This window comes from Methanobrevibacter sp. (genome assembly GCF_045126245.1).
GTDB lineage: Archaea > Methanobacteriota > Methanobacteria > Methanobacteriales > Methanobacteriaceae > Methanocatella.
The window spans coordinates 1-43,896 of sequence record NZ_JBGVOG010000015.1 but is presented as its reverse complement, the minus strand read 5'-3'; the positions used below and the strand labels follow the sequence as shown (position 1 = coordinate 43,896).

At 35.9% G+C, this 43,896-nt stretch carries 44 protein-coding genes; 18 read left to right on the top strand and 26 right to left on the bottom strand.

Annotated features, from left to right (window positions below; genetic code table 11):
- Positions 1-6 precede the first annotated feature (6 nt).
- Genes ACJMLZ_RS01170 through ACJMLZ_RS01140 form a run of 7 tightly spaced genes read right to left on the bottom strand, consistent with a single transcriptional unit; the run spans position 7 to position 6,356 of the window.
- Complete coding sequence (locus tag ACJMLZ_RS01170; RefSeq protein WP_405303545.1) at positions 7-882, bottom strand: formylmethanofuran dehydrogenase subunit C; 876 nt, start codon at positions 880-882, stop codon at positions 7-9.
- Between the two features lie 2 nt (positions 883-884).
- A complete protein-coding gene (locus ACJMLZ_RS01165; RefSeq protein ID WP_405303547.1) occupies positions 885-2,600 on the bottom strand; it encodes a formylmethanofuran dehydrogenase subunit A in 1,716 nt (571 codons plus the stop codon).
- A gap of 7 nt (positions 2,601-2,607) precedes the next feature.
- Entirely contained in the window at positions 2,608-3,984 is a 1,377-nt protein-coding gene (locus tag ACJMLZ_RS01160) for a formylmethanofuran dehydrogenase subunit B (protein WP_405303543.1), read from the bottom strand.
- The gene (locus ACJMLZ_RS01155; RefSeq protein WP_405303541.1) at positions 3,974-4,543 is read right to left on the bottom strand and encodes a molybdopterin dinucleotide binding domain-containing protein; all 570 of its coding nucleotides are present in this window, start codon (positions 4,541-4,543) and stop codon (positions 3,974-3,976) included. Before ACJMLZ_RS01155 ends, ACJMLZ_RS01160 begins: the two co-directional genes overlap by 11 nt.
- A 12-nt stretch (positions 4,544-4,555) precedes the next feature.
- Positions 4,556-4,786 (bottom strand): ATP-binding protein, encoded by a 231-nt coding sequence (locus ACJMLZ_RS01150; RefSeq protein ID WP_405303539.1) that lies wholly within the window; start codon positions 4,784-4,786, stop codon positions 4,556-4,558.
- 9 nt (positions 4,787-4,795) lie between these two features.
- Entirely contained in the window at positions 4,796-5,893 is a 1,098-nt protein-coding gene (fwdF, locus tag ACJMLZ_RS01145) for a tungsten-dependent formylmethanofuran dehydrogenase subunit FwdF (RefSeq protein WP_405303538.1), read from the bottom strand.
- Between the two features lies 1 nt (position 5,894).
- The gene (locus ACJMLZ_RS01140) at positions 5,895-6,356 is read right to left on the bottom strand and encodes a 4Fe-4S binding protein (protein ID WP_405303536.1); all 462 of its coding nucleotides are present in this window, start codon (positions 6,354-6,356) and stop codon (positions 5,895-5,897) included.
- A gap of 399 nt (positions 6,357-6,755) precedes the next feature.
- Here ACJMLZ_RS01140 and mobB point away from each other — a divergent pair, with 399 nt between their 5' ends.
- Both mobB and moaA read left to right on the top strand, forming a co-directional pair.
- Positions 6,756-7,790, top strand: coding sequence for a molybdopterin-guanine dinucleotide biosynthesis protein B (gene mobB, locus ACJMLZ_RS01135; RefSeq protein ID WP_405303535.1), 1,035 nt, complete (start codon positions 6,756-6,758; stop codon positions 7,788-7,790).
- A 4-nt stretch (positions 7,791-7,794) separates the two neighbouring features.
- Entirely contained in the window at positions 7,795-8,724 is a 930-nt protein-coding gene (gene moaA, locus ACJMLZ_RS01130; RefSeq protein WP_405303533.1) for a GTP 3',8-cyclase MoaA, read from the top strand.
- 94 nt (positions 8,725-8,818) lie between these two features.
- Here moaA and ACJMLZ_RS01125 read toward each other — a convergent pair whose 3' ends face one another.
- The 10 genes from ACJMLZ_RS01125 to ACJMLZ_RS01080 all read right to left on the bottom strand — a co-directional run bounded on the left by ACJMLZ_RS01125 (position 8,819) and on the right by ACJMLZ_RS01080 (position 18,921).
- On the bottom strand, positions 8,819-10,024 hold the full coding sequence (locus ACJMLZ_RS01125) for a Coenzyme F420 hydrogenase/dehydrogenase, beta subunit C-terminal domain (RefSeq protein WP_405303531.1): 1,206 nt from the start codon (positions 10,022-10,024) through the stop codon (positions 8,819-8,821).
- A 17-nt stretch (positions 10,025-10,041) separates the two neighbouring features.
- The gene (gene fdhF / locus ACJMLZ_RS01120; RefSeq protein WP_405303529.1) at positions 10,042-12,207 is read right to left on the bottom strand and encodes a formate dehydrogenase subunit alpha; all 2,166 of its coding nucleotides are present in this window, start codon (positions 12,205-12,207) and stop codon (positions 10,042-10,044) included.
- 84 nt (positions 12,208-12,291) lie between these two features.
- Complete coding sequence (locus ACJMLZ_RS01115; RefSeq protein WP_405303527.1) at positions 12,292-13,080, bottom strand: formate/nitrite transporter family protein; 789 nt, start codon at positions 13,078-13,080, stop codon at positions 12,292-12,294.
- A gap of 516 nt (positions 13,081-13,596) precedes the next feature.
- Positions 13,597-13,899, bottom strand: a complete 303-nt coding sequence (locus ACJMLZ_RS01110; RefSeq protein ID WP_405303525.1) for a DUF2149 domain-containing protein — start codon at positions 13,897-13,899, stop codon at positions 13,597-13,599.
- Positions 13,900-13,903: 4 nt separating this feature from the next.
- On the bottom strand, positions 13,904-14,545 hold the full coding sequence (locus tag ACJMLZ_RS01105; protein ID WP_405303523.1) for a MotA/TolQ/ExbB proton channel family protein: 642 nt from the start codon (positions 14,543-14,545) through the stop codon (positions 13,904-13,906).
- Positions 14,542-15,207: a peptide ABC transporter permease gene (locus ACJMLZ_RS01100; RefSeq protein WP_405303522.1), complete on the bottom strand. Its 666-nt coding sequence runs from the start codon at positions 15,205-15,207 to the stop codon at positions 14,542-14,544. Before ACJMLZ_RS01100 ends, ACJMLZ_RS01105 begins: the two co-directional genes overlap by 4 nt.
- A gap of 215 nt (positions 15,208-15,422) precedes the next feature.
- Positions 15,423-15,992 carry an FmdE family protein gene (locus tag ACJMLZ_RS01095; RefSeq protein ID WP_405303520.1) on the bottom strand — a complete coding sequence of 190 codons (570 nt, stop codon included), beginning with the start codon at positions 15,990-15,992 and terminating at the stop codon, positions 15,423-15,425.
- Positions 15,993-16,001: 9 nt separating this feature from the next.
- Positions 16,002-16,802, bottom strand: a complete 801-nt coding sequence (locus ACJMLZ_RS01090) for an ABC transporter ATP-binding protein (protein WP_405303518.1) — start codon at positions 16,800-16,802, stop codon at positions 16,002-16,004.
- Complete coding sequence (locus ACJMLZ_RS01085; protein ID WP_405303516.1) at positions 16,793-17,806, bottom strand: FecCD family ABC transporter permease; 1,014 nt, start codon at positions 17,804-17,806, stop codon at positions 16,793-16,795. The genes ACJMLZ_RS01090 and ACJMLZ_RS01085 overlap by 10 nt, the downstream gene beginning before the upstream one ends.
- Positions 17,807-17,814: 8 nt before the next feature.
- A complete protein-coding gene (locus ACJMLZ_RS01080; RefSeq protein WP_405303515.1) occupies positions 17,815-18,921 on the bottom strand; it encodes an ABC transporter substrate-binding protein in 1,107 nt (368 codons plus the stop codon).
- A gap of 261 nt (positions 18,922-19,182) precedes the next feature.
- Between ACJMLZ_RS01080 and fdhD the strand changes: the two genes are divergently transcribed.
- Positions 19,183-19,929, top strand: a complete 747-nt coding sequence (gene fdhD / locus ACJMLZ_RS01075) for a formate dehydrogenase accessory sulfurtransferase FdhD (protein WP_405303514.1) — start codon at positions 19,183-19,185, stop codon at positions 19,927-19,929.
- Here fdhD and hxlB read toward each other — a convergent pair whose 3' ends face one another.
- Entirely contained in the window at positions 19,930-20,520 is a 591-nt protein-coding gene (gene hxlB, locus ACJMLZ_RS01070) for a 6-phospho-3-hexuloisomerase (protein WP_405303513.1), read from the bottom strand. It abuts the gene before it with no gap.
- A gap of 67 nt (positions 20,521-20,587) precedes the next feature.
- On the opposite strand from hxlB, the gene ACJMLZ_RS01065 reads away from it, so the two are divergent.
- From ACJMLZ_RS01065 to lysS, 5 genes are all read left to right on the top strand, one after another.
- Complete coding sequence (locus ACJMLZ_RS01065; protein WP_405303511.1) at positions 20,588-21,454, top strand: LysR family transcriptional regulator; 867 nt, start codon at positions 20,588-20,590, stop codon at positions 21,452-21,454.
- Positions 21,455-21,631: 177 nt separating this feature from the next.
- A complete protein-coding gene (locus tag ACJMLZ_RS01060) occupies positions 21,632-22,546 on the top strand; it encodes a carbohydrate kinase family protein (RefSeq protein ID WP_405303509.1) in 915 nt (304 codons plus the stop codon).
- 244 nt (positions 22,547-22,790) lie between these two features.
- The gene (thiC, locus tag ACJMLZ_RS01055) at positions 22,791-24,089 is read left to right on the top strand and encodes a phosphomethylpyrimidine synthase (protein ID WP_405303506.1); all 1,299 of its coding nucleotides are present in this window, start codon (positions 22,791-22,793) and stop codon (positions 24,087-24,089) included.
- A 167-nt stretch (positions 24,090-24,256) separates the two neighbouring features.
- On the top strand, positions 24,257-25,447 hold the full coding sequence (locus tag ACJMLZ_RS01050) for a proteasome-activating nucleotidase (RefSeq protein WP_405303503.1): 1,191 nt from the start codon (positions 24,257-24,259) through the stop codon (positions 25,445-25,447).
- An 85-nt stretch (positions 25,448-25,532) separates the two neighbouring features.
- Positions 25,533-27,116 carry a lysine--tRNA ligase gene (gene lysS / locus ACJMLZ_RS01045; RefSeq protein ID WP_405303502.1) on the top strand — a complete coding sequence of 528 codons (1,584 nt, stop codon included), beginning with the start codon at positions 25,533-25,535 and terminating at the stop codon, positions 27,114-27,116.
- Positions 27,117-27,145: 29 nt separating this feature from the next.
- Here the strand turns inward: lysS and ACJMLZ_RS01040 are convergent, their stop codons facing one another.
- From ACJMLZ_RS01040 to ACJMLZ_RS01030, 3 genes are read right to left on the bottom strand one after another with little or no spacing between them, the layout of a single operon-like run.
- Positions 27,146-27,526 (bottom strand): GNAT family N-acetyltransferase, encoded by a 381-nt coding sequence (locus ACJMLZ_RS01040; RefSeq protein WP_405303500.1) that lies wholly within the window; start codon positions 27,524-27,526, stop codon positions 27,146-27,148.
- Entirely contained in the window at positions 27,523-27,993 is a 471-nt protein-coding gene (locus ACJMLZ_RS01035) for a nucleoside deaminase (protein WP_405303498.1), read from the bottom strand. Before ACJMLZ_RS01035 ends, ACJMLZ_RS01040 begins: the two co-directional genes overlap by 4 nt.
- Positions 27,994-28,027: 34 nt before the next feature.
- The gene (locus ACJMLZ_RS01030; protein WP_405303496.1) at positions 28,028-29,116 is read right to left on the bottom strand and encodes a hypothetical protein; all 1,089 of its coding nucleotides are present in this window, start codon (positions 29,114-29,116) and stop codon (positions 28,028-28,030) included.
- Positions 29,117-29,319: 203 nt separating this feature from the next.
- Between ACJMLZ_RS01030 and polC the strand changes: the two genes are divergently transcribed.
- From polC to ACJMLZ_RS00990, 8 genes are all read left to right on the top strand, one after another.
- A complete protein-coding gene (gene polC / locus ACJMLZ_RS01025) occupies positions 29,320-32,619 on the top strand; it encodes a DNA polymerase II large subunit (RefSeq protein WP_405303494.1) in 3,300 nt (1,099 codons plus the stop codon).
- A gap of 214 nt (positions 32,620-32,833) precedes the next feature.
- Positions 32,834-35,152, top strand: a complete 2,319-nt coding sequence (nrdD, locus tag ACJMLZ_RS01020) for an anaerobic ribonucleoside-triphosphate reductase (protein WP_405303493.1) — start codon at positions 32,834-32,836, stop codon at positions 35,150-35,152.
- 268 nt (positions 35,153-35,420) lie between these two features.
- Positions 35,421-35,711 (top strand): 50S ribosomal protein L21e, encoded by a 291-nt coding sequence (locus ACJMLZ_RS01015; protein WP_405303491.1) that lies wholly within the window; start codon positions 35,421-35,423, stop codon positions 35,709-35,711.
- A 5-nt stretch (positions 35,712-35,716) separates the two neighbouring features.
- Positions 35,717-36,064 (top strand): RNA polymerase Rpb4 family protein, encoded by a 348-nt coding sequence (locus tag ACJMLZ_RS01010; RefSeq protein WP_405303489.1) that lies wholly within the window; start codon positions 35,717-35,719, stop codon positions 36,062-36,064.
- A gap of 159 nt (positions 36,065-36,223) precedes the next feature.
- Positions 36,224-36,865, top strand: a complete 642-nt coding sequence (locus tag ACJMLZ_RS01005) for a DUF655 domain-containing protein (protein WP_405303487.1) — start codon at positions 36,224-36,226, stop codon at positions 36,863-36,865.
- A 9-nt stretch (positions 36,866-36,874) separates the two neighbouring features.
- Entirely contained in the window at positions 36,875-37,747 is an 873-nt protein-coding gene (rsmA, locus tag ACJMLZ_RS01000) for a 16S rRNA (adenine(1518)-N(6)/adenine(1519)-N(6))-dimethyltransferase RsmA (protein WP_405303485.1), read from the top strand.
- A 5-nt stretch (positions 37,748-37,752) separates the two neighbouring features.
- Complete coding sequence (locus tag ACJMLZ_RS00995; protein ID WP_405303483.1) at positions 37,753-38,337, top strand: HemK2/MTQ2 family protein methyltransferase; 585 nt, start codon at positions 37,753-37,755, stop codon at positions 38,335-38,337.
- Between the two features lie 12 nt (positions 38,338-38,349).
- Positions 38,350-38,508: a hypothetical protein gene (locus ACJMLZ_RS00990; protein WP_405303481.1), complete on the top strand. Its 159-nt coding sequence runs from the start codon at positions 38,350-38,352 to the stop codon at positions 38,506-38,508.
- Between the two features lie 11 nt (positions 38,509-38,519).
- Here the strand turns inward: ACJMLZ_RS00990 and dapF are convergent, their stop codons facing one another.
- Positions 38,520-39,380 carry a diaminopimelate epimerase gene (gene dapF / locus ACJMLZ_RS00985; RefSeq protein ID WP_405303479.1) on the bottom strand — a complete coding sequence of 287 codons (861 nt, stop codon included), beginning with the start codon at positions 39,378-39,380 and terminating at the stop codon, positions 38,520-38,522.
- Between the two features lie 10 nt (positions 39,381-39,390).
- On the bottom strand, positions 39,391-40,674 hold the full coding sequence (gene lysA, locus ACJMLZ_RS00980) for a diaminopimelate decarboxylase (protein ID WP_405303476.1): 1,284 nt from the start codon (positions 40,672-40,674) through the stop codon (positions 39,391-39,393).
- A gap of 132 nt (positions 40,675-40,806) precedes the next feature.
- Between lysA and ACJMLZ_RS00975 the strand changes: the two genes are divergently transcribed.
- Positions 40,807-41,211: an NUDIX domain-containing protein gene (locus ACJMLZ_RS00975; RefSeq protein WP_405303473.1), complete on the top strand. Its 405-nt coding sequence runs from the start codon at positions 40,807-40,809 to the stop codon at positions 41,209-41,211.
- On the opposite strand, the gene ACJMLZ_RS00970 is transcribed toward ACJMLZ_RS00975, so the two are convergent.
- The 3 genes from ACJMLZ_RS00970 to ACJMLZ_RS00960 form a co-directional block, all read right to left on the bottom strand.
- Positions 41,208-41,909, bottom strand: a complete 702-nt coding sequence (locus tag ACJMLZ_RS00970) for a hypothetical protein (protein WP_405303471.1) — start codon at positions 41,907-41,909, stop codon at positions 41,208-41,210. The two genes, ACJMLZ_RS00975 and ACJMLZ_RS00970, sit on opposite strands and share 4 nt — an antisense overlap.
- 28 nt (positions 41,910-41,937) lie before the next feature.
- Positions 41,938-43,098 (bottom strand): acetylornithine transaminase, encoded by a 1,161-nt coding sequence (locus ACJMLZ_RS00965; RefSeq protein WP_405303469.1) that lies wholly within the window; start codon positions 43,096-43,098, stop codon positions 41,938-41,940.
- 149 nt (positions 43,099-43,247) lie between these two features.
- Positions 43,248-43,478, bottom strand: coding sequence for a hypothetical protein (locus ACJMLZ_RS00960; protein ID WP_405303467.1), 231 nt, complete (start codon positions 43,476-43,478; stop codon positions 43,248-43,250).
- 202 nt (positions 43,479-43,680) lie between these two features.
- Between ACJMLZ_RS00960 and ACJMLZ_RS00955 the strand changes: the two genes are divergently transcribed.
- Positions 43,681-43,896 (top strand): peptidylprolyl isomerase (locus ACJMLZ_RS00955; RefSeq protein WP_405303465.1); only part of this gene is annotated, 216 nt, incomplete at its 3' end.

Genomic DNA, 43,896 nt, shown 5'->3' with positions numbered 1-43,896 from the left:
TAGGAATTATAAATTCCTATATTCTCTAATTGAAGTATATTCGTCGTCAAGTTCTCCGTATGAAGATAATTTTTCTTTGTTTGCTTCAGCATCCAAGTATAAATTACCTTTACCGTTAAGACCAATATCTCCAGTATATTTGATGTATTTACCTTCGAATGTGACTCCGTCAACTTCAGGATCAACAACTATACCATCGAGAACAAATCCTTCGAGTAATCTTCCGAGGAATCCGTGGATGATAATGTTACCGTTTTTCATTTGTCCACCAGGCCAACGGTTTACGTTACCGTCGATTTCGATGATACCTTTGGTCATGTGAATACCGGCTAAGATATCACAGTTACCTTTAACGTGGATTCTACCGCCTGTTAAACATTCACCACATTGTTTACCAGCGTTACCGCCGACAACAATTTGTCCTCCGGTCATACCTCTCCATTCACCAATGTAAGAAGCACCAGTGAACTCTTTGGTGTTTCCTTCAATTTCAAGGTATCCTCCAGACATTTCTCTTCCAGCGTGAGCAGCTGCATCACCTTTAACGAGAATGGACCCACCAGACATTTCTGCACCAACGTGTAAATCTACACTGCTGTTACATACGATGTTTCCACCACTCATTTTACAACCGATGTATTTTACTCTGTTTAAATCACCGTTGAGAATCATTTCAACTTCATCAGGTCCGTTAGCTTCTCCAACAACAGTAATGTCGAAGAAGTCAGTGATTGGGAATCTTGAGTTTCCGATTGGGACTTGATATTTTGCGAAATCAGCTTCAGTCCATGAATAAATTTCATCAGGAATTAATTCATCAAATTCTAAAGCGATTGAAGAAGTTTTTATTTGATCAAATGTAATAGTTTTCAAATTAAACACCCCTATTTACCATCAACATCTATTCTGATTGGGTTGGATACGTAGTGGTCGTGTACTGGATAGTTTTCCCATTTAACTGAGTAGTATTGGGTGAAGAACGGCATGATGTTGTCGATGACTTTTTGTTCTTGTTGTTCCCATCCTTTAACGTTAACCCAAACGTTTTGACTTTCTTTAACTTGTACGATTTCTTTATCTTTTACTAAGATTTGACCATCTTTAATAGTGTATTCAGCAACATTGAAACCTTTTTCGATTTCATCAGCTTGTTTAGATGGGTCAATTTCATTAGGATTTATGTCATATACTGCAATATCTGCTCTGTATCCAGGAGTAAGAGCACCTTTATCAGTGAATCCGTAGATTTTAGATGGAGCAGCTCTTGTAATAGTTGCAATATCGTAGAAATCGTATTCCCTTTCAAGAGTTGGGAGAAGAGTTCTTTTGTTAACCCATTTGTGAACTTCGTTTTCACACATGTCTTGTCTTTTCTCATTACTCATCAACCAGGAGATAATTCTAGGATATCTGGTAAATGGTCCTGCATTAGGGTGGTCAGTAGTTAAACAAACTCTCCATGGGTCTTCAATTAACAAGAATAATTCAAGACCGATAGCCCATTGTAAAGTACTAACAGGGCTTTTCTTGGAGTAGATACATGGAATAATACCTGCTGCAGTTTCACATTCAATATCTTTGTTGGTCCATTTTAAACCAGACAATTTGAATAAGTCGTATTCCATTGGTGCATCTGCAGTCATGGTAGTGGTTTCATCGAAAGTTACTTGACCTATATCACAAGTAATGTTGTCTTTCTTGTTGAAATGTTTAGCAACTTCTTCAGCACCGGATGTTACATCTTTCCAGCTGTTACCTAAGTAAGAGTGGAATTGTAAGTGAGTCATGTGCATAACTTGGTCTCTGACTTCAGCTGCACCTTTACCCTTTTTAATACCATCCATAGCATCCATGGTTTCTAAGGTTGTAGGTACGTTACCAGGGTGTCCTAAATCGTTAGGGTGAATGTGAATAGAGTGAGGTAAGTTTAACATTTCGTTAGCTTTTGCTAAAGCAATTACAACTTCTTTGGAAGTTACATCGAAGTATGGTGCTTTATCATTGAAACCGTGTACGTTCATACCCCATCCCCATGCTTCACTTCCACACGGGTTTACTATTTTTACACCGTAACCTTTGGAGATTTTTAACCATGCTGCAATAAATGCTGCAATATCTTCAATATTATTATCTTTTGCATATTCCATTACAAACCAGTTGTTACCGAATAATGGTAAAGCTGGAATATCTAACATTGGAATAGTTGCAATTTCTTCGTGAGTGTGTTTTGCTTCAAGAGGAGGCATAGCTGCTTCTACAACAGTACCGTAACCTAATCTTGAGTATCTGTAACCGGTTGCAGGACAACTTGGAATTGAGAAACCAGATTCTGATCTTAATACTTTAGTTTTTTGAGTAACACCTCTTCTGGAATCTTCAGGCCTGTATAATCTTCCTACTACTAATTTAGGACCTGCAACGTGTGCGTGAGGGTCAATACCTGCTGGCATGACTATTTTATCGGTAACGTCTAAGACTTTTGCATCAGAGGACACACTATCTACAATTTTACCGTCTTTAAACATGACGTCCATTTTGTCCCCGTTAACTTCATTAATAGGGTCGTAGACAATACCGTTTTTAAGAATATATTCCATTATATCACCTTTAGAGTGCGTTTGGATTTGGCACATATTTTGGAGCTACGTTTGGCTCTTCTCTGAGTTTCATTACTCTTTCTTTCAATTCACGGACAATCCATTCGTCATCACGACAGGTTTCTGGTTTGTCAATAGCTTTCTTCATGTAAATAGGAACTCCATCCATACGATAACTGGTACCAGCACATTCAACAGCAATGAATGAACCTGGCAATACTACATCAGCGAGTTCAGTAGATGGACCCCAGTGAATATCGATTTGAATAACAGGAATGTTAGCTAAGTGTTGGTTTGCTCCGTTAGGGAAGTGAGCACCTGGGTCAGCTGCAATAACCATGAAGCAGTCCGGTTCTTTTCTGGTTAATAAATCGATAGTGTTGGTTTCACCTAACATATATCTTGGGTAACCTCTACAGTAGTCAACACCAAATGCGAATCCACATTCGAATGCCATGAAAATGTTGAATCCGTTTACGTTAAAGTGACCTCTCATTGGAGTAAGACCCCATTTACTGTAGGTGTTTAAGTCTTGAACCATTTTAATTGCAATATCAATGTTTCTTTGTTTTGATAAAGTGTGGGTTAAACCTAAACCGAAGAAGAGAACACCGAACTCAGCGTTTTTCATTTCTTCACATAATTCGTAAATATCTTCTTTAGGAATTCCAGAAATTACATCTTGGTATAATTTTTTACCTCTGAGTACAGCCCTAATAGCATTGTAGAAACCGTAGTCTCCGTTTTGTTCGAATCCAATCCATTTATCGGAACATTTTGCAGTATCTGAGAATTTTGGATCCATTGTTACAACAGTTCTGTCGAATCTTCCTCTTTGTCTGAAGTATCCACGACAGAATACGGCATATCTTGCCATGTGTCTAGGGTGAGAGTTCATAGCGTTACTTCCAGAGTAAACAACCATGTCAGCTCTGTTTTGTACTTCCCCTAAAGTTTGGATTGGGTAACCTGCGTTTTGCACAGCTTGCAAGGAAGGACCGTGACAGATAGTAGCTTGGTTATCTAATACAGCACCGATGTATTCACCTAATGCTACACCTTCTTTCATACATTCTGTAGAAGTTTCGGACCAACCGTAGAATACAGGTCTGATGGAATTAGCAATATATTCAGCAGCTTTATCTAAAGCAGTATCCCAATCTACTTCCATAAGTTCTCCGTTTTCATCCCTAATCATAGGAACAATTAATCTTTGGTCCATATCTTCCATAATTTTACTTGCACCTAGTCTGCATGCGTGTCTTACAGCAACAACATGATTATTTTTAACTAAGTAATCCAAATCGTCACAGTTACAACCACAGAATGCACAGGTACAGTTTTCAACAATGTAATCGTAATCAGTTATAGGTGGTTCATAAGTCATGATCAATCAACTCCTCCCATTTACGTCCGTGGTATACTGGTCTTTCACCTAAAGATTCCATGTTTTCAACAACATCGTCATCTTCTTCATCAACATATTTTTTGTATACCCATCTCATTAAGTCTGCCATGAGTAATACTTTTCTGTCAGTTTTTTCTACAGTACAACGAATACCTTTGTAAGTAGGGTCAGAACAACAGTAAGTATCGTGGCTTACAATAGTATTAGCCCATGGTCCTTTACAAATAAATACAGTTCCTTCGTGAGGTGCATCCCTTGATACTGCGCAGTTTACTACCACTTCACCGAAATCGGTTTTTACAAGTACAGTATCCCAGTTGTTTACACCTAATTTTGCCATGTCTCTTGGATCCATGTAACAAGTACCTGAAGCGTTTTTATATTCTTGTTTTAAAGTGGATCCTCTTTTTTTACAAGCACCTTGATAAATATCAGACCCAGTGTTCAACATACATTTAAGTACTTTAGTGTTTCCTTCACCAGTGATTTTTACATCAGGTACTACAGGTCTTTCTAAATAAGTATTAGCATAATGCATATAATAATCCCCCTATTCTAACCATATAGCATTTACTGGGCAAAACATTTGACATGTTCCACATTTTTCACATTTTTCAGGACTGAAAAGTTTAATAAAACCATTTTCTACCATCATGACAACTTCTTCAGTCTTTGCACCATTACCACCAGCATTTTCAGGACTGATAGCTGCATTAACAGGACAAGCAATTACACAAATCCCGCATCCTAAACAATTATCTTGTTCTACTTTAAGTTCCATCCAAATCACCTAATCTTTAATTGCATCTAAAGCTTCTTTCCAAGTAGTTGAGTTAATAGGTGTGTGGTCAACTTCAGTTCTTTTTACAGTAATTGCGCCGTTAGGACATGCTTTTGCACATGCTTTACAACGTACACAGTATTCGTCAAAAGCAATGACATGTTCCATTCTTGAACCTGGACCGGAAGATACAGGGAATGCTAAAGCATTACATTGACAAATATCCACACAAGCACCACAAGCTTGACATTTATCATCATCTATTTCAATACTACCTTCAAATGGTTTTTTAACTTTTGCTGCATCGGTAGGACAGACTCCTTCACACCAACCACAGTATACACATAAACTTGAGTCGATGACGGAGTTTCCAGTAACTACTGCTTTGGCAGGATCTAAATCATATTCACCGTAAGAACAAGCTCTACAAAGCGCTTTGATTGCGTTAGTAGGGCAAGATTTTTTACATACAAGACAGTATACACATTTGTCTTTGTCTATGACAATAGATTCTTTACCAGTTTCATTATCGACAACTATAGCTTCTGCAGGACATAATTCTTGACATACACCACAGTAAATACAGTCATCTTCATTAACTTCAATTTCACCAGTTACTAAATCTGCACGACTTGGTAAAACTCTTTCAATTGCAATTGCATCACGAGGACATGCAATTTCACATCTTTTACAGTAAATACATTCATCATCATCAATTTCTGAGAAAGCGTTATAATGAGGATATGCTTCGATTTCACTAATAGGTACGCCATCAATAGTTAATACTAATGCATCAACAGGACATAATCCGCTGCACATACCACATAATACACATTTACTTTCGTCAATGCTTATTCTTTGAACATCAAAATCTTCTTTGAAGTTTTGGTTAATCTTTTCATGACCACTGAAATAGACATCGTTGAATACTCTGTGACGAGCATCTACAGCAATTGCATTCAATGTAATTGCTTCAACTGGACAAGTGGATTCACAAATCCCACATCCTAAACAGGTGTGGTCATTGAAAGACAAGTTTCTAACTTCTTCAGCAGACCTTGTAATGTCAAAGTTGTTGTCTTTAACCTCTTTTAAATTTCTAATCATATTAAATCTCCAAAATTTTTATAGAATTAGTTGGGCACTCATCTTCACAAAGCTGACAACCGCAACATTGTATGGAGTCTGCATGTGCCTTTAACGATTCTAATTGAATAGCTTTCATTAAACATGCATTTACACATAAGCCGCAACCAATACAGGAATCTTCGATCTTTACCTCGAAATTTCTTTCTTGGCAAATTTTCACAATTTTTCGACTCTGTTCTGGTTCGTCAAATATCGCCTCGGCCATAATTAAGAAATCCCTAGGAGATAGTTCTGTGATAGTTCTTGCAACATCAATAGAGTTCCAAGACAAGTTACTGCCATTCAAATAGTGAGAAATAGTAGACCTATCAACACCTAACTCATTAGCGATTGCCTGATGACTTTCACCAGCATCCTTCAACTTGACCGCAGCCAAATATTTTAAACCAGATGCAATATGTTTCGGCATTTGAACCACCATGTGTAATGATTACACATATGTTTACTTATATAAATATATTTGCCTACTAGACTCAAGACACAATCTTTATATACTACTGTGGGAATACTACAACAAAAAAATCAAAAAAAGAAATAAAAATTAATTTAAAAGCAAAAACTAAATGAATATTTTATTATTTGCTAAATAAAGTACGTATATTTTTTTATATTAAATTTAAATATTGCTTATCGATATTTAAAGATGTTTATATCGTGTATTTTATAATAAAAATTATAAAAAAAGTATTAAAAAAATGAAAAAAATAGTAAAAAATGGCAAAATCTTTAGGTTTGGCAAAATGATGTGTAGTTACTACACATCAACATTTAGAAATCATTAATTAATACTAATTACATATATTATTACTGGAGATATAAAATGAAAATCGCATCAATTGTAGGTAAGAAAAATACTGGAAAAACTTCACTGACTGTGAAAGTTATAGCGGAGTTGACACGAAGGGGTTATAATGTCGCTTCCATCAAACATTCACACCATTCAATAGAAATGGACAAAGAGAATACCGACACATGGAAACATAAGCAAGCCGGAGCAAATCTGGTTGTGGGTGTCGGATCAACAACTTTCTTTAACGCAAGAAAAGAGCATGACCTAAACAGAATTTTATACCTACTGAAACATTTCGATGACTTTGATTTTGTAATCATTGAAGGATACAAAAGCTACAACTATCCAAAAATAATCACTTCCCCAAACGTCAGAGACGAATACACAATTGCTGAGGTAGATTCATTTACAATTGATGAGGAAGGCGTCAGCCAACTGGCTGACCTTATTGAAGAAAGGGGCCACGATATCGTAGACACATTGTTTGCAAACAACTGCGGATATAATGACGGTGAATCCATTGCCTGTGAAATTCGTGAAGGAAATCTGACTGTCGAAGAGCTTGACAGCGTACACAGCTATATGTCCATAGATGACAAGGTTGTTGGACTGAACAGATTTGTAAGTGACTATCTCAAACAAAATATTTTAGGAGTAATCAGCACTTTAAACCTTGATGACTACGGTGTTGAAGATGTTAGAAAAATTGAATTGATTATTCCGGATAGCGAAAAACCCGCCAAAATTGACAAAAAAACCACAATTTTGATAAATGACAGAAATCTTATGATAAATCAATTCACAAATGACATTATTACAAACTCCATAAACGCAATGGTTAAATCCATTAAAACTGAAGATGATGTGAAGAGTATAGATGTTGAGATATCAGATATTCATGATGACAATCTGACTGATGCAGACATTGTTCTTAAAACAAATAACAAACCTGTAGAAATCAATGAATTCACAAGCGGAATATTAAAAGAAACTATTTTTGCAGTCATAAACACTCTAAAAATGGATGAAGAAATCAACAATATAAAAATCAGGGTTGAGGAGTGATATTGTGACTGATGAATTTGTTAAGGATAAATATTCAAGACCAATCATTTCACTTAGAATCACTATTACAAACAGATGCAATGAAAACTGCATCTACTGCCACCATGACGGGATGGTTTCCTCAAAGGATGAAATGACTCCCGATGAAATATACCGGATATGCAAAATAGCCAAAAAGATAGGAGTTAAAAAAATCAGACTTTCAGGTGGAGATCCCCTAGTCAGAAAGGACATTGTTGAGATTGTTGAAAAAATTGCAAGCCTTGATTTTAAGGATATCTCTCTTACAACCAATGGAGTATTGCTTGGAAAATATGCCGAAGGCCTAAAGGAAGCAGGACTTAATAGGGTAAATGTAAGCCTAGATACTTTAAATCGTGACACCTACAAGTTCGTTACAAAAATGGATTATCTGAACAAAGCCAAAGAGGGTATCCTGAAAGCCGTTGAAGTCGGCCTATATCCGGTTAAAATCAACATGGTCATAATGAAAGACATCAATCAGGATGAGGTAAAGGACATGTTTGAATTCTGCAGAGACAATGGCATGGTGCTTCAGTTGATTGAACTGATAGAAAGCGAAAACTGTGATGATGACAAGTTCAATGCGGATTACCATTACCCGCTGGATTCCATTGAAAAAAGATTGGCTGATATGGCTAGTGATGTGCGTGAACGTAAGTTTATGCAAGGCCGTAAAAAATATTACATCAACGGTGGAGAAATCGAGATAGTAAGACCGGTTGATAACTCTAGCTTTTGTGCAAATTGCTCCAGATTGAGGATAACACCAGATGGAAAAATCAAACCATGCCTTTTAAGAAACGACAATCTTGTTGAATTGATTTCACATGTAAGAAATGGTGAAAGCGAAGAACAATTGGAAAAAATATTCCTGGATGGTATCAACAATCGTGAACCATTCAACAAATAACTTTTTTTAAAAATCTTTTGAAAAATAGCTGATTAAATAAAAATTAATTTTTTAAAAAAAAGAAAAAAAGGTGGTATAATAGGGAAACCCCCAATTATAACCATTTAGCTTTGGATACGTGGTCTGTGAATGGAAGTGGATCGTCACTACCCATACCAGGAATGTATCCGTAGATTTCTCTTACTTTGTTGTTTACGGTACTCCATACTTTAGCAACAGGGATTTCACATGGACATACTTCGGAACATTGTCCACAGTTGGTACATGCGTCAACCATGTGTACTAAACGTGTTAAGTGGAAGAATGGAGCTGCAGGAGTGTATCCACCAGGTACCCATTCAGGACCTTCAGCTTCAAGACAGCAGTCTTCACAGAAACATAATGGACATGCTTCACGACAGCCGTAACATTTCATACATTTGGAGAATTCATCTTCGTATTGGTAGAATACATCAATGATGTCTCCGGTAGTGCCTGCGTAATCAACTTCTTTTTTAGCTTGGGATTCTTTAAGCATGAAGTTGTTGATGTTTTCTCTGATTTTGATACCTTTTTCGATAGGTTCTTCGGTAGCAATTAAACCAGCTTCAATAACTTTGTCTAAGATTTCTGCACCTTTTTCTGAAAATACTTCAACAAAAGTAGCTTTTCCTGCTAAAGGACCGATAACCCCCCAGTTACCTAAAGCTAAGTCAGCGTTGGAAGGGATTTTAAGGTTACATCTTTGACAGTTTTCTCTTCTTCCCATACCTTGTTCTTCTAATTCATCGATTTTGAAACCTTTTTCACCATCAGCAGTTTCCATGATGAGTTTTCCTTTAGAGATTTCTTCTTTGATAACGTCTTTAGGATCTAATTCATATACATCTCTAATCATATTCATGGTAGGAACAGGTGACATAGTTCCTCCACAGTTTACACCAATCATAATTACGTTATCTTCGATGATTTTTCCTTTTTTCATTAATTCTCTGATGGTCATTGCATCACAAGGTTTACATGCAACTGCAAGTTTCATGTATCTTGCGCCGTCTAAGTATTTGGATACGAATTTTGCAATGTTTAAGGTACCACAGTGAATTGAACCTGCGGTTTTGATTACATCAGCAGGATCGGTTACAAGGGTTGGAACACCATCATAAATATCGTGACCTTCGGTTACACCGACAACACCGTCAACGATACCTTCTTCTAATAAGTATTTCATGATAGTAGTTACTACTCCGCCGTATTCCCCTTTTTCTTTGATATCTTCAATAGCAGAGTATGCGTAGTACATATCGTTTATTTTTGCGCTCATTTAAATCTACTCCTCATTTATTTTCCTACTTGTACGGTAGTAGTTGACATGTTTTCAGCTTTGATTTCAGTGTCAGTACCATCTTTGTAGACTTCTCCTTTCATTTCTAATACTTCAGGGAGTTTTTCTACTTGAATAGCACAAGCTTTTAATTCAACCATTTTAGATTTAGGGTCGAAAGAATCGGAGTTGGTTAATACATTAGCTGCACATTCTACAAAGTGCATTGGAATGTTTACAATACCTTCTCTGATGTCATCAGTTACACGAGCAGGAATTGCGATTTCTCCTCTTCTAGAGAAAGCTTTTACAACTTCGCCGTTAATAATTCCTCTTGCTTCAGCATCTTTGGTGTTGATTTCAATGAATCCTGTTTTTACCTCATTGCTTAATGTTTCACATCTTCTAGTCATTGCTGCGTGGTAGTGGAACAAAATCCTAGTAGTGGTTAATAATAATGGGTATTCTTCATCTACAGTTTCAACAGGTCCTTTGTGTTCTAATGCTTGGAAGATTCCTAAACCATCAGGGTGTGCGAATTTTTCTTTGTGCATTAATGGTTGACATGGGTCATCTTCAGATGGGCAAGGCCAATGAAGTGCTTCAGGAGTGTCTAATCTTTCACGGTTCATACCAGCCATGATAGGAGCACATTCTCTGATTTCTTCGAAGATTTCTTCAGCAGATTCATAGTGGAACAGTTCTCTTGGTACGCCCATTCTGACTGCGATTTCTTCCATGATTTTCCAATCTAACATTGCGCCTTCAGGTGGTTCTTGTGCTTTGTGTAAGCATTGTACTCTTCTTTCACCACTGGTGAATGTACCTTCTTGTTCACCCCAACCTGCTGCAGGTAAAACAACATCAGCACATTGTGCAGTATCGGTTAAGAAACATTCTTGTACAACTAACATTTCTAAGTTTGCAAGTGCTTCTTTAGTGTGTTGTACGTCAGCATCAGAGAGAACTGGGTCTTCCCCGTGGATGTATAATACTTTTAAGTCACCAGCGTGAGCAGCGTTCATCATTTCTACCAAGGTTAAACCAGGAGTGGTTGGTAAGTTTACTTCATATCCGTATCCACTGTAGTAGTCGTTGAACCATGCGGTAGTTTCTGGGTCTTTAACTTTTCTGTAACCTACGTAATCGGAAGGTAATGCACCCATATCACAAGCACCTTGTACGTTGTTTTGTCCTCTTAATGGGTTTACACCAGTACCTTGTCTACCAATGTTACCAGTTAACATTGCAAGGTTTGCAGTGGACATAACGTTGTCAGCACCGTGAGAGTGTTCGGTAATACCTAATGAGTATACGATAGCTGCTTTGTCAGCAGATGCATATTCTACAGCTAAGTGTTCGATTACTTCAGGTTTAATACCGGTAATTTCAGAAGCCATTTCTAAAGTGTATTTTTGAACGGTTTCTTTCATTTCTTCGAAACCTTTGGTTCTGTTAGCAATGAACTCTTTGTCATGTAAGTCTTTGTCGATGATGACTTTAATCATAGCGTTCATTAAAGCTACGTCAGTACCTGTTTCAAATTGTACATATTCATCTGCGATTTTAGCAGTAGGAGTGAATCTTGGGTCTAATACAACTAATTTAGCACCGTTTTGTTTAGCTTGAATCATTTTACGTCCAAACAATGGGTGTGCTTCCATGTTGTTTGATCCAATACAGAATATGTAGTCAGCTTCTTTGATACTGTCGAATCCGTTGGTCATAGCACCTGATCCGAAAGTGTTAGCTAAACCTGCTACGGTAGGACCGTGACAAATACGTGCACAGTGGTCTACGTTTTGAGTTTGACAAGCTACTCTAGCTAATTTTTGAGTAATGTAAATGTTTTCGTTAGGTGAACGAGCACATGCGTAGAATCCGACTTTGTTTGGATCTTCGTCAGATACTTCTTTGAGTTTGTTAGCTACTAAATCAAGAGCTTCATCCCAAGATGCTTCTCTGAATTCACCGTTTTCTTTTATTAAAGGAGTAGTTAATCTGTCTTCCCTATTAATAAACTGATATCCAAAGTTACCTTTTGGACATACTTTACCCTCATTTACAGGGTGTCTTTTTAAAGGTTCTACACCAACAATTTTTTCGTCTTTTACAACGAAGTTAAGTCCACAACCGGTACCACAGTAAGGACAGATTGTTGGCACATATTTAATTTCAACCATTTTATAATCTCCAAAATAATATTATTTATTTAAATAAATTAAAAAAGAAGCTTTAGAAAGCTTCTTAATTTAAAGTTTACTAGCTTATTCTTTAAGGTAAGTGAACCAATAGATACAGCCTACGAATATTGCACCACCAACGATGTTACCGAGAGTTACAGGAATTAAGTTGTTTACAATAATAGTAACCCAGTTAACACCTTCAGCACCTAAGAACATACCTAATGGTATGAAGAACATGTTTGCAACACTGTGCTCAAATCCAATGGTTACGAAAGCCATGATTGGGAACCAAATACCGAAGATTTTACCAATGATATCATCGGATGCGTTTGCTAACCATACAGCTAAACATACAAGCCAGTTACAACCGATAGCCTTAATGAAAGCTACATCAAAGGTCATTCCAACTTTACCAGTTGCTACTTTAATAGCTCCTGCTTGAATAGCTGGGTCAGAAGTAATAATTCCTCCCATAAATGCAAGAACGTATGCAACGAATAATGCACCTACGAAGTTGAATAACCAGCTGATTACCCAATTTTTAGCAAGTCCGCCAATAGTAGCAGAACCGTCTAATACACCGATAGTCATGAACATTACATTACCAGTGAATAATTCAGATCCTGCGAGTACAACAATAATCAAACCTACAGGGAACACTGCACCGAATACGAATTTGGATAAACCAATTGGTAAACCTGCAGCTACCATACCTGCATTAGCTACTTCAGCTAATAAACCTCCAAATGCGATATATGCTCCTGCTAAAAAGGAGAGTAAAATCACATTGACAATATTTGCAGAGTTTTTTGCTCCAGCAGTTGCAGAAATTGCTTTTGCAGTATCTACTGGACTTTTGAATGAACTCATTTTATCAACCTCTTTATCCCTTTTTTATAATTTTTTATAATACTAATGAATCCCAAAGTTAATCGTTCAAAGTATTATGAAAATATATATATCATTTAATATATAAAAAGGGTTTGTTATTAGGCTCTAAAAGAAATACTTAAATAGGATAATGGAGTAATATAATATTGTAGTAATTATACCTTGTTAATTGATAATCACATCGATTAAAACTCTTATTTTTAAAAATAGCTTCCATTAATAGACTGTTTAAAATAATATTGGTTCAAATGTAAACTGTTTTTTAATTTAAATATAAATATAAAAATAATTATCATTTTAAAAGAAATATACAATCTTTTAAAAATATCGAATTGAATATATTAACATATCATACATTTATATATGGCAATAAAATTATCGTTGATAAAAATCGAGGAAAATCAATGCAAAAATATTCAATTGGATAAATAATCAAAAGAAAATATAAGACAAAATTGATGCTAAAAAAATAAGAAAATCGAGTGAGATGAAAATCTAACCCGATACAAGTACTAGCTCACCAGTATTTGGATCTTGATATACCTTTCCAACCTCGCTATAACCACTGTCTTCAAGTCCACCGGCATCAGTATAATTTTGAGTAAACGTGTCTGCAGTTGAAACATCCTGTGTTGTAGAAGATGCATCTGAAATCATGTTCGGATTGACTGATATCGCCATAATGGCAAAAATCAAAAATCCCAAAGCCAAAACAAGCATCGCATCCGAAAGGTTATTTAAACCTCCCATTGGGTCATCATCTTCGGATTCTGAAATTCTCCTTCTTTTTCTAAGCATGATTTCACCATCTGTTCAGGGCTTCCAATTCGGCTTCGGCAAGTGTTTCAGTTACAATCAGGTCTGATTCATACCATTGCTTTTTGAATTTGGAAATTACATAAGCAAGCGCACCAACTGACAAACCTGTTACTGTCGTATCAAATGCAATAGTCAATGCTTGTGCAAGGGTAGATATGTCACCACTACCCAATGCCGCCAAACCAGGACCCAAAGGAATCAAAGTGCCTAAAAGACCCAAAATCGGTCCGACTCTGACAAGAACATCTGTTTTATTGGTGCTTTTAATCAATCTTGTTTCCTCATCGGATATTAACTCACTGGCAAAAGCCTTTCTTGCTTCCTTGCCGATGTCATGATTATCCGCAATTCTATTTAAAACTTCCTTTTGATAATCAAATAAATTACTATTGCTAATTACTTCCTTCATTTGAGATACATTGTTTGAAAACGAAATACTTCTAATCAATTCCTCTAATTCTTTTGAAGAGATAGGCTTTCTTGAAATAAATTCATTAATGGCACCGCCAAAAGCCAAAAGAACGATAATTACTGCAATAACTAACAGAATTACAACTGGAGTTAGTAAACTTTCAGAAATTATATGAATCAACGAAGTTAACGTTTGAGTTCCTTGGAGTATCATGAGTTGCCTCCCGTATAATCACTATAAACTACACCTATAATCAAAACAGCGATTATTCCAATTATTACATAAATCAACTGAAAAGTTGGAGTCAAAATCAAAAATGGGGAAAACATGTTATAGTCTAGAGTTCTTGTTGAAGTGTATGTCAATCCAAAAATAAACAATAATAATGCAAATAAAGACATGTATTCTCCAATGATTACAGGATAGTCCCTTTTAGCATGAATTAATAATTTTGTAAGTTGATAAACAACAAATACAATTATAAAAACAAATAAAGAATATAACAAGCCATCAACCAGAGATAAATCTGATTGTGATGAAAGTGTAATGACAGATATAATATATAATATTATAATGGATGCGATTGCAAGCCGCAAATTATTTTTTCTGAAGTAATGAAGGAATGTTGAAAATACAAGAATGCTGAGGGCAATGAACAAATAGCTGAAATTATCCATCAAAAACGATAAAGTGCCGTTAAGATAAGCGGATCCCATCATCAGCATAAATGATATGACAAAAGCGGCAAATGACACCAATATCAATTTGATATTGTCAATTTTGAAATTCCCCATCAATAAAGAAAAATTAGCTGCAAATAAGATTAAAATTATTAACAGATATCCTCCAATCAAATCCATATTACTACAACCCATTAAATCTTTATTGATTAAATATTACTCTATATGATTATTTAAACATATCGTAAAAAATAAATTAAAATATTATTAATTAACTAAAAATGAATAAAAATTAAATTCAACAATAATAACTAGTTTAAATAGAAAAATAATAAAAAATGATTGAAATTAAAATAAAATAAAAAGTTTAAGGAAATATCATAAAACCAAAATAAAGAGTATTGCCATTCCTACTCTTCAATCAATTCATAATATGACCCTTCAGCGCATGATATGCAAACCGGTTTTCCACCCCTAAGGACATGGCGACCGTCAGATACCTTCTCACCGCAAACGGTACAGAATGTTGTAGTATAAGGTTTGCCCGGCATGTCTGATTTTGACAATTCAATTTTTACCTTATCGACCTTAAACAATTCTTCAGGAGGAGTGCGCCTAAAACGAGCAATCATCTCTTCTTTGGTCTCCTCATCCTTGAATTTCTTATTTGCATCTGCATCGGTGATTCTTAATGCTTCACCAGTGTCCTGATTATAGAATGTTGCCGCAAATTTACCGTAGTACATCTGTTTAAGAGTTCTTTTACCCATGGAACATCCTGTAACAGATTGGACTGCATCGGACATGCATCTGTCAATTTCCAAAAATACAATTAGGTTTTTATGTCTTTCGTTCAATTCCATTCCCAACAATTCAAGCCCATACATTGCCAATTTTGTTCCGATAGCTATTCCGCCACAGATGTGGCCATGAAACTCGGCGGCCTTTGCAAGTTGTTCATCATAATCCTTTTCATTCATATAATCACCTTATAAATCTAATTTTAAATTTGTCTTTAAAGGTACACATACCTTTCTCTTGTCATCCAATTCAATTAGCTTAACATCAATGGAATAAGCCTTTTTCAGATTATCCTCAGTTACGACATCATCCGGAGTTCCAAAATCAATGAATTTCTTATCTTTCATGATTGCAACCTTAGTTGAACTTAAAAAAGCATGGTCCGGAAAATGTGAAGACATTATAATCGACAATCCTGACTTGGACAGATTGTCTATTATTTCCAAAAGTTTAATTTGATTGCCGAAGTCCAAGTGGGAAGTTGGCTCGTCCAATATCAATATGTCCGGTTGCTGACACAATACACGTGCCAGGAATACCAACTGCCTTTCCCCACCGCTTAAGTTTGTGTACTCCTTATCCTTCAGATGATCTATGCCCAAAGTCCTTAAGGAATTGAGGGCAATTTCCATGTCGCTATCCTTTGGAGAATCTGTTAAATTCAAATATGGTGCCCTTCCCATAACAACAACATCCAAAACCGTGAATGGAAATGATGGTACATGGGATTGAGGTATATAACCAATATGTCTTGAAATTTCAGCGAAAGACAAATCCTTTAAATTCCTTCCGTTGACAAGAATTTCGCCCGAACCGACATCATGCAGACCGTTCAGACATTTAATAAGAGTGGTTTTCCCGGTTCCATTAGGGCCTAGAATGCATAAAACATCACCCTTATCGATGAAAAAGCTAATATTATCGAATATTTTTTCACCATCATATGAAAATGAAATGTTTTTCACTTCAAACAATCTATCTACGACCACTCCGAATACCCCCTCTTAAGCAAGTATAAAAATATCGGAACACCGATTATGGCAGTTAGAATACCAATAGGTATTTCAATGGAAAGTACCGCACGGGAAATGTTATCCACCAGAAGCAGAAAACTTGCCCCCAAACTTAATGAAGCGGGCATCAATATCCTATTGTCAGGACCTACAATCATCCTCGCCATATGGGGAATAATCAAACCTATCCATCCGATTATGCCGCTGATTGAAACGGCGGCAGATGTCAATAATGTACATCCAGCAATTATCAATAATCTAATCCTAACGGGATTGACTCCCAAAGATTGCGCCTCTTCATCCCCCATTGCCAAGAGATTCATATGCCATCTAAGCAGCAATAGGATAACCGCACCGATTATTACTGGAATTGCTATCATCAGCAGCTTATCCATTGTAACGGAAGCCAAACTGCCCATCAGCCAGTAAACGATTTCAGGCAATTTGTCGTCGGGATCGGCAATGAACTTTACGGCTGAAATCAGCGCATTGAAAAATGCGGAAATCGCCACCCCTGACAAGACAAGAACCAATATTCCCCCTGCCTTATAGCTCCTTGAAATCATATATGTAATCGATACTGATACCAATCCAAAAACGAATGCGAAAATTTGGGTTATGACATTGGCACCGCTGATTAAAATGGCTAAGGCAGCCCCGAAACCTGCACCGTTAGAAACGCCCAATAAATCTGAAGATACAAGGGGGTTTTTGAATATGCTTTGAAATGCAGCCCCTGCCATTGCAAGGCAAGCGCCAACAACAAGTGCCGCAATGATTCTTGGAAGCCTTATTTCAAAGACTATAGTAGTAATTGTAGATGAAACTTCCAACTGCGGAAATATAGGACATAGAATTGTACTTACAACATCAATTGGGCTAATAGGATATCTTCCCATCAAAAATGAACCGAAAAACAGAATAATGGGAAGAAAAACCAAAAGTACAATATTTACAATTTCCTTTGTTTCATCATTCATAAAAATCATCACAAGTTTGATTCCTTAAGACCTGAATCCAGCAATATCTGTTTTGCCTGGTCATCACTCAAATCAAAGTGGTAGAAATTACTGTAAAACTCTTTGGTTGCAGAAACCATATCAATATCCTTATAATCATCAGGATAAATAACTTTAGCAGTCCATGGAACCCCAATAATCATGTTTGCTCCAACAGGCCTATCAAACCATTTGAACGGAGATTGAGGGCACAAATAGACTTCCTTGTTTTTGACAGCATCAAGTTGAGCCCAGTTATTATCCGAATAAACTTTGGAATAAAATTCCTTATCATTTGTGATGATAATGTCCGGATTCCAGCTTATTACCTGTTCAATAGATACCTGAATGCCTGAAGTGGTATTTCCCTGACCTGCTGAATCGGCCACATTCTTTCCACCAATCAGATCTATCAGCTGCCCGTGTGTGGAATGGGAAGGACTTGTCTGAAGACCGTCATCTCCTTCGGCATAATAGACTGTCCTCTTATCGCCGTCGGATAATTTGGAGGCCCTGTCATGAACCATGTCCAGATACTTATCGTTGAAATCATTTAGCTGTTTGGCCTTATCCTGTGCTCCAACAACTTCCCCCATAAATGTTATTGATTCTCCCACCTTTTCAACATTGGTAGTGTCCTTTACGGCCAAAACCGGAATAGTGCCGAACTTTTCCTGGCGTTCGTTTACGGTAGATAAATCTCCATCTCCACCTTCGTCAATTGATTCGATAATCAAGTCAGGTTCGGCTGCAATAAACTCTTCATAGCTACCATCCTGTGTACCGTACCATCCTCCCACAACGGGATAATTGGCATATTGACCTGGAACATATTTAAGCTCGTCATCAGTCCATTGGAAGTTGACTGCTTTCAATTTTTCCGGTGCAATCATATACAGCACAGTAGTCATCGGAGGACTGGTTGCAACGATGTTATCCACCGAAGCAGGTATCTCCAAAGACCGGCCAATCATATCGGTTACATTTTTGGACCCTCTGGTTTCAACTGTCGAAGGAGTTAAAAACAAATGGGTTGCAACAGCGGCCACAACCAGAATAACCAATATCAAAATAATCATTTTACTTTTCTTATTCATAGCAATCACATAGCTTTTTACGATAAGAATATATGTATATAACATTTTAAATAATTTACTAATTTAAAATATAAATTAAAACTAATATCAATTAAAATAAAAACCATTTATTTCTTTAAATATAAAAAAAATCCTTAATCAGTTAGATATTCATGATAAAAGATAAAAATCAAACTTAAAAAAAATCAAATGAAAAAAATTTGCATATTAAGTTTATTATATGGTGGGCCTTATAATATATTAATAACAGGAGCTAAGGAAATGAAAATTGAAGAGATTGATGCAATAAATTATAAAAATGGAAATGCAACTGACACCAAAGAAAAGGTTGTAAAAGATGAAACAATCACATTGACAATAAACGGAAGTATAAGCCGCAGCCTATCCGCAATTGAAGATTCACTTGAAGAGTTTGCTGTAGGATACCTATTCAACGAAAATATGGTAAATTCAATGGACGCAATCAAGGAAATAAAAGTTGAAGGCACTCAAATTTACGCTCAAATTGATGATACATTGCTTAAAACAAATGAAACCGTCCTTTGTTCCGATTCTGCCGGAGGATGGAGAAGCAAAATCAAAACCGTGAATCCTGTCGAATCCGATTTCCAGGTAAAAGTTGAAGAGCTGATTTCAAGAATTGAAGAGCTTAAAGACAATGCCGAAATCTGGCAGGCCACCGGCGGAACACATGTTGCGGGGATTGTTTATGAGGACAAGTTTATAGTAAAAGAGGATGTAAGCCGTCATGTGGCTGTAGATAAAGTGATTGGATACGGCTTATTACATGAATTTGACCTTTCACAGTCATACGTAATCTACAGCGGAAGAATGCCTGCGGACATGGTAATAAAAATGACAAGAGCAGGTGTGCCGATACTCGCTTCAAACGCAGCTCCCGCTAATTCAGGATACAACATTGCAAAAAAAGGAAATATTACATTGGTTGGCTTTCTGAGAGGCCAAAGATGTAACATATACAATAATCAGAATAGAATAATCTTCTGATTATTCCAATACTGTGTGTCTTGCTTTCAAATCACTTTCAGTTTGCTGCATTTTTTCCATTAACTCAGAAACAATAGCATCCAAAAATACCAAAGTGGTCAACTCGAATGCAGTACCAAGTGGAGTTAATGAAGTATAATTCCCATGAATTTGACGTTTCATATAATTTTCATCATCAACTTCTTTTTTAGTTCTTCCTTTAACTAGAAGATACCCATCAGCCAATTGGCCTAAAGTTGATTCCGGATAAGAAGTAACAGCCAATACTTTAGAACCTCTATTTTTAGCTATTCTTGCAGCAGAAACTATAGTATTTGTCTCTCCAGAACCTGAAATTGCAATTATGCAGTCTTCTGCATTAATAGCTGGAGATATTGTCTCACCTACCACATATGAACTTAAACCCAAATGCATCAGTCTCATTGCAAATGCTTTAGCTGCAAGCCCGGATCTCCCAGCTCCAGTAACAAAAACATTTTTAGAGTTGATAATAATGTCTTCAAATTGGTTTACTGTTTCTTCATCTAAAAAATCTTGTGCTGTCTCAATATTATCCAATATTGCTCTTATAGACGTTTTCATTATTTCCATTTTATCTAATTCCCAAAAAATTTAAAACCAATATTATTAATTATGACAACAATTTTATATATAATTAATGAAATTTCAAAGCGAAGGGTTAATCAGCTTAAAGATAAATGATGACATTTATGACTATAAACTGTATCAAAGTTTAGAATCATTAGCCCGAACAAAATCCCAGCGAAGATCCGCCAAAGAGTTGAACATTTCCCATACAGTATTTAATAGAAGATTATTGAAAGCTGAGCAGAAATTAGGTCTTAAAATAACACAAAAAGTGGGAAACGGAACATTATTGACTGAAGCGGGAACTGACCTTCTTAACGAATACAGGAAATACATTATTCAAATTAAAAAAACATCAAACATCAATATTGCAGGCGGCCATATAAGTTCCGGACTTCTGGAAAGTATCAGACAGCCATTCAACATAAATGTCTACAGCAGCAGCGACAAGGACGCATTTGAGCTTGCAAAAAGAGGTGCGGTAGATATCTTAACGCTTGACGATCCTTTGATTGCTTATGAGTTGAATATTGATTTTACACCAATAGCTTACGATTACCTCGTTTTGATTTCAAACCCAAATTCAAAAGAGATTAAAAGCATTAACGACTTGGAAGACCTTGAATTTGTAAATGTTGAAGGTTCAGCACAGAGGCTTGCCTGGAACAGTCTGGAACATTATGACATAAATTATAGTCTAAAACATACCGTCAACTCACAGTTTGATGCATTTAAATTAGTTAAAAATTCTGAAAATCTATATAGCTTTTTAAATGCCAGTTATTTTAAGGGAAACGAGATTTTAAAATTTGATACAAGACATGTAATCAGCGTGATTAAGGTAAATGAAGATAAACCCGAAGTTGACGAGTTTATTGAATTTTTACTTAATGACGGACAGGAACTTATTGAAAAACAGGGTTTTACATTAATCTAGAATTACTTTTCAAATGCTCTTGGGAAATAAAATTTAAATTAATAACATATAATTATTAATTACCTCCCAATGACATTATGATTTTGTGAAAAATCATATCAACGACCTATACGATTTTTCAAAACATTAAATAATGATAAGGACCAATATTAAATTGAAATACAAAAAGGCGATATTATGGCAAAAAACAGAGATTTACTAGCAATCGGACACTCTGCTCATGATTATATAATTAGAGTACCTGAATTTCCAAAAGCTAACTTTTCAGCACCTATAACCAATATGAAAACATTTAATGGTGGGGCTGCTGCAAACGTAGCTTGTGTTGGAGCAAAATTAGGATTAAAAACATCACTGGTATCCGCCGTTGGTGGAGACTTTAAGAAAACAGAATACTACGAACATATGCAAAATTTAGGTATCGACACCGAATCACTGATTATAGTTCCAGGTGAAGCAACACCTACAGCATTTGTTTTAACCGATGACAATGGAGACCAAATCAGTTACTTCTACTGGGGTGCCGCACGTGAATTTGCAGAAAGCAAAGTGCCAACCTCTGCAATAAAAAACGCTACAGCCGTTCACCTTGCAACCGGAGACCCTGACTATAACTGGAAATGTTCAGAAGAGGCAAAAAATGAAGATATACTAGTTTCATTTGATCCTGGCCAAGACCTCGGAATGTATGATACCAAAAAATTGAAGGATGTAATCGAAAACACTACAATCCTCTTTGCCAACCATCATGAAATCGAAAGAATTTTGGATGCATTGGAAGTTGACCTTGACGGTTTAAGGGAGTTAGGTCCAAAGATAATTGTAAAAACCTGTGGAGCTAACGGTAGTGAAATTTACTCCAATGAAGATAAGATTAAGATTGATGCAATAACCAGAGAAGCGGTTGACCCAACCGGAGCTGGAGATTCCTACAGAGCAGGATTCCTATCAAGATTCCTAAATGGAGAATCTTTAGAAGAATCAGCCAAATTTGCATCATCAGTCTCATCATTTATTGTAGAGCATCAAGGCTGTCAGACAAACATGCCTAGTTTCGATGATGCATTTGAAAGGATGAATGGATTTTACTAAATCTATTCTCTTTACTATTTTTTAAAGTAAACTTTATTTTTATCAATAATGCTTTAATTTAACAATTAAATATTGAAATAACTTATTTTTTAAAAAAAACTTTATATATCTCAAATATAATAGAATTAAAAATAATCCTATTAATTTAAATAGTATTAAATAAAAATAACAAATTATCAATTAGTATGAGAATATTTTAAAATAAATTTGACTGTTATAAATCTTAATTGAGGGATGATTCAAGATGACACAAATTAGTGATGCGAAAAAAGGTATATTAACCGATGAAATGAAACATGTAGCAGAAATAGAAAATGTTTCAGAAGATTTCATCTTAAGATCCGTGGCGAACGGAACTATAGTAATACCTGGAAATGTAAATAGAGATATTGAAGCTGCAGGTATCGGTGCAGGACTTAGAACAAAGGTAAATGCAACTGTCGGAACTTCAACTGATATTGTGAACTTCGATGAAGAAGTATTGAAAGCACAAATTGCAATCGACAATGGTGCAGACTGTTTAATGGAATTGAGTATTGGTGGAGATTTGGATGTAATCAGAAATAGAGTTTTGGATATGTCTCCATTGCCAGTTGGTTCAGTGCCTGTATATCAAGCGGCTATCGAAAGTATCAGAAGAGACGGTTCTGTAATTTACATGACTGAAGATGACTTATTTAACACCATCGAAAAACAGGCAAAAGATGGTATCGACTTTATGGCAATCCACAGTAGTATCAACATTGAAACCTTGACCAGACTCAAAAGACAAGGCCGTGTAACAGGACTCGTATCCCGTGGAGGATCATTCATGTCCGGATGGATTGTTGAAAATGAAAAGGAAAACCCACTATACGAAAACTTCGATTACGTTTTAGAGATTGCAAAAGAACATGACGTCGTTCTTTCACTTGCTAACGGTATGAGAGCAGGATCTATCGCAGACTCAACCGACAGGGCCCAAATACAAGAATTGATCATTTTAGGAGAATTGATTGATAGATCCCGTGAAGCCGGAGTACAATGTATGATTGAAGGACCAGGACACATTCCGATTAATGAAATTCCAACAAACGTAATGATTCAAAAGAAAATGTGTTCCAACGCTCCTTTCTACATGCTTGGACCTATTGTATGTGACGTGGCACCTGGTTACGACCATATCGTGTCCGCTATCGGTGCAGCATCCTCTGCAAAAGCCGGAGCCGACTTCATCTGTTACGTGACTCCTGCAGAACACCTTGCTTTACCAAATCCAGATGATGTAAGAGAAGGTGTAATTGCAACTAAAATCGGAGCTTATGCTGGAGACCTAGCAACCGGCCAAATTGACGGTTCACAAGATTTAGCAATGGCTGAAGCAAGGAAAAACCTTGATTGGGAAGCACAATATGCTTGCGCAATGTTTCCTGAAGCTGCACGTGCAAAAAGAGATCAAAGACCTCCTGAAGAAGAAGACACATGTACAATGTGCGGTAACTACTGTGCAGTAAAAATCGTTAACGAATGGTTGGACCAATCCGATTCTGACCTTATCAAATAGATAGATTTCTATCTATTTTTACTTCTTTTTTAATTTAACAACTTTTTACATTAAACTACACTTATTTTAACCAGCAAATACCAAAGCCAAAATCTTTTTTTAAAAAACAAGCAGCGCCATAAATGTTAAAATATTATAATAACATAAGTTATACTGAGGGGGAGATTATGGAATCTGTAAAAGAAGCTTCAAAAGAGGAATTGATTGAAACAATCGAATCCTTAAAAAAGGAAAATACCAAAACAAAAGAAGAACTGATGGAGAAAGTCAGAAGTCTTGAAGGCGAACAGCTCAAAACAAATGTCAGCAACCACCAATTGGAAGGTAAAATCAAAGAACTGAAAGGCGAAATCAACTCGTTTAAGAAAACCCCACTAATACTTGCAACAATAACAGAAGTTTTTGACAACAACCAAGTCGGAATTAAAGGCAATGTAGGTCATGAATTTCTAGTAAATTACCCAAGGTCAATCAAAACAGAACTGCTCGAACCAGGAGCTCGAGTTGCGCTAAATCAGAACACCTTAACTGTCGTTAATGTATTTCCTGCAAAAAAGGACAAAGATGTAACCGCTATGGAAATTGACGAAAAGCCTGATGTCACATATGAAGATATTGGAGGACTTGACCCGCAAATAGTTGAGGTTAAAGAAACCGTAGAGCTTCCAATTAAAAAGCCGGAAATATTTGAAGAAATCGGAATTGACCCGCCAAAAGGCATATTGCTTTACGGACCTCCTGGAACGGGTAAAACATTGCTTGCAAAGGCCGTGGCTAACGAAACAAATGCAAGATTCATTAAAATTGTGGCTTCGGAATTTGTCAACAAATATCTGGGGGAAGGCTCAAGAATCGTTAGAGACGTTTTTGACCTTGCAAAGGAAAAGACTCCTGCAATAATATTTATAGATGAAATCGATGCCATCGGAACCAAAAGGGTTGGAAACAGCGAAGGTGCCGACAGGGAAGTTCAAAGGACATTGATGCAGCTTCTTGCAGAGCTTGACGGATTTGATCCAAGAGGAGACATCGGAATAATCGCCGCTACAAACCGGCCCGACATTCTGGATGAAGCGCTGCTAAGGCCAGGAAGGTTTGACAGGACAATTGAAGTTCCTAATCCAGTTAAAGAAAGCAGGCAAAGGATTCTGGAAATACATACCCGAAGGATGAAATTGGATGATAATATAGACCTTGATACCATAAGCGCAATAACAGAAGGCCTTTCCGGCGCTGATTTGAAGGCAGTATGTACAGAAGCCGGAATGTTTGCAATAAGAAGCGAAAGGAAAAAAGTTATTTCCAAAGATTTCCTGGATGCCATCGATAAAATTTTAGGCAATATTAAGGTTAGTTAATTTAACTAATCTTTTTATATTAATAAGAACAAAATTTAATTATAACTTATTTTATGATAACTTTTTTATTATATGGTGAATTTAGATGACACACTGGATAGAAAATGTAGCTAATGAACTGGCTAAAAGAGATGTAGAGGAACACGTTATTGCAAGTGGTACTTCCATATCAGGAAGTATTCACATTGGAAACTCATGTGACATATTTGTAGCCAATGGAATTGGAAAGAAATTAAGAGAAAAAGGAAAAAAAGCCAAAACAATCTGGATTGCTGATGACCATGACCCTTTGAGAAAAGTTCCATATCCATTGCCTGAAGATTATGACAAATACTTAGGAATGCCATACTCAATGATTCCATGTCCTGACGGCTGCTGTGCTAACTTTGTAGAACACTTTGAAAAACCTTTACTTTCCGTTATGGATGACTATGGAATTGAAATGGAAGCCAAATCCGGTTTTGAAATGTATAAAAACGGAGACTATAACGATTACATTAGAACCTCTTTAGAGAAAGTTGAAGAGATTAAAGAAATCTTCAACCAATACAGAAGAGAACCTTTGGCTGATGACTGGCTTCCTTACAACCCTATCTGTGAGGAATGTGGACGTGTAAATACCACTTACGCTTACGATTACGATGGAGACATCATCAAATACAGATGCGAATGCGGACATGATGGTGAGATGGACATCAAATCCGGAAACGGTAAACTAACCTGGAGAGTGGAATGGGCAGCAAGATGGAAAATATTCGGAACCACCTGCGAACCGTTCGGAAAAGACCATGCTGCAAGCGGCGGATCTTACGATGTAAGTAGCGTGATTTCTGAAAAAATCTTCGACTATCCTGCACCATATCCGGTACCATACGAATGGATTACATTAGACGGTGAAGCTATGAGTAAGTCTCATGGTGTATTCTTTGCTCCTGACGAATGGTTGAAAATCGGACCTGCTGAAAGTCTTCACTACTACTTATTTAGGTCAAAACCTATGAAAGCAAAAGATTTCTCCCCAAAAATGCCTTACTTAGACTTCATCGACCAGTTTGATACCGTTGAAAAAGTATTCTATGATGAAGTAGAGGCACCATCTGAAAAAGAAGCAAGGAAATTCAAGGAAATCTATGAAATAGTTCAAATCAACGAAGGAAGTCCTCTTCCATTCAGGCCTCCTTTCAGATTCCTGGTCAACGCTTACCAAATTGCAGGAGACGACTTGGAAAAAATCTTTGAAATTCTTAAGAAAAACTCTCAATTAACCAAAAGCTTTGAAGATAAGGAATTCGCTGACTTGACCGAAACAGAACTGGCCCAATACAGAGAAAGGGTTGACAATGTAATTTACTGGTTAGACACTTATGCACCTAAATTCGTGAAATTCCAAGTGCAAACTAAAAACATTCCAAAATTACCATTGACTGATGAACAGACACAATTCCTAAATGATTTGGCCGATTTAATGGAAAAAACCGAATTTAGTGATGCGACAGAGTTGCACGATGCCATGTATGAAATCCTAGAAGGTCAAGGTTTAAAACCTCAAAAAGGTTTCCAGGCAATCTATAAAATGATTCTTGGTCAAAAACAAGGTCCTAGAGCTGCGTCATTCCTGTTAAGTTTAGACAAAGACTTTGTTGTAAAAAGATTAAGACAAGAAGCTTAATCTTTTAATCTTTCTTTTTTTAAAAAAAATTAAGCAAAAATTTTGAATTCCTTTTCCATGCAGACTTCATCGATGAACTGGTAATCCAATTTTTCAAATATCTCAACCAGGATATCCTCTCTGCTGTCAAAGCTGACCCTGACTTTTTTAAACTCATAATCAATGGCTATTTTTTCAAGCTGCCTGATTAGTTTATAAGCAATCTTTTCACGATTATCATATGAATTCAAAAATAAAGTAGTAATTTCACATGAATCGGCATCATAGACCTTGAAACTGGTGCAACCTACGATTTTACCGAAATTATCCAAAAGCAAAACAACCTGAGGTTCATCCATAAAACAACCGAATGAATCGCAAAATTCAATAAATCTTTCATCCCTCTCATCAGTTACTATAATTTCCATCATTTAACCTCTGTTGTGTTTCCAACCTTTGCCAACTCATCTTCCCAAACACCCGGATTGTTACAGGCAAACTTTAAAAACAAATCTCTGCATCGCATATCATTCAAAACAACAACTTCCACACCGTTGCATTCAAGAAAATTTTCCGCACCCATCAAGGTTGTGTTTTCACCTATTACGACACGGGGAATATTATACAAAATTACTGCACCGGAGCACATCGGACACGGCGATAGAGTTGTATATAATGTACATTTAATATAATCTTCATAATCTAGGCGACCTGCATTTTCAATTGCATCCATTTCGGCATGCAAAACTACAGAACCCCTTTGAATTAATCTATTATGACCTCTAGAAATTATTTCACCATCTTTAACCAGAACGGCTCCGATTGGAATTCCTCCTTCCGTTAAAGATCTTTGAGCTTCCCCAATAGCTTCATTCATAAAATAAGCATCATCAGTCATTTTAAAAAAAATAATTAATAGATGAAAAAATCATCTATTTAAATCTATTAAATAATCCTTTGTTGGATTCTTTTTCTAAAGCTTCCTCAAGTTTAGCTATTTGTTTTCTTAAATCGGAAATTGTTTTATTTGATTCATTGGACAATTTGTCATAGCTGCTTTCCTTAATTTTCAATTGAGAAGTAAGGGAGGAAATCTCTTCCTTAAGTTTAGCGATTGTATGATTATTTTTCTTGTCAACTTCATCTTTATAATCGCCAATTTCAATTAAATCATTTCTTAAGTCGATAACCTCATCGTTGAGTTTTTTGTTCTCATCTTTGGATCTGGTTAATTTGTCATTTACTTCTTTAAGCTCATTGCGTAATTTCTGATTCATATCTTTTAAATGATCAGCTTCAGAAGTGTCAAATGAATCCAATTCTTTTTTCAAATCAGCAATTTTTGCTTCATAGGTTTCTTTAATAGAGTCAAGTTCAGATTCCAATTTATCTGCCCTTACCTTATTAACGGCACTTTCGGCGCCAATTTTTCCGATTTTATCACTTAAATCTTCACTAATATCTAGTTGATCAAAGTATTTCCTAGTAGTTTTTTCTAAAGCATCGGTTAATTCAATCTTTACACTCTTGAGCTCAGAATTTTCTTTTTTAAGCTTTGGAATAACTTTATTAGTCAAGTAGTTAAGTTCACTGGATTGATTAGATAATTTTTCTGATTTTTCAGAAATCTCATTTTTCAACTTATTAATAATGTTGTCATCTGATTTTTTTGAAGTTTTTTCAGCAGGTTTTTTCTCGACCGGGATTTCTTCCGCTTCTTTAGCCGGAGGTTCTTCTTCATCTTCAACAGCTTCTTCAACAGGAGGAACGGCTTCTTCTGCTTCTTCTTGAACAGGCTCTTCATCCTCTTCAACAGCTTCTTCAGAGGGTTCCTCAACAACCTCTTCATCTACTTCTTCAACAACAGGAGCCTCGTCAACAACCTCTGTTGCTACTTCTTCAACGACAGGAGCCTCTTCAATAGGCTCTTCAACTACATCTTCTTTAGATTTTTTAACTTTATCAAGATTTAAACTCATTTTAGTGCCATACATGGCATTAATTGGTTTTTTATCAGACATTTATATCACCAAAATAGCAATAATAAAAAAGTTCAACAACAGTATACTAAAAATAATCTTTTCTTTAACAATATATTTAAATATTTTTTAAATGCACTTTCAATAATAACTTCAACACATATTTTCACACTTGCAAATAATATTAATATTATGAAAATCAATAGATAATTACTGAATTAATTTTTATTATTTGTGGCGATAAAATGGATTATTTTGACAGATTAGAAGCTGATACCCATCACCTATACGAAATAGCTAATGAAGCTAGATCAAAAGGTTTGGATGTTGAAACAAAAACTGAAGTGCCTCTTGCAAAGGATTTAGCTGAAAGAGTAGAAGGGCTTGTTGGTCCTGAAGGTGTTGCAAATCGTATTAAGGAATTGGAACAAGATATAACAAGAGAAGAAGTTGCTTTTGAAATTGCTGCTGAAATTGCATCAGGAACCTTTGAGCTGAAAGGCGAAAAGGCTGATTACAATGAGGAACAGAGATGCGACCAGGGGCTCAGGACTGCACTTGCAATCCTAACAGAAGGAGTTGTGGCGGCTCCCCTGGAAGGTATTTCCCAAGTGAAGATTAAAGAGAACTTCGATGGAACAAAATATATTGGAGTCTACTTTGCAGGACCTATCAGGAGTGCTGGAGGTACTGCTGCAGCACTTGCGGTTCTTTTAGGAGACAAAATCAGACAAGCTATTAATATCGATGCCTTCAAACCGATTGACGAGGAAATAGAAAGATATGTAGAGGAAGTTGAACTTTACGAGTCAGAAGTTACAAACCTCCAATACTCACCAACACCAGAAGAAGTGAGATTCGCTGCAAACCATATCCCCGTTGAAGTTACAGGAGAACAGACTGATAAGGTAGAAGTATCCCACAGGGACTTAGAACGTGTTGAAACAAACAACATTCGTGGAGGAGCCCTCCTTGCGATGGTAGAGGGCGTTATCCAAAAATCCAAAAAGATTCATAAAATTTCAAAGAAATTGAATCTTGACTGGGAATGGCTTTCTGAATATTCAAAACCTAAAACGGATGATTCCACAAGCGATGACAGCGGAGATTCAGATATTGTTAGTGAACCTAAATATATTCAGGATATCATTGGCGGAAGGCCTATTTTAGGTTACCCTTCAGAAAAAGGAGGATTTAGGTTAAGATACGGAAGAAGCAGAAATACCGGTCTCGCCACAATGGGAGTTCACCCCGCCACCATGGCCTTGCTTGATTTCTTGGCTGTTGGAACACAGCTTAAAATCGAATACCCTGGAAAAGGAAACTGTGTCGTTCCTGTAGATTCAATTGAAGGACCAACCGTCAAACTTAAAAACGGCGATGTCGTGATAATCGACAGCATCAAGCAAGCACGTGAACTTAAAAAGGATGTTGTTGAAATTTTATTCCTGGGCGACATGCTTGTTGCATTTGGAGAATTTTTAAGAAACAACCAGCCTTTATACCCGTCAGGATGGTGTGAAGAATGGTGGATTCAATTATTGACAAGAAGTGAAAAATTCGATAAGGACAATAATGATTTGGATTTGCACAAACTCGAATATGATTATATCCCTTCCATTGAAGCATTCAAACTCTCCAAGGATTATGACATTCCGCTTCATCCGAAATACACTTACTGCTATAATGATGTGACTATCGATGATTTGAATTCCCTGATAGATTTAATGAACAAATCCAAATCAGGTTATAAGCCAAATGAAGAATTGAAATTGGACATGTCCTATCCGAAAAGGACACTGGAAATAATCGGTGTTCCCCACAAGGTGCGTGACGGGAAAATCATCATAGACAAGGATCACTCATATTCCCTGCTTGTTACACTGCCTAAAAGATTGCCTCAAAGGAATACCACAATTGAAGCTGTAAACGAAGTGTCACCTGTTGAGATTATGAATAAGGCACCGGCGTACATCGGTACCCGTGTCGGTAGGCCTGAAAAATCCAAGGAAAGATTGATGAAGCCGGCACCTCACGGATTGTTCCCAATCGGCAATTATGGCGGTTCAAGAAGACTGGTGGCAACCGCCGCTAAAAGGGGAAATATAAAAGTTGATTTATCCAGAAGAAAATGTACCAATCCTGAATGTGGAATCAGTTCTTTTAACTCCATTTGTCCAAAATGTGGCCATCCAACCGAAATGGGAAAACCAAGCACTAAAAACATTCCCCTTGCAAGTATGCTTAAAAAAGCTTCAGACAACGTTAAAGTAAGAAGAGTTGATGAGGTGAAAGGCGTAGTTGGAATGATATCCGAAGCAAAACTGCCGGAACCTCTTGAAAAAGGAATATTAAGAGCCAAAAATGAAGTGTTTACATTCAAAGACGGTACAATCCGTCACGATTCAACCGACTTGCCATTGACTCATTTCATTCCAAAGGAAATTGGAGTTACAGTTGAAAAGTTGCTGGAAATGGGTTATGAAAAGGACTGTTATGGAAATCCGATAGAAAATGAAGACCAAATCATTGAGCTTAAGGTTCAGGACATTGTTATATCCGACAATTGTGGAGAATATCTGCTTAGAACTGCACAGTTTATTGATGATGAGCTTACAAGATATTACGGAATGGATGCATTCTATAATGTCAAGGAAAAAAGTGATTTGATTGGACATTTGGTTGCAGGGCTTGCGCCGCACACATCTGCAGGAGTTTTAGGAAGAATAATAGGATTTACCAAAGCTTTAGGATGTTATGCACACCCTTACTTCCATTCTGCAAAACGTAGAAACTGCGACAGTGACGAAGATGCGATAATGTTGCTTTTGGATGCTTTAATCAACTTCTCAAAGACATACTTGCCAAATACCAGAGGGGGAAGTATGGATGCTCCTTTAGTTTTATCATCAAGAATTGATCCCGAAGAGATTGACGATGAATCCCACAATTTAGACATATTCGAAAGATTCCCTGTGGAATTCTATGAAAAGACATACAGTCCACTTAAACCTGCAGAGGTTTTGGAATATATCGACAATGTTGAAAAGCATTTGGGAACTCCAGAGCAATATGAGGGATTGATGTTTTCACACCATACATCAAGCATCCATGCAGGACCGACAGTGTGTCTTTATAAAAGACTGCCATCAATGAGAGAAAAGGTGGAAGCCCAAATCAGCCTTGCCGAAACAATCAGGGCAGTTGATCAAAGAGGGGTTGTGGAGAAAGTCTTATCATCCCACTTCCTGCCGGACATTATGGGAAACTCCCGTGCATTTTCAAAGCAAAAAGTAAGGTGCACAAAGTGTGGTGCTAAATATAGAAGAATGCCGCTTACCGGAAAATGCCACTGCGGAGGCAATCTAATCCTTTCAGTTTCTAAAGGATCCGTTACCAAATACCTTGAAATTTCAAGAGACCTGGTAAGCAGATACCCTGTTTCACATTACCTAAAGCAGCGTTTGGAGATACAGGAGTTTGGTATCAACTCCCTTTTCGAGAGTGACAAATCAAAACAAAGTTCTTTGGATATTTTCTTCTGAAATTCAATACTTTTCTTTTGCTCTCGGACTTTTAATTTTTAATATGAAATACATAATAAATTTCAGAGTAGATAAATACTGTTCGTATTAAGACGAACAATTTATATACTAAAAAAATGATATAATTAATTGAAACTTGTTCGTATTTAAACGAACTATGTTTATACAATTAAGTTCAATATTATAATTGACTATATACTTAAGGTGGATAATAATGGAAAGAAGTTCAGAAATCGGAAATAAATTAAATGAATCCGTAAAAATAAACGTAGAGAAAAATAACGGAATCAAAGAAAGATTCAGTTATGAAAAGCTACTAAAATCATTAGTAATGGTTGAAACACCATTCTTCGAATCTGATAAGATTGTGGCAACTGTTGTATCCCAATTATACGATGGAATTACAACAAAAGAAATCAAAAAAATTGTTTATGAATGTTTAGAAGACATCGATAGTGAAATTGCAAACAAATATTTGGCAAGCACTCAACTAAAAGTACGTACTTCAAGAGACACTATCGAAGCATTCGATTTATCAAAAATTGCCAACACTTTAATTGAAGAAACAGGTGCAAGCCAAGAAACTGCTTTTGAAATTGCTACTGAAACTTGGAAAGAGCTCAAAAAATTAAATGTCGAATACTTGACAGCTCCAATGATCAGGGAAATGGTTAACACCAAATTGATTGAATATGGTTTGGAAGATTTAAGAAGCCGTTATACTCGTTTAGGTATTCCTGTATACAACATCACCTCTTTAATTGAAAACGGTAACAGAGATAACGCAAATATGATTCACAACCCTGAAAGTATTCACAAGCATGTGGCAGACGAAGCTTTAAAACAATACGCACTTTTAAAAATGCTTCCGGCACACTTAGCAGATGCACACATGGCCGGTGACATTCACATTCACGATTTAGAATTCTTCGCAGGCAGGCCTTTAAACTGTATGCAACACGACATAAGGACTTTCATCCAATACGGTCTTAAGGTAGACGGTACCGGTGACCACACCTCCATTGCAGGTGCACCAAACCACATGGAAACCTTAATGAACCACACAGGTGAAATCATGCTTGCAGCACAACAAAACATGTCCGGTGGACAAGGTATGTCCCTTTGGAACGTGTTTGTAGCACCATTTGCAAGAGGAAGAACCTATGACGAAATCAAACAATCAGTTCAAATGCTCGTTTACAACTTGAACATGGCATACGCTGCAAGAGGATCACAGGTTCCATTTACAAGTATGGCATTGGAATTCGGTGTTCCTGACTTCTTGAAAGATGAAACTGCATACGGACCAAAAGGTAAAGTTGTTGGAACTTACGCTGACTTTGAAGAAGAAACCAGATTAATCCAAAGAGCATTTACCGAAACCTTACTCGAAGGGGACAATGAAGGTAAACCTCACTTATTCCCAAATACAATTTACACATTACGTAAAGAAACCATGACCAGCGAATATGAAGAAGACATTCGTTTAGTTCATGAATTGTCCGCAAAATACGGCTCATCCTACTTCGTGAACATGTTCCCTAAATACAGAGGAAAAATGGCTAACTACATGGGTTGCAGAACTTGTTTACAAGACACCTGGACCGGTGACTGGGACCAAGACTGTTTAAGAACCGGTAACTTAGCTTACGTAACCTTAAACTTCCCAAGAATCGGATACCAATCCAAAGATGAAAACCAAGTGTTCGAATACTTGGATGAATACATGGATTTAGCTGTTGAAACCTTAATGCTTAGAAGAGAACAAGGATTGAAATGTTTAAATGATTTCCACATTTTACCGTTCTTAAAACAAAGAGTAGCTGAAGATTCATACTACAGAATCCAAAATTCAACTTTATCCTTCGGTTTCGTTGGACTTAACGAAATGTTATTATCCTTATTCGGTGAAGGAATCGAAAATCCTGACGCAAATAAATTTGGTATAAAATGTCTTGAATACGTTAACCAAAGAGCTGACGAATTGAAAAATGAAACCGGACTCAGATGGAGTGTTTTACAAACTCCTGCAGAATCTACTGCATACAGATTTGCAACCCTTGACAAAAAACAATTTGGCGATCAGGCTATCGTGCAAGGTGAAGGAAATGCGAACTACTACACCAACTCCTCACATGTGCCAGTAGATACCGGAGCATCATTAATTGAAAAAATCAAAATTGAAGAACAGTATCACAGTTTAACTCCTGGTGGACACATCTTCCATGCATTCATGGGAGAATCCTACTCAGACCCAGATTCATTAATGAGTTTAACAAACAAAATTGCCAAAAAATCCGATATCGGATTCTGGGCTTACAGTTCTGCTTTAAGTTTCTGTCTTAAATGTAAAACCTTAATGAAAGGTTTAAACAACACCTGCCCTACTTGCGGTGAAAGCGAAGATGTGGAATGGTATGACAGAATTACCGGTTACGTGCAACAAGTAGGACGTGCAAAATCCGCTTCCGGCGGATGGAACCCAGGTAAACGTCAAGAATTAATTGACAGAAGAAGATTTGAAGATAACTAAATTTTTAGTTATCTTTATCCACCTTATTTTTTACACCAACGACCGTAACCTTAAATTTATAAATTAAAAAAAAATTTTTAAAAATCACCCAAAAACTAAAAGTATATTAATACCATCAAACTAAAATTATAATATTATCATATCACTGATGATAATTTATTATTTTCACATTCTATGTTACTAGTATTTATGGGCTTTTGATACTAGGTAGCTGATAACATAGATTAATTTATATACCCAGTGCAGAACTGATTAAGAGGTTATTCATATGCAAAGATCAAGAGGATTGAAAAGTAGATCAAGAAAAAAAATGACTAAAGTACAAAGGCCAGGTAGAACTAATCCAATTACAAACAGACTCCAAAGATTTGAAGAAGGGGACTTAGTTCACATTACCATTAACCCAAGTATTCAAAAAGGACAACCAGCTCCTAGATTCCACGGTAAAACTGGTAAAATCACTGGTCAAAAAGGAAAAGCTTACATCGTATCTTTAAAAGATGGAAACAAACCTAAAGAATTGATTGTTAGACCAGACCACTTAAAATTACAAAACTGATTTTTATGATCGGAAAAGAAATAATTGAAAATGAGCCAATACCAAGCGCAAAAGTAAAAGAAATTCTTGAAGAGTTTTCCAACGAACATGAATTGAACTATGAGCAAAATCTTACTTTAAACCATCTTTCAAGATTTAAAAAATACTCTGTGGAAGATACCGAAGAAATCATGGAAAAACTCAAAGAAGCATTTCCTAACTTAAGAGACAGAGTAGTGGTTCACATTGTTGATTTAGTTCCAAAGGATTTAGCAGATTTAAGATTGATTTTTGCTAAAGAGCCTTACCAACCAACCAAAGAGGAAATGGAACAAATTTTAGAAATTTTAGAACAATACGATATTCTCGAATAGTTCTAAAACTATTCTCTTTTTTTTATTTATTTTACAATTTAATTGATAACTATAAACTTTTTTTAGATATGTTTATTACATTTAAAAATAAAATTTAATAATGAGGTTATCTTTAGTCAACTTGACAAAAGAAAAAAAAAACAATAGTGAAGTGATAAAATGGATGCTAAAAATAAAAAAGATAAAGGACCAACAGTGAAAAAAGAGGAAAATGCTGTTGTACTTGACTATTTAAGTCGTGGATATGTTAAATCAGACATGTCCAAATTTGGTGGAAAAGCTATTGCTCAAGCTATTGGTACAGAACAATTCACTTTACTAGAATTAGCTCCTAAAAATGGAGTGGATTTAGAGATTCAAGATACTGTATATATCGGAAAAGGAAAAAGAGATAAGATATACAGAGTTCTTGGTAAATTAGATTTTGAAAACTTAACAGCAACTAGTAGAATTGAATTAGAATATGCAATTCGTGACATTGTTGAAGCGCAAGAAGATAGATTTGTTGAATTCTTTAACACTGCTGAAGCATTAAGTACAAGGCTCCATAAATTAGAGTTAATTCCGGGAATTGGTAAAAAATACATGTGGGAAATTATCGAAGCAAGGGAAGAAAAACCTTTTGAAAGCTTTGAGGACTTTTCAAAAAGACTTCCAACACTTGCAGATCCTGCAGGAATGATTGTAAAAAGAGTGCAACTGGAATTAGATACAACAAATCCTAAAAGAGGTAAAAACAAATACAATCTTTTTACACAGCCTCCTAGAGCTCAAAGGAGACAACAAAGAAAACCAAGATAAAGTGATAAATTGACTAGTGATACCTCCCAATCCTTATCTAAAACCACTAAAAGCATTTTAAAACAATATGGGATTACTCTAAACAAAAATCTTGGTCAAAATTATCTAATTGATAAAAATAAACGGGACCAAATTGTCCATTTTGGAAACATTGATAAAAATGATACTGTTTTGGAGATAGGAACTGGAATAGGTACACTAACAATTGAACTTGCTAAAAAAGCTAAAAAAGTGATAGCTATAGAGCAAGATGAAAATATCTATAAAATATTGACCAAACGGCTTAAAGATGAAAAAATAGATAATGTAGAGCTTATTAATGATGATGCATTAAGTGTTGATTTTCCAAAATTCAATAAAATCATTTCAAATCTACCTTATCAAATCTCATCACCAATCACCTTCAAATTTTTAAACTATGATTTTGACCTGGCAATCTTAATGTATCAAAAGGAATTTGCCGAGAGAATGAACGGGGAAGTTGGAAGCAAGAACTATTCCAGACTTTCAGCAATGCTATATTTCAAATGCAATGTGGAAAAATTAACTGATGTCAGCGCTGAAAGCTTCATACCGAAACCAAAAATCGACTCCACTGTTGTTAGATTGACACCAAAAGAAAGCAAGATTTCGGATAATGATTTCAAAACATATTCAAATTTCACAAAAGCGCTTTTCCAGCATAGAAACAAAAAAATCAGAAATGCCCTGATTGATTCAAGACATGTAATAAGCAATATTGATAAAAAAGTTTTAAGACAGCGATTGAATGAAATCGAATCGGAAGAAATCAATGAATACCTGTCCAGAAGAGTAGTTACATTGACTCCCGAAGAAATATTGAAATTATCAAGAGAATTGAATCCTATTTTTAACGAGTAGATAAAATGCCTGAGTTTATAATAAATACTGATGACAACGTGTATATTCCGGCTGAAGATAGCTATATGCTTGCTGATAACTTATTGATTGAAAATGGACAAAGCGTTTTAGAAATTGGAACAGGATCTGGAATAGTTGCAATGTATGCTTCAAAATTGACTGATAAGATTACCGTGACGGATATCAATTTTGATGCCTGCCAGCTGGCCGAGCAGAACTTCAAAGCCAACGGCATCGAAAACATTGAAATATTGTTTGGAAACTTATTTGAGCCTGTGAAAAATAGAAAGTTTGATGTAATTTTATTTAATACTCCATATCTACCGACTGAAGATGGTGAAGTTTTAGATGACACTATAAATTACGCATTTGACGGTGGATTAAATGGTAGGAAAGTTATTGACATGTTCTTAAATGAAGTGAAAAATCATTTAAATGATGGTGGAATTTTGCAGATGATACAGTCTTCACTTTCAGGCAATGAGGAAACATTGCAGAAACTTGATGAATTAGGTTTTATAGCAGAAATAGCTGATAGTGAACACTTCTTTTTTGAAGATATAACATTAATTAATGCTTATAAAATATGATTAGGTGATACTATGGAACAATGGAAAACATCAATAATTATTGGAGTTACACTCATAATATTGGCGGCTATATTTGCCTTGCTTAGAAAAGAATTCAATATTTGGATTATATTAATAATGATACTCGGTTTGCTAGACATTATAGTAGGATATTATAGGAAAAAAAATTAAATTAAGGAGAATTATAATTCTCCATCAAAAACAAGAGTTGCAGGACCTTCCATGAAGGCTCCTAACTTATCTTCTTTTTCATAAACATTGAATTTCAAGTCTCCACCAGGCAAGTGAAGCAGGATGTCACTGTCAAATAAACCTAGTTTGAAACCTGAAATGGCAGTTGATGTAGCCCCGGTTCCGCATGCAAGAGTTACGCCAGCTCCTCTTTCCCAAGTAATCATTTTACCTTCATTTTTAGAAATGACCTCTACAAAATGCACATTGATTTTTTCGGGAAATACTTCATGAGCCTCAATGGCAGGACCGTATTTGTCAATGTCTATTTCATCAACGTCATCAACGAATATAATTGCATGAGGGTTTCCAACACTGATTGCTGTTAAGTTGAATTTGGTATCCAAAACATCCAATTCGCCGTCGAGGAATTCTTCTTTATCTGAAATCATCGGAATTTCGGGAGTTTTAAATGTAGATAAACCCATGTCCACTTTAAATAACACCGGTTCATCATTTTCTAATGTAATTTCAATTGTTTTAATTCCGGCCCGGGTCTCGACAGTCATTTTTTCCTGTTTTAAAATACCTTTTCTGTAAACAAAATCTCCAAAGCATCTGATACCATTTCCACACATTTCAGCTTCGCTTCCATCTGGATTGAACATTCTATATCCAATATCAGCTACATCGGATGGCTCAACAAACAATACGCCATCTCCACCTACTCCAAAATTTCTGTGGCATAATATCCTACATGCTTCAGGTTTATCAGCTTCAGGAATAACTTCCCCTTTACTTTCATCGATTATTGGAAAGTCATTACCTATTCCATGCATTTTTGAGAATTTTAATCCTTTTAAATCAACCATAATAATCAACTTATTTTAAATGTGGTGGGATATTTTGTTTTGCATACAAGTCTTCGAATGTTTCTCTTTCACGGACAAGTGAACATTTACCATCAGTTACTAATACCTCTGAAGCCAATGGTCTGGAATTGTAATTGGAAGACATAGTAAAACCGTATGCTCCAGCATTCAATATACCTAAGATGTCACCTTCTTCCACATCAGGCATCGGCCTGTCACGTGCAAACAAGTCCCCTGATTCACATACGTTACCTGCAATGTCAACTTCCTGAGTGTTTTCCGCATCCATTTTGCTTGCATCAACAATGTGGTGATATGAATCATACATTGCCGGCCTGAGAAGAGTGTGGAAACCTGCATCTACACCAATGAATTTTCTGTAGCTTTGTTTCAGGCTGTTTACGGTTACAAGAAGCACACTTGCATCACCAACCAAGTATCTTCCAGGCTCCAGATACATTGTAGGTGAACCCATGTCATATTGCTCTAATTTTTCTTTAAATAATCCTATGTTGACTTCTGCAAATTTATCCAAATCAACTATGTTTTCTTCAGGAGTGTATGGAATTCCTACACCTCCACCAAAATCAACAAACTCAAAGTCGATTCCAACTTCCTCATGGACTTTACCGGCAATATCCATTGTTGATTCGATAGCCAATTTAAACGGTTCAGGGTCTAAAATTCCGGATCCGATGTGGGAATGCATACCTATTGGATTGAATCCTAATTCTTTAGCTAATGCATAAACATCACTAGCTTCTGAATCCATTATACCAAATTTACTCATCACTCCACCGGTAATACAGTGATCGTGGTGTCCTGCACCTACCATAGGGTTTACCCTGAATGAGATTTTCAATCCTTCAGGATCAACTATTTTCGCCAATCTTTTCAATGCTGAAACTGAATCTATATTTAAAACAGCACCTTCATCATGGACAAATTTTAATTCGTCGTTAGTGATGTTGTTACCAGTAAATAGTATTCTGTCTCCTGAAAATCCAAGCATTTTGGAAATATGGACTTCTCCTGGGGAAACAGCATCAATACAACAACCTTCACTTTCTAAAATTTTCATAACAGCAAGGTTTGTATTGGCTTTACATGCATAAAACACTTTGAAATCAGAATAATATTTTGTAAAAGCGGAATAAAATCTATTATAATTATCCCTGATTCTATTTTCATCGATTACATAGGTTGGAGTTCCGAATTCTTCTGCAATATCTATTGCATCGGCACCACCAATGTCCAAGTGGTTTTTTTCATTGACTTTAATATTTAAATCCATAATTAAAACTCCTAAAAAAGTTACATTATGTTTTTACATTTTAACTTTATAATATTTATAATTACTGAATGAAAACGAGTCTCCGTTGAAATTAATTACTATTAAAACAAAAAATAATAACTGGTGATAAAAATGGATATGCCTTACGGCCTTACAGTGCGTGGAATTATCAAAAATGATGAAGATGAAATTTTAATAGTCAAAAGACATCCGAAATCCAGAACCGACCCTGAAATGTGGGAACTGCCTGGCGGAAAAGTGGAAAGCGGTGAATTTTTCGTTGACGCTCTTGTTCGCGAAATCAAAGAAGAAACAAATTTGGATGTGAAAGTGGGAGACTTTTGCGAAGCCATCCAAAATGATTACATGCACAAAAGAACCGTGCAGATTATGATGTACCTAACAGACATCACAGGAGATGTGAAAATAAGTGATGAGCATACCGACTGGATGTGGGCTAGCTTGGAAAAAATAAAAAGCCTGGAAATTTCAACTTCACTTAAAAAAGTATTGAAAAAAAGAAAAGGAAGAATCTAATCGACCATAATCTGATTTACAATGTTCAGTCTATCCCTTCTGCAATTGGGGCAAGATGAATCCTGATTCAGATAACATATCTCTTCACCACAATCTGGACATAAGTCATAATCATTTCGAATGAATATGGTCAAATCGTTTGTATGGTCTTTGAGAATCTCTTTTATTTCAGAATCTTTTAAATTAGCATGATTTTCTGTAATAACGAACTTATTAATTTGCTTTTTGCAGTTTGAACAGAAATATCCATGATAAATTCCGGCGAATTTATAATCTTCCCCCCTAGAGAAGTCATAGTCATCTTCACCAATGTGAAATTCATCATTGATGTCCAGCGCAAAGGAATAATCCGCCCTTGAAGGCAGATCTGCACCGCAGGTTAGACATCTTTGAAATACATCATCGAACTGGATAATTTTTGAATTATCGTTGTATTGTTCAATTAATTCTATAATCTTTGCATCATCCAAATCTGATGATTTCTTATAAATGATGAACTTGTTGACGAATTTCTTACATTCATAACAATAATAATTGGTAAAAAATCCTTTGACAGATGCATCGAAACTTTCAGCTGATGTAGACATTAGCAATGGTTTAACAATGACCTGTCCGGATTCATCAATCCAAAATATCTGGTCTATTGAAGTATAACTGAATCCGCATGTATTGCATAAGTATTCCACTTGTCTTGCCATTATTAAACCGCCAAATTTTAATTAATATTTATAAAATTTCATCCAATGCCTTTACAAATACATCAATTTCCTCTTTGGTAATTATCAATGGTGGGACAAATCTTAATACATTGCCTGCAGTACAGTTTATTAAAAATCCTGCTTCTCTTAATTTGTCCACATATTCCGCTCCAGGTTTGGTTAATTCCAATCCAACCATTAAACCTTTGCCTCTTACATCGGCGATTATTTCCTTATCTAATTTTTTCAATTCTGAGATGAAATATTCGCCAACTTCATTGACATTATCCAAGATATTCTCCTCTTCAAATGCATCCAAAACAGCATTGGCTGCAGCACAGACCAAAGGACCTCCCCCGAAAGTGGTACCGTGATCACCTGGAACGAAAGCACCGGCTACCTTTTCTGTCGCAAGAATACCACCCATTGGAACTCCTCCACCGATACCTTTAGCCATTGTCATGATGTCAGGCTTGACGCCAAACTGTTCATAGGCAAAGAGTGTTCCGCATCTTCCAAATCCTGTTTGAACTTCATCAACAATGAATACAATGTTATTTTCATGACAAAGCTCTTCCACTTGTTTGAGATAATCCATATCAGGAACATTTACTCCGCCTTCACCTTGAATAGGCTCTACAATAATGGCTGCAGTATTTTCTGTTATGGCTTCTTTGATTGCATCGATGTTGTTATATTCAACATTGATGAAACCTTCAGGCATCACTTGCTTGAATGGCTCATGATATTCCTCATGACCGGTTGCGGCAAGTGTCATGATAGTTCTTCCGTGGAATGAATCGACAGTGGATATCACTTCGCTTTTTCCGGTGTATTTTACAGCCAATTTAATGGCACCTTCATTAGCTTCAGCACCGCTGTTTGCATAAAATATTCTGTCGAAGTCTGTCAAATCAACTAATCTTTTAGCATAAATTAAGGCCGGTTCATTGTAATAGATACTTGAAATGTGAATTAGCTTTTCAGCTTGTTCCTGAATAGCCTTTACAAGTTTTGGGTGATTGTGACCCAATGAATTTACAGCTATTCCTGCAAACATATCTAAATATTCGTTTCCATCAATATCTGTAACTTTTACACCTTCCCCATGATCTAAAACTATTGGTTGTCTTGTAAAAGTGTTAATAAAATAATCATCTTCAATCTTAATTAATTCTTGAGTGTTCATATAAAAACCTCCATAGACTATTTAATCATAGAATATTTTGGATTTCATCTATAATAAATACTTCTACGAGTTATTGAGTATTAAAAAAATAGTTAACCATGAATAAATAAAAAAAAGAAAAAAAATTAAATAAATACGGATTGTGTATTCTATTCACCGTTTACGGCCTTGACTTGTTTGTAAGTTGCATACAATGAATAAATCCAAACGATGAAAACAACCATTCCAAAGATTTGGCTTACAGTATACATTAATATATAACATATTACGGCCAAAACAGCTAAAATAATACCTTTTTTGATATCTTCAGCATATATTAATCCTAATCCGGACCATATGACTGAAAGAATCATTGCAATAATCAAATTTTTCTTAGCCATACTTACCCTCCTTGATTAATATAGTATAAACCATATTATATAAAAATAACATGAATAGAATGTTTTTGCAAATTCTAAAAGAACATTTCTTTTTAAATCTATATCCCTGCACTATTTTCACAATCAAATTCAATATAAATTACTAAAAATATATTAAATAGATTTAATAATAGATTAAACAATATAATAATTAGGTGATAAAATGAAAGTCGCAACAATCGAAACTGAAAAGGGGGATATTGTACTTGAATTATTCCCAAATGAAGCACCAGGAACTGTAGCTAACTTTGAAAAATTAGCTAACGAAGGATTTTATGATGGATTAACTTTCCACAGAGTAATCCCTAACTTTGTAATTCAAGGTGGATGCCCTAATGGAAACGGAACTGGTGGTCCAGGTTACACAATCAAATGTGAA

What these genes read in the sequence shown, in the direction of transcription:
- ACJMLZ_RS01050 (WP_405303503.1), top strand. Translation starts at nt 24,257, where the DNA reads ATGGAATCTGTAAAAGAAGCTTCAAAAGAGGAATTGATTGAAACAATC.
- ACJMLZ_RS01115 (WP_405303527.1), bottom strand. Translation starts at nt 13,080, where the DNA reads ATGAGTTCATTCAAAAGTCCAGTAGATACTGCAAAAGCAATTTCTGCA.
- ACJMLZ_RS01085 (WP_405303516.1), bottom strand. Translation starts at nt 17,806, where the DNA reads ATGAATGATGAAACAAAGGAAATTGTAAATATTGTACTTTTGGTTTTT.
- fdhD (WP_405303514.1), top strand. Translation starts at nt 19,183, where the DNA reads ATGAAAATTGAAGAGATTGATGCAATAAATTATAAAAATGGAAATGCA.
- ACJMLZ_RS01100 (WP_405303522.1), bottom strand. Translation starts at nt 15,207, where the DNA reads ATGGGTTGTAGTAATATGGATTTGATTGGAGGATATCTGTTAATAATT.
- ACJMLZ_RS00970 (WP_405303471.1), bottom strand. Translation starts at nt 41,909, where the DNA reads ATGGCAAGACAAGTGGAATACTTATGCAATACATGCGGATTCAGTTAT.
- ACJMLZ_RS01105 (WP_405303523.1), bottom strand. Translation starts at nt 14,545, where the DNA reads ATGATACTCCAAGGAACTCAAACGTTAACTTCGTTGATTCATATAATT.
- ACJMLZ_RS01160 (WP_405303543.1), bottom strand. Translation starts at nt 3,984, where the DNA reads ATGACTTATGAACCACCTATAACTGATTACGATTACATTGTTGAAAAC.
- dapF (WP_405303479.1), bottom strand. Translation starts at nt 39,380, where the DNA reads ATGGTTGATTTAAAAGGATTAAAATTCTCAAAAATGCATGGAATAGGT.
- lysS (WP_405303502.1), top strand. Translation starts at nt 25,533, where the DNA reads ATGACACACTGGATAGAAAATGTAGCTAATGAACTGGCTAAAAGAGAT.
- thiC (WP_405303506.1), top strand. Translation starts at nt 22,791, where the DNA reads ATGACACAAATTAGTGATGCGAAAAAAGGTATATTAACCGATGAAATG.
- ACJMLZ_RS00995 (WP_405303483.1), top strand. Translation starts at nt 37,753, where the DNA reads ATGCCTGAGTTTATAATAAATACTGATGACAACGTGTATATTCCGGCT.
- ACJMLZ_RS00990 (WP_405303481.1), top strand. Translation starts at nt 38,350, where the DNA reads ATGGAACAATGGAAAACATCAATAATTATTGGAGTTACACTCATAATA.
- ACJMLZ_RS01110 (WP_405303525.1), bottom strand. Translation starts at nt 13,899, where the DNA reads ATGCTTAGAAAAAGAAGGAGAATTTCAGAATCCGAAGATGATGACCCA.
- ACJMLZ_RS01030 (WP_405303496.1), bottom strand. Translation starts at nt 29,116, where the DNA reads ATGTCTGATAAAAAACCAATTAATGCCATGTATGGCACTAAAATGAGT.
- ACJMLZ_RS00960 (WP_405303467.1), bottom strand. Translation starts at nt 43,478, where the DNA reads ATGGCTAAGAAAAATTTGATTATTGCAATGATTCTTTCAGTCATATGG.
- lysA (WP_405303476.1), bottom strand. Translation starts at nt 40,674, where the DNA reads ATGGATTTAAATATTAAAGTCAATGAAAAAAACCACTTGGACATTGGT.
- ACJMLZ_RS01150 (WP_405303539.1), bottom strand. Translation starts at nt 4,786, where the DNA reads ATGGAACTTAAAGTAGAACAAGATAATTGTTTAGGATGCGGGATTTGT.
- ACJMLZ_RS01060 (WP_405303509.1), top strand. Translation starts at nt 21,632, where the DNA reads ATGGCAAAAAACAGAGATTTACTAGCAATCGGACACTCTGCTCATGAT.
- ACJMLZ_RS01125 (WP_405303531.1), bottom strand. Translation starts at nt 10,024, where the DNA reads ATGAGCGCAAAAATAAACGATATGTACTACGCATACTCTGCTATTGAA.
- fwdF (WP_405303538.1), bottom strand. Translation starts at nt 5,893, where the DNA reads ATGATTAGAAATTTAAAAGAGGTTAAAGACAACAACTTTGACATTACA.
- ACJMLZ_RS00965 (WP_405303469.1), bottom strand. Translation starts at nt 43,098, where the DNA reads ATGAACACTCAAGAATTAATTAAGATTGAAGATGATTATTTTATTAAC.
- hxlB (WP_405303513.1), bottom strand. Translation starts at nt 20,520, where the DNA reads ATGGAAATAATGAAAACGTCTATAAGAGCAATATTGGATAATATTGAG.
- nrdD (WP_405303493.1), top strand. Translation starts at nt 32,834, where the DNA reads ATGGAAAGAAGTTCAGAAATCGGAAATAAATTAAATGAATCCGTAAAA.
- ACJMLZ_RS00975 (WP_405303473.1), top strand. Translation starts at nt 40,807, where the DNA reads ATGGATATGCCTTACGGCCTTACAGTGCGTGGAATTATCAAAAATGAT.
- ACJMLZ_RS01010 (WP_405303489.1), top strand. Translation starts at nt 35,717, where the DNA reads ATGATCGGAAAAGAAATAATTGAAAATGAGCCAATACCAAGCGCAAAA.
- mobB (WP_405303535.1), top strand. Translation starts at nt 6,756, where the DNA reads ATGAAAATCGCATCAATTGTAGGTAAGAAAAATACTGGAAAAACTTCA.
- fdhF (WP_405303529.1), bottom strand. Translation starts at nt 12,207, where the DNA reads ATGGTTGAAATTAAATATGTGCCAACAATCTGTCCTTACTGTGGTACC.
- ACJMLZ_RS01095 (WP_405303520.1), bottom strand. Translation starts at nt 15,992, where the DNA reads ATGAATGAAAAGGATTATGATGAACAACTTGCAAAGGCCGCCGAGTTT.
- ACJMLZ_RS01015 (WP_405303491.1), top strand. Translation starts at nt 35,421, where the DNA reads ATGCAAAGATCAAGAGGATTGAAAAGTAGATCAAGAAAAAAAATGACT.
- ACJMLZ_RS01080 (WP_405303515.1), bottom strand. Translation starts at nt 18,921, where the DNA reads ATGAATAAGAAAAGTAAAATGATTATTTTGATATTGGTTATTCTGGTT.
- ACJMLZ_RS01005 (WP_405303487.1), top strand. Translation starts at nt 36,224, where the DNA reads ATGGATGCTAAAAATAAAAAAGATAAAGGACCAACAGTGAAAAAAGAG.
- ACJMLZ_RS01155 (WP_405303541.1), bottom strand. Translation starts at nt 4,543, where the DNA reads ATGCATTATGCTAATACTTATTTAGAAAGACCTGTAGTACCTGATGTA.
- polC (WP_405303494.1), top strand. Translation starts at nt 29,320, where the DNA reads ATGGATTATTTTGACAGATTAGAAGCTGATACCCATCACCTATACGAA.
- ACJMLZ_RS01140 (WP_405303536.1), bottom strand. Translation starts at nt 6,356, where the DNA reads ATGGTGGTTCAAATGCCGAAACATATTGCATCTGGTTTAAAATATTTG.
- ACJMLZ_RS01065 (WP_405303511.1), top strand. Translation starts at nt 20,588, where the DNA reads ATGAAATTTCAAAGCGAAGGGTTAATCAGCTTAAAGATAAATGATGAC.
- ACJMLZ_RS01035 (WP_405303498.1), bottom strand. Translation starts at nt 27,993, where the DNA reads ATGACTGATGATGCTTATTTTATGAATGAAGCTATTGGGGAAGCTCAA.
- ACJMLZ_RS01040 (WP_405303500.1), bottom strand. Translation starts at nt 27,526, where the DNA reads ATGATGGAAATTATAGTAACTGATGAGAGGGATGAAAGATTTATTGAA.